The 57671-nt window shown below is 69.5% G+C and carries 49 protein-coding genes and 4 pseudogenes (1 of these 53 running past the window's edge); 21 read left to right on the top strand and 32 right to left on the bottom strand.

Going from position 1 to position 57671, the window contains the following annotated elements:
* Both ACGFS9_RS22590 and ACGFS9_RS22595 read right to left on the bottom strand, forming a co-directional pair.
* A pseudogene (locus ACGFS9_RS22590) lies at nt 1-740 on the bottom strand (hypothetical protein); the annotation flags it as partial.
* A 1454-nt stretch (nt 741-2194) separates the two neighbouring features.
* Nucleotides 2195-2407, bottom strand: coding sequence for a hypothetical protein (locus ACGFS9_RS22595; protein WP_393255584.1), 213 nt, complete (start codon nt 2405-2407; stop codon nt 2195-2197).
* A gap of 1966 nt (nt 2408-4373) precedes the next feature.
* Between ACGFS9_RS22595 and ACGFS9_RS22600 the strand changes: the two genes are divergently transcribed.
* From ACGFS9_RS22600 to ACGFS9_RS22615, 4 genes and pseudogenes are all read left to right on the top strand, one after another.
* Nucleotides 4374-4847 carry a helix-turn-helix domain-containing protein gene (locus tag ACGFS9_RS22600; RefSeq protein WP_393255585.1) on the top strand — a complete coding sequence of 158 codons (474 nt, stop codon included), beginning with the start codon at nt 4374-4376 and terminating at the stop codon, nt 4845-4847.
* A 262-nt stretch (nt 4848-5109) separates the two neighbouring features.
* Complete coding sequence (locus ACGFS9_RS22605) at nt 5110-5973, top strand: LLM class flavin-dependent oxidoreductase (protein WP_393255587.1); 864 nt, start codon at nt 5110-5112, stop codon at nt 5971-5973.
* A gap of 378 nt (nt 5974-6351) precedes the next feature.
* A pseudogene (locus ACGFS9_RS22610) lies at nt 6352-6441 on the top strand (hypothetical protein); the annotation flags it as partial.
* A complete protein-coding gene (locus ACGFS9_RS22615) occupies nt 6442-6708 on the top strand; it encodes a hypothetical protein (RefSeq protein WP_393255589.1) in 267 nt (88 codons plus the stop codon).
* A 177-nt stretch (nt 6709-6885) separates the two neighbouring features.
* Here the strand turns inward: ACGFS9_RS22615 and ACGFS9_RS22620 are convergent, their stop codons facing one another.
* Entirely contained in the window at nt 6886-7458 is a 573-nt protein-coding gene (locus tag ACGFS9_RS22620; RefSeq protein ID WP_393255591.1) for a TetR/AcrR family transcriptional regulator, read from the bottom strand.
* 63 nt (nt 7459-7521) lie between these two features.
* Between ACGFS9_RS22620 and ACGFS9_RS22625 the strand changes: the two genes are divergently transcribed.
* Nucleotides 7522-8493, top strand: coding sequence for an SDR family NAD(P)-dependent oxidoreductase (locus ACGFS9_RS22625; RefSeq protein WP_393255592.1), 972 nt, complete (start codon nt 7522-7524; stop codon nt 8491-8493).
* Between the two features lie 200 nt (nt 8494-8693).
* Here ACGFS9_RS22625 and ACGFS9_RS22630 read toward each other — a convergent pair whose 3' ends face one another.
* The 5 genes from ACGFS9_RS22630 to ACGFS9_RS22650 all read right to left on the bottom strand — a co-directional run bounded on the left by ACGFS9_RS22630 (nt 8694) and on the right by ACGFS9_RS22650 (nt 15173).
* Nucleotides 8694-9293 (bottom strand): TetR/AcrR family transcriptional regulator, encoded by a 600-nt coding sequence (locus ACGFS9_RS22630; RefSeq protein ID WP_393255593.1) that lies wholly within the window; start codon nt 9291-9293, stop codon nt 8694-8696.
* 109 nt (nt 9294-9402) lie between these two features.
* Nucleotides 9403-11784, bottom strand: coding sequence for an FtsX-like permease family protein (locus ACGFS9_RS22635; RefSeq protein ID WP_393255594.1), 2382 nt, complete (start codon nt 11782-11784; stop codon nt 9403-9405).
* An 11-nt stretch (nt 11785-11795) separates the two neighbouring features.
* Nucleotides 11796-12530: an ABC transporter ATP-binding protein gene (locus tag ACGFS9_RS22640; RefSeq protein WP_393255596.1), complete on the bottom strand. Its 735-nt coding sequence runs from the start codon at nt 12528-12530 to the stop codon at nt 11796-11798.
* A 1090-nt stretch (nt 12531-13620) separates the two neighbouring features.
* Nucleotides 13621-14187 (bottom strand): hypothetical protein, encoded by a 567-nt coding sequence (locus ACGFS9_RS22645; RefSeq protein WP_393255597.1) that lies wholly within the window; start codon nt 14185-14187, stop codon nt 13621-13623.
* 746 nt (nt 14188-14933) lie between these two features.
* Complete coding sequence (locus ACGFS9_RS22650) at nt 14934-15173, bottom strand: hypothetical protein (RefSeq protein WP_393255599.1); 240 nt, start codon at nt 15171-15173, stop codon at nt 14934-14936.
* A 620-nt stretch (nt 15174-15793) separates the two neighbouring features.
* Between ACGFS9_RS22650 and ACGFS9_RS22655 the strand changes: the two genes are divergently transcribed.
* The gene (locus ACGFS9_RS22655) at nt 15794-16201 is read left to right on the top strand and encodes a DUF3224 domain-containing protein (RefSeq protein ID WP_393255600.1); all 408 of its coding nucleotides are present in this window, start codon (nt 15794-15796) and stop codon (nt 16199-16201) included.
* Between the two features lie 143 nt (nt 16202-16344).
* A pseudogene (locus ACGFS9_RS22660) lies at nt 16345-17742 on the top strand (transposase).
* Nucleotides 17743-17745: 3 nt separating this feature from the next.
* Here ACGFS9_RS22660 and ACGFS9_RS22665 read toward each other — a convergent pair.
* Complete coding sequence (locus ACGFS9_RS22665) at nt 17746-18954, bottom strand: Ig-like domain-containing protein (protein ID WP_393255602.1); 1209 nt, start codon at nt 18952-18954, stop codon at nt 17746-17748.
* 293 nt (nt 18955-19247) lie between these two features.
* Between ACGFS9_RS22665 and ACGFS9_RS22670 the strand changes: the two are divergent.
* Nucleotides 19248-19409 (top strand): annotated as a pseudogene (locus ACGFS9_RS22670) (transposase); the annotation flags it as partial.
* A gap of 206 nt (nt 19410-19615) precedes the next feature.
* Here ACGFS9_RS22670 and ACGFS9_RS22675 read toward each other — a convergent pair.
* Entirely contained in the window at nt 19616-19810 is a 195-nt protein-coding gene (locus ACGFS9_RS22675) for a hypothetical protein (RefSeq protein WP_393255603.1), read from the bottom strand.
* On the bottom strand, nt 19807-20115 hold the full coding sequence (locus ACGFS9_RS22680) for a transposase (protein ID WP_393255604.1): 309 nt from the start codon (nt 20113-20115) through the stop codon (nt 19807-19809). Before ACGFS9_RS22680 ends, ACGFS9_RS22675 begins: the two co-directional genes overlap by 4 nt.
* 238 nt (nt 20116-20353) lie before the next feature.
* Here ACGFS9_RS22680 and ACGFS9_RS22685 point away from each other — a divergent pair, with 238 nt between their 5' ends.
* A complete protein-coding gene (locus tag ACGFS9_RS22685) occupies nt 20354-20719 on the top strand; it encodes a hypothetical protein (RefSeq protein WP_393255605.1) in 366 nt (121 codons plus the stop codon).
* A 238-nt stretch (nt 20720-20957) separates the two neighbouring features.
* Nucleotides 20958-21650, top strand: coding sequence for an IS5 family transposase (locus ACGFS9_RS22690; protein WP_393255606.1), 693 nt, complete (start codon nt 20958-20960; stop codon nt 21648-21650).
* 294 nt (nt 21651-21944) lie between these two features.
* Here the strand turns inward: ACGFS9_RS22690 and ACGFS9_RS22695 are convergent, their stop codons facing one another.
* Both ACGFS9_RS22695 and ACGFS9_RS22700 read right to left on the bottom strand, forming a co-directional pair.
* Complete coding sequence (locus ACGFS9_RS22695; protein ID WP_393255607.1) at nt 21945-22595, bottom strand: potassium channel family protein; 651 nt, start codon at nt 22593-22595, stop codon at nt 21945-21947.
* Between the two features lie 31 nt (nt 22596-22626).
* Entirely contained in the window at nt 22627-23967 is a 1341-nt protein-coding gene (locus tag ACGFS9_RS22700) for a TrkH family potassium uptake protein (RefSeq protein WP_393255786.1), read from the bottom strand.
* Between the two features lie 591 nt (nt 23968-24558).
* On the opposite strand from ACGFS9_RS22700, the gene ACGFS9_RS22705 reads away from it, so the two are divergent.
* The 6 genes from ACGFS9_RS22705 (at nt 24559) to ACGFS9_RS22730 (ending at nt 31798) form a co-directional block, all read left to right on the top strand.
* Nucleotides 24559-25077, top strand: coding sequence for a GNAT family N-acetyltransferase (locus ACGFS9_RS22705; protein WP_393255609.1), 519 nt, complete (start codon nt 24559-24561; stop codon nt 25075-25077).
* A gap of 1013 nt (nt 25078-26090) precedes the next feature.
* Entirely contained in the window at nt 26091-27653 is a 1563-nt protein-coding gene (locus ACGFS9_RS22710) for a DUF4331 domain-containing protein (protein ID WP_393255610.1), read from the top strand.
* Nucleotides 27654-27733: 80 nt separating this feature from the next.
* A complete protein-coding gene (locus tag ACGFS9_RS22715; protein WP_393255612.1) occupies nt 27734-29077 on the top strand; it encodes a tetratricopeptide repeat protein in 1344 nt (447 codons plus the stop codon).
* Nucleotides 29074-30723 carry a nickel/cobalt transporter gene (locus tag ACGFS9_RS22720; RefSeq protein WP_393255614.1) on the top strand — a complete coding sequence of 550 codons (1650 nt, stop codon included), beginning with the start codon at nt 29074-29076 and terminating at the stop codon, nt 30721-30723. The genes ACGFS9_RS22715 and ACGFS9_RS22720 overlap by 4 nt, the downstream gene beginning before the upstream one ends.
* A 340-nt stretch (nt 30724-31063) precedes the next feature.
* The gene (locus ACGFS9_RS22725; protein ID WP_393255615.1) at nt 31064-31303 is read left to right on the top strand and encodes a hypothetical protein; all 240 of its coding nucleotides are present in this window, start codon (nt 31064-31066) and stop codon (nt 31301-31303) included.
* A gap of 288 nt (nt 31304-31591) precedes the next feature.
* On the top strand, nt 31592-31798 hold the full coding sequence (locus tag ACGFS9_RS22730; protein ID WP_393255616.1) for a hypothetical protein: 207 nt from the start codon (nt 31592-31594) through the stop codon (nt 31796-31798).
* Nucleotides 31799-32172: 374 nt separating this feature from the next.
* Here the strand turns inward: ACGFS9_RS22730 and ACGFS9_RS22735 are convergent, their stop codons facing one another.
* A complete protein-coding gene (locus ACGFS9_RS22735; RefSeq protein WP_393255618.1) occupies nt 32173-32406 on the bottom strand; it encodes a hypothetical protein in 234 nt (77 codons plus the stop codon).
* Nucleotides 32407-32594: 188 nt separating this feature from the next.
* Complete coding sequence (locus tag ACGFS9_RS22740) at nt 32595-34160, bottom strand: MFS transporter (protein ID WP_393255619.1); 1566 nt, start codon at nt 34158-34160, stop codon at nt 32595-32597.
* A gap of 94 nt (nt 34161-34254) precedes the next feature.
* Between ACGFS9_RS22740 and ACGFS9_RS22745 the strand changes: the two genes are divergently transcribed.
* Nucleotides 34255-34866 carry a TetR/AcrR family transcriptional regulator gene (locus ACGFS9_RS22745; protein ID WP_393255620.1) on the top strand — a complete coding sequence of 204 codons (612 nt, stop codon included), beginning with the start codon at nt 34255-34257 and terminating at the stop codon, nt 34864-34866.
* Between the two features lie 130 nt (nt 34867-34996).
* On the opposite strand, the gene ACGFS9_RS22750 is transcribed toward ACGFS9_RS22745, so the two are convergent.
* The 4 genes from ACGFS9_RS22750 to ACGFS9_RS22765 all read right to left on the bottom strand — a co-directional run bounded on the left by ACGFS9_RS22750 (nt 34997) and on the right by ACGFS9_RS22765 (nt 37880).
* Nucleotides 34997-35812: an ExeA family protein gene (locus ACGFS9_RS22750; protein WP_393255622.1), complete on the bottom strand. Its 816-nt coding sequence runs from the start codon at nt 35810-35812 to the stop codon at nt 34997-34999.
* Nucleotides 35809-36132 (bottom strand): Mu transposase C-terminal domain-containing protein, encoded by a 324-nt coding sequence (locus ACGFS9_RS22755; protein WP_393255624.1) that lies wholly within the window; start codon nt 36130-36132, stop codon nt 35809-35811. Before ACGFS9_RS22755 ends, ACGFS9_RS22750 begins: the two co-directional genes overlap by 4 nt.
* Nucleotides 36133-36301: 169 nt before the next feature.
* Nucleotides 36302-37093 carry a DDE-type integrase/transposase/recombinase gene (locus ACGFS9_RS22760; RefSeq protein ID WP_393255626.1) on the bottom strand — a complete coding sequence of 264 codons (792 nt, stop codon included), beginning with the start codon at nt 37091-37093 and terminating at the stop codon, nt 36302-36304.
* 175 nt (nt 37094-37268) lie between these two features.
* Nucleotides 37269-37880 carry a DUF6431 domain-containing protein gene (locus ACGFS9_RS22765; RefSeq protein ID WP_393255627.1) on the bottom strand — a complete coding sequence of 204 codons (612 nt, stop codon included), beginning with the start codon at nt 37878-37880 and terminating at the stop codon, nt 37269-37271.
* A 224-nt stretch (nt 37881-38104) separates the two neighbouring features.
* On the opposite strand from ACGFS9_RS22765, the gene ACGFS9_RS22770 reads away from it, so the two are divergent.
* Nucleotides 38105-38644 carry a hypothetical protein gene (locus tag ACGFS9_RS22770; protein WP_393255629.1) on the top strand — a complete coding sequence of 180 codons (540 nt, stop codon included), beginning with the start codon at nt 38105-38107 and terminating at the stop codon, nt 38642-38644.
* A 266-nt stretch (nt 38645-38910) separates the two neighbouring features.
* On the opposite strand, the gene ACGFS9_RS22775 is transcribed toward ACGFS9_RS22770, so the two are convergent.
* From ACGFS9_RS22775 to ACGFS9_RS22795, 5 genes are all read right to left on the bottom strand, one after another.
* The gene (locus ACGFS9_RS22775) at nt 38911-39483 is read right to left on the bottom strand and encodes a hypothetical protein (protein ID WP_393255631.1); all 573 of its coding nucleotides are present in this window, start codon (nt 39481-39483) and stop codon (nt 38911-38913) included.
* The gene (locus ACGFS9_RS22780; protein ID WP_393255632.1) at nt 39483-42029 is read right to left on the bottom strand and encodes a DnaB-like helicase C-terminal domain-containing protein; all 2547 of its coding nucleotides are present in this window, start codon (nt 42027-42029) and stop codon (nt 39483-39485) included. The genes ACGFS9_RS22775 and ACGFS9_RS22780 overlap by 1 nt, the downstream gene beginning before the upstream one ends.
* 203 nt (nt 42030-42232) lie before the next feature.
* The gene (locus ACGFS9_RS22785; RefSeq protein ID WP_393255634.1) at nt 42233-42622 is read right to left on the bottom strand and encodes a hypothetical protein; all 390 of its coding nucleotides are present in this window, start codon (nt 42620-42622) and stop codon (nt 42233-42235) included.
* Between the two features lie 171 nt (nt 42623-42793).
* On the bottom strand, nt 42794-44005 hold the full coding sequence (locus ACGFS9_RS22790; protein ID WP_393255635.1) for an SMI1/KNR4 family protein: 1212 nt from the start codon (nt 44003-44005) through the stop codon (nt 42794-42796).
* 221 nt (nt 44006-44226) lie between these two features.
* A complete protein-coding gene (locus ACGFS9_RS22795; protein ID WP_393255637.1) occupies nt 44227-44886 on the bottom strand; it encodes a formylglycine-generating enzyme family protein in 660 nt (219 codons plus the stop codon).
* Nucleotides 44887-45643: 757 nt separating this feature from the next.
* Here ACGFS9_RS22795 and ACGFS9_RS22800 point away from each other — a divergent pair.
* From ACGFS9_RS22800 to ACGFS9_RS22810, 3 genes are all read left to right on the top strand, one after another.
* Entirely contained in the window at nt 45644-46726 is a 1083-nt protein-coding gene (locus ACGFS9_RS22800) for an NAD-dependent epimerase/dehydratase family protein (protein WP_393255639.1), read from the top strand.
* A gap of 4 nt (nt 46727-46730) precedes the next feature.
* Entirely contained in the window at nt 46731-47741 is a 1011-nt protein-coding gene (locus ACGFS9_RS22805; RefSeq protein ID WP_393255641.1) for an AraC family transcriptional regulator ligand-binding domain-containing protein, read from the top strand.
* Nucleotides 47742-48010: 269 nt separating this feature from the next.
* On the top strand, nt 48011-48502 hold the full coding sequence (locus ACGFS9_RS22810) for a GNAT family N-acetyltransferase (protein ID WP_393255642.1): 492 nt from the start codon (nt 48011-48013) through the stop codon (nt 48500-48502).
* A 519-nt stretch (nt 48503-49021) separates the two neighbouring features.
* On the opposite strand, the gene ACGFS9_RS22815 is transcribed toward ACGFS9_RS22810, so the two are convergent.
* The 8 genes from ACGFS9_RS22815 to ACGFS9_RS22850 all read right to left on the bottom strand — a co-directional run.
* Nucleotides 49022-49360: an STAS domain-containing protein gene (locus ACGFS9_RS22815; RefSeq protein WP_393255643.1), complete on the bottom strand. Its 339-nt coding sequence runs from the start codon at nt 49358-49360 to the stop codon at nt 49022-49024.
* Between the two features lie 692 nt (nt 49361-50052).
* Nucleotides 50053-52140 (bottom strand): permease, encoded by a 2088-nt coding sequence (locus tag ACGFS9_RS22820; RefSeq protein WP_393255644.1) that lies wholly within the window; start codon nt 52138-52140, stop codon nt 50053-50055.
* Between the two features lie 82 nt (nt 52141-52222).
* A complete protein-coding gene (locus tag ACGFS9_RS22825; RefSeq protein WP_393255645.1) occupies nt 52223-52897 on the bottom strand; it encodes an ABC transporter ATP-binding protein in 675 nt (224 codons plus the stop codon).
* Nucleotides 52898-52988: 91 nt separating this feature from the next.
* Nucleotides 52989-53333, bottom strand: a complete 345-nt coding sequence (locus tag ACGFS9_RS22830; RefSeq protein WP_393255646.1) for a hypothetical protein — start codon at nt 53331-53333, stop codon at nt 52989-52991.
* Nucleotides 53334-53850: 517 nt separating this feature from the next.
* Entirely contained in the window at nt 53851-54963 is a 1113-nt protein-coding gene (locus tag ACGFS9_RS22835; protein WP_393255647.1) for a sulfite oxidase, read from the bottom strand.
* A 709-nt stretch (nt 54964-55672) separates the two neighbouring features.
* A complete protein-coding gene (locus tag ACGFS9_RS22840) occupies nt 55673-56335 on the bottom strand; it encodes a zinc ribbon domain-containing protein (protein WP_393255648.1) in 663 nt (220 codons plus the stop codon).
* A 25-nt stretch (nt 56336-56360) separates the two neighbouring features.
* Nucleotides 56361-56819 carry an XRE family transcriptional regulator gene (locus ACGFS9_RS22845; protein ID WP_393255649.1) on the bottom strand — a complete coding sequence of 153 codons (459 nt, stop codon included), beginning with the start codon at nt 56817-56819 and terminating at the stop codon, nt 56361-56363.
* Between the two features lie 93 nt (nt 56820-56912).
* Nucleotides 56913-57671, bottom strand: the 3' portion of a protein-coding gene (locus ACGFS9_RS22850) for an MAB_1171c family putative transporter (RefSeq protein WP_393255650.1). The gene runs 342 nt beyond the window's last position; the window shows 759 of its 1101 coding nt (coding positions 343-1101); the start codon falls outside the window, past its right edge — the gene reads right to left on this strand; its stop codon occupies nt 56913-56915.

A 57671-nucleotide genomic window follows, 5' to 3' on the forward strand; every position in this document is an offset into this window, starting at 1 on the left:
CCGCCCAGCCCGGTGCGCAGCCGCCCTGCCCGCCCCACCCGGTAGACGTCCGTCACGTCCGTGTACATCGACGGCCAGATCAGGAAGATGCCGTAACCGATCTTGCCGGGTTTCGCGCCGCTGTAGCGGCAGGCCGACGCATGGCCGAACTCGTGGAAGACCAGCGACGTGACGGTCAGCGCGAAAACGATCAGCATCCAGATCGGCTGTTCCAACACCCGCAGCACCGGGGTCATCGCGCCATGGATACCGAACAGCCACACATCCATGACAACGGTCGCGGACAACGCCAACGCCACCAGCGCCGGCCGGTGCAGCCACGCCAGCGCCCCAGCGATCCGCGCCACCTGCTCCTCACGGAAGACAACCCTGTGGCCCTTCAGGGCCAACAGCAGATCCGAACGGGGCGCCGGCGCGTCATCCGCGCCGCCATCGCCCCCGGCACCGGCGTCGGTGCCGGTTTTCGCGGCCGACAGGACACCGAGCGGGAAGAGTTTGCTGTCCAGCAGATAGGCCACGTTGTCCACGGTGACCTCATCGCCGAAACGGGCACTGACGTAGTGCGAGATCCCCTCGGTGTCCCGGATCCCGTCGATCGCGCTGACCACCAGGTACAGCAGCCGGGACAACTGCACCACCTGACCGTCCCCGCGGCGCACGAGGTACTTCGGCTCGGTGAACCCCGACCCCTTGTACTCCCCCAGACGTTCAAGGCCCGCACTCAACCGCGGCACCGGCACAACCGGAGACGCGGGCGTGCGAAGCCGTATCGTGCGGGCATCCGCCTGCAACGGGATCGTGGCATCACCGCACGCGGTCGGGTCCTGGCCGTCCAGGGGCTGGGTGTGCGACACGCCGACAGCGTCGGGGCTGCGCTCTCCGAACACTGCCACCTCTTCTCTCCTCCTGATACGGGAAAACACCAGCAGCGAGCAGCACGGCCCGGACGGTAGAAACCGGCCGGCCCCGCCCCCCGCACGTGAACAGCGGCCCAGCGACACCCCCCCGGCTGTACCCGGCAGTCGAAGACCACCGGCACGGACGGGAGTCCATGACGGCCATCAACCCAAGCCCCGGGGATGCCTGTCAGCCGGATGTACCGGGCCGGGCCTACCCCGCCCAGGCGGCAGACCAGGTGCGCCGAGGCCCGGTACACCAGCCCCCCGATACACCGGGGCACGACCCACCGCAGGCCCAGCCCACCGCAGGCCCGGTATACCGGCGCCCGACCGGGCCCACCCGCCCGGAAGGGGGCCGGCCTGCCGGCGGACCGGCCCCACTGGGAGCCGGCCCACCGAGGGCCCCACCCACCGGGCCTGGCGTACCGAAGCCAGGCGCACCACGGCCTGGCCGGGCCCCACCCGCCCGGAGGCGCGAGCCCACCGGCGAACCGGCCCTCACCGGGAGCCGAACCACACAAGGATCGACCCACCGCAGGCCCGGCATACCGGGGCCCGGCCAGACCCATCCGCCCGGAAAGGGAGCGGGCCCACCGACGGAACCGGCCCACCGGAGGTGAGCCCTGCCAAGACCCGGCGTAGACGGGCCTGGCGTACCAAGGCCAGACGCAACCGGGGCCCAGGCGGGCCCACCGGAGGCCCCCTACCACCGCCCGGCGCAACCGGGGCCCGGTGACCGGGCCTGGGCGGGCCCGCCCGCCCGGAAGGGGGGGGCGGGCCCGCGGGTGGACCGGTCCTGCCGGGGCCCGTCGTACCGGGGCCCGGCCGACCGGGAGCCGGCCCGCAGAGGGCTCGCCCTACCGAGGCCCGGCCCACCAAATCCCGGTGTAGCCGGGGCCCGGGGGCCCACCCGTCCGGAAGGGCAGCCGGAGGGGTGGGGCCCACGGGAGTGGGGCCGGGTCTGCCGGGCCTACCGGAGGGCCGGCTCGTCGAAGGAGTAGGGACTGGAGAAGGTTGGGCCCGCAGGGGGGCCGGGTCTGGCCCCGGGCGGGTGGGCCGGTCCCGCCCCTTTCCGGTGTGCCTCCCGAAAGGGGCGGGTCCGCCGAGGGGGCGGGCCGCAACCTGTGCCGCATCGCCGCCGGCCGGTACGGCCTGCCCCTTTCGGCAGTCCTGTGACGGAAGCCCCCTGCGGCCGGCGGTCCTCCCGCAGCGGCCGGGCCGGCGAACACCGGTCCGGCGCGCTGCGGGCACCGGCCCCCTTTGAGGACCGGTGCCGCCCCGGGGCGCGGCCGGGCTTACTGGTGGACGCTGATCGCCTGCGTGGCCTGCGACTGGGCCACCGCGAACGGCGAGAAGGAGTTCGCCGCCAGCGACTCGTTGTGCGCACCGACGGCCGCGGCCTTGTGCGAGATGTTGGTGGTCTTGGCGAAGCTGAACGACAGCTTGCCCAGCGCCTCACGACCGGGAAGCAGCTCGGCGGACTCGGCCTCAAGCTTTGCGATGTCCATGATGAAAACCTTTCAGATGTCGATACAGAGGGACTCCGGACGCCACAGCCCGCGGGAACGCCCCGTCCATGGACGTGCGGAACCCGAAACGGCACGGACACCCGCCCGCGCTCAGCCCGAAAGGCTGAATCGCGGACGAACACCTGCCGCCAGGCCCGGGACAGGGAGTAGAACCGTTCCCTGACCATTCACGTGGGCCGCGGAGTTTCCCGCTCCTGGCAGAGAGCGGGAGACACCACAACCGTTGTCCGGAGTTACCGGACAACTCGTCCGATGACGTTGGACAGTAGCGGACGGACAGACGACTGCGCAAACTCCTCAACACGGACCTACACCCGTAAAACGCACAAGAGTTCACCCCTCCCCTATTCCCCCCACCGGCGCGAGGGGCCCCACCCACCCCGCAGCCGGGCCGGACGGCCCCGGGCATCACGTCGATCCCAGCACCCGGCCACAGCACCGCATCTGACGGACCACCAGCAAACCTGGGCGTCGCGGGCTCTAGCTTTGACACGGATCTGACGGGCCGCCAGCCGAGCCTGGAGGGTCCGCATCGAGTTCCGGAAACCACCGCGGACCTGACGGGACGTCAGTAAAACTCGCAGGAGCTTCGGCGAACCCGTGCCGGCCGCGCGTACCTGTCGGATCACTCGTTGGGACCCCGGGCGGCTTGTCGACGAACCCAGATTCAAGCGAACGTACCTGACGATTCATCATCGGCAGAGACCTCGCCGAGCGGCGCGACCGCGACGCCATCGCCCTCGGCGCGGTGGCCACCACCGCCGACCGGGTCTTCCTCTACGCGGGCCGGGACCGGCTCGCCGAACTGCGCCGGGTCATCGGGCCGCTCGCGCGTAAACTGGCCATCCGGCTCGCCGCGCGCCGCAGGAGCGGAGCACCGGCGGACCCCATGGACCCGGTGGGCCCGGTGGGTGATCAATGCGCGCCGCCCCGCCGGAAACCGAACTACCCTATCGACCACGAACCCACGGACCGCTCCACCGGGATTCCCTGTCCGGTCAACGCCGTCAGGCCAGCGCGACCCCGCCGGGGAACCGGGAGCAACCATCCGGGTGGGGGCGGCAAGCCGACCGGCCGCGATCCGGTGCACGACCTCGGACGGCAGCCCGCGACAACTTCAGACAGCACACCGGCCGAAGCAGCCGGCTCCGTGGGCCGGCAGGCGACCCGCGGCCCACAGGACCGGCGCCATCCACCCCCGGCCCCGACGGCCTCACGGGCAGGACGACCCCGCGATCCCGAAAGGCCCTGCCCCTATTCCGACCCGCACCAGCCCCGTTCCCTCACCGGCGCTCCGACCGGCCTTCGACGACGCCGAAGAACCGGCCGCGAAGAGCCCGGCGACCCGGTAGCCGACCGTGACAGCGCCGACCCGGACACCCCACCTCCTCACCCGTTTCGCACACTCCTCCACCACTGCGCACGACACGAGTGAGCAACCGGCAGCCGGCCCGGCGACGGGCGGGCCGCCAGGCTGACGCTCTCCGGCCGCAGCGACCGCCGGCCGGGGCCGTGCACGCCGCCCCGGCAGCGAGCACGGAGGACCACCCCCACTTCCCCACCACCGACCAAGGACCCACTCCGAACAACGACCCGCTCAGTGCCATCCCGATACCCACGCCGACCTGCGAGCGGACGCAGGCCTTCGCAGGCATCACCGCGGAACGGAAGAGCGCGGCGGAGAAGGCGCACGAGGCCCTGCCTCCGGCCACCACCCCGCCAAGACAACGACAGCCGTAGCGACAACGGCGACGGCGCACCCTGCCCGACGGTGGCATGCAGGCAGCGGTCCCGCCCGGGAACCACCCCGGCCCCATCCGGCACCACGCGACCGGGCCACCCGCCGACAACACACCGCACCAGGGCGCCTGCCCCGGGCTCCTGCACGGGCAGGTGCAGTGCAGCCAGTGTCCTGCAAGGACACTCGCTCGTTAGGGCGCGTGTGATGTCAGCCGCTGGTACATCAGCATCCCGTCGCGGCCCCAAACTCCCGCCGCTGCTGCTCTCGCCACAAGAGCACACCACGCTCGAACGCTGGGCACACCAGCCCCACACACAGGGGCAGGCACAGGCCCTGCGCGCCCGCATCGTGCTGGCATGCGCAGGCCCCCAGACGCCACCGATCACCCAGGTCGCCGCCCAACTACACGTCGCCGCCGACACCGTCCGCAAATGGCGACGCCGCTTCCTCGCCGAACGCCTGAACGGCCTCACCGACAAACCCCACCACCACGCGACCACCATCACCGCAGCCGCCGTCGGCCGGGCACCGCTGCAAGCACCGGGGCAACGCGCCGAACTCCGCAACGCCCACCGGCGCATCACCCGACTGCAAACAGAACTCGCCATCCACCTCCGCGCCGCGGAACTCCTCGCCAACAACCCCCACACGACAGAGACCCCCCGCACCACCCGGTGACCACCTCACTACCAACCACCGAACACGGCACGACCGGCAGACCACGCGAGCAACCCCGCCGCAACGTCCCGGCGCGGCCCTCACGGTGCCATCCCCCGCGGCGCCATCCGCGCCGCTCACCGGCCGGGCCAACAGCGCTGAACACGGGGGTGGATGATCAGGAAGGCGGCAACACCGCGGAACCTGCCGGTGGGGTGCGTGGTGGAGCCACCTGGATCAGAATCCGATTGCACCTTCGCGGCCAGGTGCGCATCCTGCCGGGATGCGCTTCTCCATCAACATCCCCAACTTCGGTGACTTCGCCGATCCCCGTAACGTCGCGACGGTGGCGGCTGCCGCCGAAGGGGCCGGCTGGGACGGACTCTTCGTCTGGGACCACGTACTGCACCGACAACACCAGGGACGCCCCTTCGCCGACCCCTGGATGCTGCTGACCGCGGCCGCGCTGGCGACCTCGCGGATCCGGCTGGGCACCTTGCTGACGCCGATCCCCCGCTATCGTCCACAGCAACTTGCCCGCCAGGTGGCCACCCTGGACCATCTCAGCAACGGCCGGGTGATCTTCGCTGCCGGCCTGGGCGGCCCGGTCGAGGACGAATACCGCAGCTTCGGCGACACCGCTCAGCCACACGTCCTGGCCGAGCGGCTGGACGAGGGACTGGAGTTGCTGAAACGCTGGTGGTCGGGCGAGCCGGTGAACCACCACGGCCGCCACTACCAGGTCCGGAACGTGACGCTGCTGCCCGCAACCGTGCAGCGCCCCCGCCCGCCGGTATGGATCGGCGGGTTCTGGCCGCGTCGCCCGCCGATGCGGCGAGCAGCAGGGTGGGACGGCGCGGTGCCTCTTTTCGAGACCGCCCGGCATGGATACGTGCCCGAGGCGGCAGAGGTAAGGGACCTTGTCGACTATGTGCGCAGGCACCGCCCGACCGAGGCCGAGCAGCCCTTCGAGTTCGTGCTCGGCGGCGCCACAGCCCCGGACGCCGCGAAAGCCACGGACGTGATCGGTCCGCTGCACGATGCCGGCGCCACCTGGTGGGACGAGCGGCAGGTCCAAACCGGCCCCGATCTGGACTGCCTACCCGCGGTGATGCGCCGGATCGATGCAGGACCACCGGTCATCTGATCAACCTTCCGAGGACGCGCCGGGTTCGCCGGCACGGTTGCCCGGCCGCCTGTCGGGCCGGCAGCCAGGCCGTTCATGACGACCTGGTGGATCAGCCGGTCCAGTAGAGACTCGGCGACGACGAGGATGAGGAAGAGGAGAATCCCGTCGCCGGGCACCCGGCTACCGGTATCGATCAGAGATCAGCCCTGCCGTTCGCACGTGGTCTGGTTCGGGCGGGGGCGGCTGCGTAGGTGAGACGAACGTGTCTCCGAGACCAGCGGGGATGGCGGAGCGGCCCCCTTCCTCGACGGACCTCGCCAGCTCTCGAAGCAACCACCTGCGACCAGTGGTGTCGCCGGAACCCCGGAGAACTACGACGAGTTCGGCTGCTCGGTCTCGGCGGGCGACGTCAACGGCGACGGCTACGCGGACCTCGCCGTCGGTGTCCGGGGCGAGGAGATCGACGGCCGGGAATACGCCGGCGGCGTGCACGTCTTCAAGGGACGGGCGACCGGCCTGTCCGGTACCGGATCGCAGTGGTTCGCCCGCAACACGCCGGGCGTGCCGGGTGCGTTGACGGCGGACGACGAGTTCGGTGGCCTGGTGCGACTGCGCGATACGAACAGGGACGGGAAGGCCGACCTGTTGGCGAGCGGCGCCGGCGATCTACTCCTGCCGGGCTCTGCCGGCGGTATCACTTCGACGGGGGCGAGCGCATACAACGCGGTGCCCATCGACGGCTTCCTGCAGTAGTTCCCGCCAGCGGCCGTTCCCTTCCGGGAAGGGTCGCGGTGGTGTGGGCGACGGTCGCCCGGTGGCTGCCGAAGGGCCCCCTCGCCCTCGTGCGCGCGGTCGCCTCCGTCCACCGGAGGTTGCCCGGATCGCCGTCGTGCGAGGCCGGGGGCTGTGTCGGCCGAGGACGGAGGGGTTTCAGCGCAGCAGGAGGCTGATGGCGATCGCCAGTCGGTCGAGGTAGAACTCCCGTGATGCGGCCTGGTGCTTGAGGCCGATCGAGGAGCTGATCATCGTCTGGGCGAGGGGGCGGGCGGCCTCGCGTCCCGACTCGACGGCGATCGCGTCGGTGATCAGTTCCTCGAAACGGCGTGGCATGGTGTCGACGATCGGTCCGAGGAGGTCGGGATGGGCCTCGACAACGGCCGGGATGTCCCGGGTCAGCGGGCCGATGTAGCGGCCCGCCCACTGGTCGAACGCTTCGAGGAGTCGCTCGGAAAGAGGGCGACTGTCGTCGGTCAGGACTCGTTCGGCAGCGGTGACGTCGCGTTCCAGGGTCTGGGTGACCGCGGCACGGAACAAGGTCTCCTTGGAGGAGAAGAGGAAGTAGAGCCCGGGGCGGGAGATGTGAGCCGCCCGCGCCACTTCCTCCATCGAGGTCTTCCGGTAGCCGTAGCGCGCGAACGTGGCCATCGCGGATTCCAGAACCATGGTGCGACGGTCGGTATCGGCTACCGCGGCCTGCTGAGGGACGGCGTCGGGACGGCTCATGCATCGAGGATACGAGCACGAGACGCACTATACAAATGGAGACTAGTCCATATAGTGGCCGCCATGAACGCAGGCCACCTCATTCGCACGCCCTTCACCTCTTCCACCACCGCGGGCAGCGTGCTGCGGGACATGGACCTCTCCGGCGTCCGCGCGATCGTGACGGGAGCCACCTCCGGAATCGGGATCGAGACGGCGCGCGCACTGACCGCCGCCGGAGCGGACGTGACGCTCGCCGTTCGGAACACCTCCGCCGGCGAGGCCGTCGCCCAGCAGATCGCGGCATCGACCGGAAGGATCCGTCCCCGCGTCACCCGGCTCGACCTCGCCGACCCGGGGACCGTCACACGGTTCGTCGAGACGTGGGACGACCCGCTCCACCTGCTGATCAACAACGCCGGCGTCGTCACCGGCGGCCTCGAACGGACGCGGGAGGGCTGGGAGCTGCAATTCGCCACGAATCATCTCGGCCACTTCGCGCTGGCCACCGGTCTTCACCCCGCCCTGGCACAGGGAGCGGCCGAACGCGACGGAGCACGGATCGTCTCCGTCAGCTCGACCGCGCACATGCGGTCGGGCATCGACTTCGACGACCTCCACTTCGAGCGCCGCGGCTACGACCCGCAGATCGCCTACGCCCAGTCGAAGACGGCGAACTCCCTCTTCGCCGTCGAGGCGACCCGCCTCTGGTCGTCCGACGGCATCGTCGCCAACGCGGTGAACCCCGGCGGTGTCGCCACGGGACTGCAGCGGAACTTCACACCGGAGCAGAAGGCGTCGCTGGACGCTGCCGAGGCCGCCGGGATCTTCACCTACAAGACGGTCGAGCAGGGAGCCGCCACCAGCATCGTCGCAGCCGTCGCCCCCGAGTTCGCCCATACCGGGGGCCACTACCTCGACGATGGACAAGAGGCCTACACCGTGCCGGACGACGCCGACCTGGCCCAGCACCCGCACGGTGTGAAGAAGTGGGCACTCGACCCCGCCATCGCCGAACGCCTCTGGAAGGTCTCGACCGACCTGCTTGCCGTGTGACCCCTCGCGCGACACCGGACTGCGCCGAGCCGGCACGCCCACCGGTACGCCCCCGGCAGCCCCTGCCCGATCGGGACCCGCCCATCACGTCCACGCGCGTCCCCGTCGTGCCCGCGCAGGGCCCTCGACCGGCACCTTTCCCGCCCGCTGCCGTGTCTCAGTCTCACCCCGGGCAGAGCGAAGGCGGAGCCGGCACGGCCCTACGGGGCGGGCGTCTGCGGCAGCCCGGCGAGCCGCCGCAGTGGTCCGGTCACCGGGATGGACGCCAGATCCGGGTCGATGATCCGGTGGAGCACCAGCCCGTCGAGCAGCGCGAGCAACACCACGGCGGTGGCCTCGGCGTCGCCCGGGTCGGCGCCGACGGCCTGCCGCTGGCCGGCCACCCAGCGGGCCAGCGCGTCACGGCATTCGTGGAGGACCTTGCCGAGTTCCTCGCGGAGCCGCTCGTGCCGGGTGGAGGCGAGCAGCGTCTCGCTGAACAACGTCGTGTTCTGGCCGCCCGCCGCGTACCGGGCGATCTCGTCCAGGAAGAACGCCAGGCCGGTCCCGGCGTCGGCGCCCGCACGCAGCCCGGCGAGCATGGCGTCCACCTCCTCGCGCAGCGCGGCGAGAGACGCCTCCACGAGGAGGTTGTCAACGGAGCGGAAGTGGTAGTGCACCAGCGCCGGGCGCACCCCCGCACGCTCGGCGACGCGACGGGTGGACACCGCGCCCCAGCCGTCCTCGACGATCAGTTCGGCGGCGGCACGCAGCAGCCGGGACCGGGTCTCCCGGCCGGCTTCCTGCGAGGTCGGTGTCATGGGGGCGTCTCTTTCTCTGTGCCTCTCGGCGGCTTGGGCGTTCGGCCAAAGCGTAGAGGTGGCCGATCACCCGGGCAAACGCCGCCCTCACGCCCGGGCTGGGGCGGCCTCATTGCGCTCGCTCCCGCACGACGCGCGCGATGTCGAGGCGCCGCACGGCCCGCAGGGCCGGCAGTTGTGAGACGCCGGCCGCTGCCACGACGCTCACGGCGGCAAGCAGCAGCGCAGGCCAGCCGAGGTCGAGCCGTATGGTGAACAGGTCCGTACTGAACGACTTCATGAACGCCCACGCCACCGCCGCGCCCGCCGCGAGCCCGGCCGGTACCGCCAGCAGCGTGGCCGTCAGGTTCTCCACGGCCAGCGCACCGGCGACCCGGCGCAGCGGCACACCGGCGGCTCGCAGCGTGGCCAACTCGCCCGTGCGTTCGGCGACGTTGACCGTCATCGTCACGTAGATCACGGCGAAGGCGAGGATGCCGCCGAGGAGCAGCATGACGGCGATGAAGATCCAGAAGAGCTTCAAGTAGGCGTCGACCTGGTCGCGCAGCGCTTGGGCGTCCGTGTAGGCGACGACGCCGTCGAGCCCGGTGGCCTCGGTTCGCAGCCGGTCGCGGTCGGCACCGTCGCCGAAGCGGAGCAGGTAGCTGTTGGTCGAGGTTCCGGTCGCTGCCCTGACGGTGTCGAGGGAGCCGTAGAGCGACGTGCCCACGGGTTCCCGGACGAATCCGGCGAGCGTGACCTGGCGGGCGGTGCCGTCGGGCCCGGTGACGATGAGCCGGTCACCGGCGCCGACGTGCAGTCGTTCGGCGAGCGCGGATCCGGCGAGCACCCCGTGGGTGGGCAGCGCGCGGGTGTGCCCGTTGCGGTCGAGGAAGACGTGCAGGGAGGTGTCCGGTCGGTAGCCGGTCAGCGAGGTGCTGTAGGAGGAGGAAGAAGGGGAGGAGCCGTCACCGCCGGGAGCGGCGGGGGCGACCGTCACGGCGGTGACGGCCGACAGCTCGACTCGGGTGACGCCGGGCAGGGCGGCGAGCCGGTCGGCGAGTGCGGAGTCGCCGGGATGGGCGGCGGTCACCGTGGCGTCCTGCCGCTGCACGGTGTCGAACTGCACGTGCAGGGCCGTTCGCATGCTGGTGAGCATGCCGATGGAGGTCAGGACGAGGACGAGCGCGAGGACGGCGCCGCTCATCGTGGCGGCGGTACGACGCCGGCTGCGGCCGAGGTCGCGCAGCGCCATCCGCCAGCCGACCGGCAGGCGGTGGGCGTGGGCGAGCGCTGTGGCGATCCGTCCCGGCCTACGCGGCCGAGAGGTGTCGCCGCGCATCGCCTCGGCGGGCGCCGTGCGGGCGGCGGTGACGGCCGGCGCACCGCCGGCGACCAGACCCACGACGATGCCGAACCCCAGGCCGATCAGGATCGTCGGCACGTGCCGCCCCACGACGGTGTCCGGGATGCCGAGCGCCTCGGTGTAGGCACGGGTCACCGCGGCGGTGGCCACCGCCCCGAGGCCCACACCGGCGATCGCGCCGGCCGTTGCCGAGACGACCGCGTGGCTCAGATAGTGCCGCACGACCGCGCCCCGCGGGGCCCCGGCGGCGAGCAGGGTGCCGATGACGCGGCGTTCGGCGAGGACCAGGCGGGTGATCAGGACGTACGCGGCGACGCCCGCGGCGGACAGGAACAGCAGCGGGAAGGCGACCGCGATCTCCTGGAACCCCTTCAGATCCTCGGCGAGTGTGGCGTTGGAGGGCTGGTCCGAGCGCGGCTCGACGTGTACCGCGCCGGCGTCGCGCCATTGCCTGGTGATCCGGTCGGCGGTGGCGGAGCCGCTGTGCGGAATGAACTCGACGAGCGCCTCGTTCGGCGCGCTCGCCCCGGAGAGCGCACGGGCGGTGGACTCCGGCACGTACAGGGCGGCGAAGGAATGCGGGTCGGACAGGGCGGACTGCCGATCGGGGGCGGGCCACAGGTATTCGGGCGATTCGGCGACGCCGCGCACGGTGAGGGTGCGCCAGGTATGGCCGTCGTAGGCGCGGACGCGGTCGCCCGGCTTCATGCCGAAGGTGTCGGCGGCGTGCCGTTCGATGACGGCGCCGTGCGCGTCACCGGCGGCGGGCATGCTGCCGGCGGTGACGTCGAACCGGTCGACGGCAGGTGGCCGGCCGTTGTCGGGCAGGCCGACGACGCGGCCTTGGAGCTTCTGGCCGTCGATGGCGAGCGGCATGTCGGCCCGCGTGCGGGCGGTCACGGCGGCGACGCCGTCGGCGTGGCGGACACGGTCGGTGAGCTTGCGAGCGTCGGGGGCGGTGGCCGTGAGATCGGCGAAGTGGAGGCGGCTGTAGGTGCGTTCGTAGGACGAGTCGAGGTTGAGGTAGGCGTCGTGGCTGGCGACGAAGAGGGTGACCCCCAGCATCACGGTGACCGCCACCGCGGCGAACTGGGCGATCCTGCGCCGCAGGTCGCGGCGGGTCTTGGTGAGCAGGATGTGGCGCACGGCGGGACCCCTCACCAGCTGACGGAGGATACGTCGGCGGGTGTGGCCCGCCGGTCGACGGACTCCACGCGCCCGTCGCGCATGTGCACGACGCGGTGGGCCAGGGCGGCGATCCCGGCGTTGTGGGTGACCATGAGGACGGTGCGTCCCTCGCGGTTGCTGCGTTGCATCAGCTCGAGGATGCGGCGCCCGGTCGCGGTGTCGAGGGCACCGGTCGGCTCGTCGGCGAGCAGCAGGTCCGGGTCGGTGACCAGGGCGCGGGCGATGGCGACGCGCTGCTGCTGCCCGCCCGAGAGCTGCGCGGGGAAGTGGTCCATCCGGTCGCCGAGCCCGACGTCCTGGAGGAGTTCCACGGCGCGCGCCCGGTCTCCCTGCCCGGTCAGTTCGGCGATCACCTCGACGTTCTCCCGGGCGGTCAGTGTCGGCACGAGGTTGAAGAACTGGAACACGAACCCGATGTGCTCGCGCCGGAACGCGCTGAGCGCGGCCGGTTTCCGGTGACTGATGTCCTCCTCGGCGACGGCGATCCGCCCCGCGTCGGCCGCCTCGATCCCCCCGATGAGATTGAGCAGGGTCGTCTTGCCCGAGCCGCTGGGCCCCAGCACGACGACCATCTCACCCGGCTCGACGTCCAGGTGGACGTCCCGCAGTGCGTGCACCGCGGCCTCGGCCGTCCCGTACGTCTTCTCCACTCCTCGTAGCCGCACGCTGCCGCGCCGCCGCACGGGAGCCGTCGCCTCGCCCACTTGCGCACCTCTCGCTCTCCTGTGTGCTCTCCACACACTCCTGTTTGGTCGAACGCCCAAAGCGTACGCCTTGGGCAGTCGCCCAAACAAGAGGTGTGCCACACGAGAACGAGCGCGCCGGCCACTGCCCTGCGTCCAGACGGCCTCCGGGGCTTCCAACGGAAGCCCTTTCACGCCGACCCGGGTCCGCTCGGCGGCCGGGCACGCGGGGAACCACCGGCGCCTCGACAAGGACCGGGGCGGCGTGGCGCCGCCATCCGACCGATCCTCGGCGCCGACCACAGGGAGGCTCCGGCAGCGATCGTCCCGCTCGACTGCGGGGGCTCGGCCAGACCGACGCCGCCACGAGACGGCACCCGGTTCGGCCTCCCCCGGATCCAACAAGGACGCCACGCCAAGGACAGCCCTCGTTCCCCATCGTCGCGATCGGGCTTGCAGGCGTTCAGCGCATACGCCGGCTCGGCCCCCCGCTGAACGGCCGGCCTTCATCGGAGGCGGCGCCGACCCCCTGGCGACCCGATCGGTCGACGACTTCGGCGCGACATCCAGGGCGTGTCATGTTCGGGCCAGCGGCCGGGCCCTTCTGCCGGGACGGTCCGGGAGCGCCCCGGCCGCTCGTGCACCATCGGGAAAGGCGGTCGACGACACTGTGGTGCACGGTCTGCCGACAGACCATCGCGGTCAGGCTCCGACGGCGCCCTGACGGTGGCCCCCAGACGGACAGAGCGGCAAGCCCCCTGTCCGACCGCCTGACGGGCCGACCGGAGCAGCCCTCATCCTCCTTCCGCGCCCGAAGGCGCCACACCTGCCCGGGATCGCGCAACGCCCTCAGGCCAACCGGCAGTCGTTGCCGCCGACTTCACGGGCCCCCGTCTGGGGATACCGTTCGGGCGCGCTCGCCCGCCGCAAGATTCCCGTCCATGCGGCGCAGGCTGCGTGACGGCAGGCCGTGGAGATGACCGACGAGACACGCTCCGCGGTCTCGCCGCGCGCACCGACCTCCGCAAAGGCGAACTTCACTTCGGCTCCCGCGACATGCGCACGCCCCGTTCGCGGCCCGTCGGCCGGGCCCGGCCGACGGGCCGCCGCCTCACCAGGTGTGGGCGACGTCGACCACCAGGCGACCGGAGAGCTGCGTCACCCGAAACGGCAGCCGGGCCCGCACACCGAGTCCCACCTGGGTGACACCCTCGAAGCTCGCGCCGAACTTCGCATCCCGGAAGGTCTTGTAGCCGGTCAGATTGACGCCGGGAAGGGCCCGGCCACCCCGGCCGGGATAGGTCGCGACGTTCGTCTCCGGGTCGTACGACGGGGAGGACACGACGATTTCGATGATCGCACCACCGGAGATCGGGATGCGGATGCCGGACGGATCCTGGTAGAAGGCGTCGACGTAGTGCATGGTGTACCCGATCCCCGTCGCGCCGGCGGCGGGCACGTCGAAGACCATGCGGTCGTAGCAGTCGTGGCGCCCCGTCCTGATGTCCGTCAGAGACCCGCCGGCGGTGTCCGCCGCGGTCTTCGGGAGACTCCCCCAGCCGGTCGGGCAGACGACGGCGCTCGTGGCCGCGCCGGCGGGGGCGGGCGCGGCCACGACCGCACCGACACCGGCCATCGACAGGGCGGCGAGCACCGCCATGGATCGTCTCGTACGCATGATTCCCCCTGGGGTTCGCGGCTCTTCATCCGACTGCCATATACGACATGCCGGTCACCGTTTTGGTTGTACGGACCGCCCGGAATCGTGCTCTGCCGGCGTGCACGTTTCCGCGGCACGCTCTGGTACCGGCGGAAGGGCCGCTCCTCGTGACGCGATCCCCCGTCCCGCACACCCTCCCCCAGCAGCGCAATCCCGCCGAGCCGAGAGGTCGGCGGCTCCGACGGATGCCCGACACGACGCTGCCGTGAGACGAGGTGACGGCGAGCCGGGTGCGGTGGGCGATACCTCAGTCCATGGCGGCACCGTCCCCTCGCCGATGTTGATCAGTCCAGGAGTGAGTCGTGAAGTCCGTCGTGGTACGCGCGGCGACCTGAGGACAAAGGGATCCGCCTCGCCGATGCCCGGCCATGCGTGCCCCCCTGGCCGTCCGCGTCACCGTAGGCCAGGCCAGCGACGCTCCAGCCTTCGAGGCCGTCGTGGCCTGCATCCATGTTCCGCGAAGCGGGCCCGGAAAGCAGAGGACCCGACTGCGTGCCGTGCCGGCGGGCCCGGCCTCCGGACGGTACACATCGAGAGCGCGTGCGTTCGTCGTGGCGGCGGGGGGCGCCCACGGTTTCGTCTCAGATGGCTCGACGATTCATCGGGGCTTCAAGAGGCGACGCTGCACCGCGGTGCCCGGCCTCGGCTTTGTCGACCGGGGCCAGGCATCCGGACTGTCGGGATCCGGCCGAGCGACAGGGGTCCTACTTGGCGGAATGGTCGATGACGTTGCCGTTAGAACAGTTGTTGGCGTGGTCGGTGATGTAATCGCCGAGGACCGGAACGACGGCGACCTCCTGCAGGCAGACTGCGGCCGCGGTGAAGTTCCAATTGCTGGCAGCGTTGATCGCGCCGCCGAAGTTGTCGTCGCTGTCGGCGTGGGCGGGCGCGACCATGGCCAGAGCGACCGTGGCGAGCGCGGCAGTGGTGATGATCTTTCGCATATCCGGCGTAACGATCATGGGGGCCGGGGGGTACGGGTACGTAGTCGACTCGTGCGGCGTGCGTCGGCAAGGCCGCGGACAGCTCCAGTTCTCCTCCGCTGGCGGCAACCGGTCGAGGCGGTCGGCGTGGGCGCATCCCGCGAAGGCCAGCGAGGGCGGGGAAGCCGCGGGGTAGGACGAACGCACCGCGGACCCGGCCCCAGGTGCCGCCCGCACCCCCGACACGACCCGTGGGTAGAGGCATCTCGCAGCGCCGGACTCTGCGGAACCGACCGCTTCGCACAGCCACTGCCCAGTACTGCAGCAACGTGTCGATGATGACCTGCGCAGGAGTCTCAAGGACGGCCACGGGCGAGCACTCCGCTCCATGCAGCTGCGGCTTGATCACCGCCCACCGACCGACAGCGACGTGTCATAGGCGGCTTGCACGCGCAGGCACACATGACGGTGATCTTCGCGGACTCAGAGACACGAAGATCACCGACCGTCTACGAAAGCAGAGGTCGATCAGTTACCCAACACCTTCTGAGCTTGCTCTTTAAGGTTTCTGTCGCCTCCCGGCGCAGAGTCACCTATGGTTCCAACCGCCGTTTGTCAGACCGCCTCGGTACGGTCGGCGCATGAGAGCTACTGCAACTTTCACCGTCAAAGCGTTCGTCCCGACTGAGGTGAAGCCCGAGCCTGCCGTTTCCACCGGGCTGCCGGTGAGTGTCGCGACGATGGAGAAACACTTCGAGGGAGAGGTCGTGGGGCGCGCGGCGACCCTGTTCACTGCCGCGTTCGACCAGTCGACCGGCGTCGGCACCTATGTGGCCATGGAGTCATTCGAAGGCTCGCTGCAGGGACGGGACGGGTCTTTCAACTTCGCGCACTCGGCGACAACATCCGGCAGCGACCGCACAGCGGAGTTCTTCACCGTCGTGCCTTCAAGCGGCACCGGCGAGCTGGCCGGGATCTCCGGAACCGGAGGCATGGCCGTTGACGCTGACGGCACGCATCGAATCTGGTTCGACTACCAACTCGACTAAGGGCTGGCCTTGTCGGTCTTGAACTATGCTCCGAACATCATCGTCCGAATGAGAATTCCGGGCGCGTGAACACGGCGCTCGTCTGGTCCTGTGCTCCTGCCAAAGATGCGCCTGAGCAGCACGACGGCCGTGAGGGACGGTGTCTGCCGCAACCTGACATCCAAGAGGAGCCGTTCGCGGTGGCGTCTCGCTTCCGAGATGACTTCTTCGACTGTCTGACAGCGCGGCGACACATTGTTCGAGCTGAGCGATGCGTTGCTGCGCGCGGACGGCCCGGTGACCACGCCGGTGGATCTCACGCTCACGGCCGAGCGCCGGCGCGGACACGGCACGATGCATGAAGCCTTGAACAGTGGGAACGTCGATGTGCCACGGCTGCGGCAGGTGCCGGCAGGGCTGCCGCAGCCCGAGGCCGCCGACGGGCGCCTGGTCCTGGCGGTGGACGTCACCCACTGGCGCACCGACCAGTGCAGCCCGCTTGTTCTGTCACGTATACGGCCGCAGCATCCGGCCTTCGGACCAGTTCGTGCCCGGCCGGCCCTACTCGTTCATCGCCGCCCTGGAGTCGGGGTCGGACCTCGTGGTGCCAGATCCTGGACGCCGTGCGGCTGGGGCCGGCCGACGATGTCGCCGAGGACCACTGCGGCTCAAGTCCGCCGGGTAGTTGAGGATCTCATCGACGTGGGCCGCCGGGAGGCGGGCGACCGCGACATCCTGATCGTCTCGGACGCCGGCTACGACGCTCCACGTATGGCCCACCTGCTGGAAGGACTGCCAGTGGAGGTCCTCGGGCGGATGCGCAAGCCGGTCCCGGTACCGTGGACCTCACCGCCGCAAGGCGGACGCCCGCCCAAGCACGGCAAGGAATGCCGCTTCGCCAAGCCGGACACCCGGGGCGAACTCAACGTCGCGACCGCGCAGGTCACCGACCGCCACGCCACCGTCCTCGCCATGGCCTTGGGACCGCATCCATCCTGGTCTGACCACCCGCTCCGCGAGGATCGACTACGCCAGTGAACTCCCCGATATTGAAGGCGCGTTGATCCACCCGGAGGTCGACCAACTGCCGGGCGGCCACGATCCACTTCCCGTCTGGCTATGGACGTCGGCCACCAGCCGAACCGGCGAGGACGACCTGCGCTGGTAGGCGTTCTTGCGCAGGGTCGACCTGGAGCACACCTTCCGGATGATCAAGCAGACCCTCGGCTGGACTCGCCCGAAGCTTCGCGACTGACCGGTGGACGTGGCTGGTCGTCGTGACCCACACCCAGCTCCGCCTCACCCGACCGCTGGCCGCAGATCTCCGCCGCCGTTGGGAGAAGCCGGCCGAACCCGGCCGACCCAACCCCCGCCCGGGTCCGCCGAGGTTCAGGAACCTCCGCCCGAAGCTGCCTTATCCGGCTCGTGTGCCGAAACCCAACCGGCCCGGCCCCGGCAGGCCCCTCGGCTCGAAGAACCCGCACCCCGCCACCCTCTATGACGTGGGCAAAACCGTCAGACCACCCGAGACCATCGCCGAACGTGACCAGGCCAGACCGTAACGATCAAGCTGAGACCCACGTGCTCCACGGCATGTTCCAGTCGCTGAGGCCGTTGCCGGGAGCCACGGTGGCCTTGTCCGCGGAGTTCTTGACAATCACGACGTCGCCAGTCATCGAGTTGTCGAAGAACCATGCGGCGGGCTGCCTGCCGTCGTCCGCGTTCCTGACGTCCTGCAGGCCGACACAGCCGTGGCTGGAGTTGACCTTGCCGAAGACCGAGTCGCCACCCCAGTAGTTGCCGTGGATGAACGTGCCCGAGTCGGTCAGGCGCATGGCGTGCGGCACGGCCTCGATGTCGTAGGAGGGCTTGCCGTCCTTCTCGGTGAGGCCGACGGACGCACCGTTCATACGGATGTGCCGGTACTTCTCGGAGATGACCATCCGACCGTTGTACGTCGGATGCTCGGCGCTGCCGGCCGAGATGGGTATGGTCTTGATCGTCTTGCCGTTTCGCACGACGGACATCTGCTTCGTCGCGGCGTCGACAGTGCTGATCTGGCTCCGGCCGATCGTGAACGTGACCGTCTTCTGGATGCCGTCACGGCTCATCGTGACGGTGACGGTGGAGCCGGGCTTCCAGTAGTGCTCGGGGCGGAAGTCCAGCCGAGTGTCGCCGAGCCAGTGACCGACGACCTGCTGGCCGCTGCTGGAGGTGACCTTGATCCTCGACTTCACTGCGGCCTTGTCGCCGATCGCCTTGTCGAAGTTGAAGGTCACGGGCATGCCCACGCCGACAGTCGAGCCGTTCTCGGGGGAAAGGTGCCCGAGGAAGTCGTTGGCCGGGGAGACCGTGGAAATCGCGGCGTTTTCGCTGGCGGGGCGCCCCTTGGCGTCCTCGGCCTCCGCGGCGACCTGATAGCGGGTGGCCTGCTCCAGCGGGCCGCTCGGTGACCAGGACGTACCGTCCGCGGACAGCGTGCCCGCGACCTCGGCGCCGGTCGCGATGGCCGTCATGGTCACCTTGGTGAGCCTTCCGTCACCGACAGTGACATGCACGGGGCCGTCGACTGGGACGCCGTGGGCCCCGCCGGGCGTGATCTCTATTCGGGCGTCGGACGCATCCTGGGCATCCTCCCCCTGGGCCTGCGCCTGCGTTTCCGACTGAGCCCCGGTGTCGCCGGTGGCGGCGTAGCCGGTACCGGCCAGGGCCGAGACCACGAGAGCCGCGGCCGAAGCCGTCAGCACGGCGCCTCGCTTGCGTGCGGTAATCAAAAAAACTCTCCCAGGCACTGATCGTCGAGTCCCCGGCCAAAAGGCAGGGGGGTTCAGTCCACAGTGGGATATTTTTACTCATTAGTCCGTTTCGCTGGGTCAATTGTGACGGATTTCATGTGATACGCGCGTGACATCGAACCCCCGCGCAACCGCCGAGACGACGCAATCGATCCACCCACCCCTCCCAGCGCCGGGCTCACGGCGATACGTCCAGGGATGACCGGATTGATCGATGCTCTCCCCCTGCCCTGCAGGGCTCCAACCCGGGCTCTGCAGGGCAGAGGCGCACCGTCCTGATCGTCGATGGCACCGGCTTGCTGAGGAAGGGGGTGCGTTGGGCCGGGGCCCAGCGGCAGTAGTCCGGCACCGCTGGCCGCACCGAGAACTGCCAGATCGGCATCTTCCTCGCCTATGCCTCCGATCGGGACCGCGCAGAGATAGAGCTTGCCCTCGCCGGTGGCGTGTTCGGTGATGTCGGTGAGCCAGAGCTGGTTCGGGCCGGTCGCGGTGAAGGTCCGGTTAACCAGGTCGTCGTGGACCGGCGGGTCCGCCCCCTTGGCCCGGCCCCGTTTCTCGCCGAACACGCTCTACCACCGGTAGTCCCGGCAGATCCGCCACGCGGTCCGGTCGGACACCTGTCGGCCCCGGCGTCGCGGGCCTAGTCGGCCAGGAAGCGGTAACCGAACTCCGGGTCGTCGCGATGGGCGGCGAACAGCGCGTGCGCGCGATGGGCCTCGGCGAGCTCGGCTGCGGTCACCGGGTCGTCGAGCCAGCGGTAGTAGGGCTGTCTGGCGAACTTCAGCACCCGGCACGTCACCGTGACGGGCACCCCGGCGCCGGCCAGCTCCTTCACGAGCGGGTATATCCCTTTCCCGGCAGGTTCGCCTGCGACAGATAGGCCGCCGCCCGCCGCAGGACCTCGTTCTCCTGCTCCAGCAACTTGATCCGCCGACGCGCTTCCCGCAGTTCCGCGCTCTCCTGGCTCGTCGTCCCCGGCTTCACACCGTCGTCGATGTCCGCGCGGCGCATCCACTTACACAACATCATCGCGTGGACGCCGAAATCGGCGGCCACCTGCTCGACCGTGACGCCCGGACCGCAGTTCCTCGCGACCCGCACGACGTCCTCGCGGAACTCCTGGGGATAGGGCTTGGGCACAGCGACATCCTTCCCACCTGCCATACAGGGCAAGCCAGTTCAGATGTCACCCGATCGTGCGGCAGACCCATCGAACAGTCACAGAAGTTGAACGCGCTCAACTCCTTTGGCAGGATGATCGCCTGCTGGCCTGCGGCGCGGACTGACCGGGGGCGTGTCGTGTAGGTGAGGGGAAGCCATGCGCGGTATGAGGGGGCGGATCTGTGCAGCTGCCCGGGGTGGGATGGTGCCAGCAGGCGTGCTCGCTGCCTTGATGCTGGCCACCGGGTGCATGTGGCAGCAGCAGGAGCTGGCTCGGGCTGAGATCACGGGGACCTGGTCCAGTGGCGATGCCGGGACCCTCCGCTTCGAGGCCGATGGCACCGTTGTTGTGACCGGGCTTGTCGTGTACGGCAGTGACGGCGAGAAGGTGTCGGAGTGTAGCGGCTCCGGCGAGTGGGGGGTGTATCCCGACGACAAGGCAACGCATGAGTCGTTGTACACCACCATCTGCGACGGCAACCCGTGGGAATTCGGCGGCTCGAAGGAGCACCCCAAGATGCGGCGGCTGGTCGGTGATCCTCAGGACGGGAGGTACCAGACCCTCAACCGCGAGGAGCGTTAGAATCCCGGCGCAACTGACTCACGGCACACCTAGCTTATCCCTGACTGGCTTAGAGGTCCTAACAGAAGCTGTTGATCATGTGACTTTCGGCTTTGGCGGTCGTTGGTCTGGTCGTGGGGAAGCGTCAGTCGCCGTGGATCGTTTCGGATGAACTGTGGTCGCTCATCGAGCCGTTGCTGCCTGAGCCGGCGCCGAAGCTGGTCGATGGCAGACCGCGGGTTCCGGACCGGCAGGCCCTGTGCGGGTCCTGTTCGTGCTGCACACCGGGATCCAGTGGGAGTACCTGCCCCAGGAGCTGGGCTTCGGCTCGGGCATGACCTGCTGGCGGCGCCTGACTGCGTGGAACGAGGCCGGCGTGTGGGACGAACTGCACCTGGTGCTACTGCAGAAGCGGCGGTCGAAGGACAAGCCGGACTGGTCGCGGGCGGTGATCGACTCTTCCCACGTGCGGGCCGCTCGGCGGGGCTCAAGAGCGGACCAACCCGGTCGACCGCGCACGGCCGGGCAGCAAGCACCACGTCGTCACCGACGCCCAGGGCATCCCGCTCGCGGTGTCGCTGACCAGCGGAAACGCAACGACGTCACGCAGTTGCTGCCTCTGCTGGACAAGATTCCATCGGTGGCGGGAGTCGTCGGGCGGCCTCGACACACCCCCGATGCCCTGCTCGCCGACCGCGGATACGACCACGACAAATACCGTCGTCTGCTCTGGCAGCGCGGCATCCGCCCCGTCATCGCCGAACGAGGCGTGGAACACGGCTCCGGCCTGGGCATCTTCCGCTGGGTGGTCGAGCGCACGATCGCCTGGCTACACGGCTTCCTACGGTTACGGATCCGCTGGGAACGACGCGACGACATCCACGAAGCCGTCCTCGGCCTCGCCACCTGCCTGATCACCCACCGACCCGTCCGACACCTTAGGACCTCTTAACGCCTTCCAGATCGCCTTCGAAGGACGCCTCACCCCCACCACCAGCCACTGAACCTCAACAACCAAGATCAGCCGTTGACGGGACACACCCTTGACGGCCCGTCCGTGGTCTCGCCTACCGGCCTACGCCGACGCCGTTCACCGCTCTCTGCCCGCCGCGGCCCGGGGCGCCGACCGATGGCATCTCTGGCACAACGTCCACGGAGCCACTCCGGAATGAGCCGGTCCGGGCCTTCGACGGCATGGTGCGCGCCGCCCCCGGAGATCCGGCGCCATTGCTTGCAGGGGCAGGATCTACTGGAGTTCGCTGAACCGCTCGGTGGCGCGCGTACGTCCGGCGACGATGACGGTGTCGTTCGCCTCCACGACGGTCTCGGGGGTGGCGTAGGTGAAGCCTTCACCGGGGCGTTTGATCGCCACGACGGTGACGCCGAAGCGGGAGCGGACGGCGCTCTCGGCCAGGGGAAGGCCGATGATGTCTGCGGGGGGCTGAGTCTTGACCATGGCGAAGTCGTCCTCGAACTCGATGTAGTCGAGCATGCGGCCCCGTACGAGGTGGGCGACGCGCTGCCCCATGTCGTGCTCGGGGTAGACGACGTGATGGACGCCGAGTTGGGTGAGAATGCGGCCGTGGGCCTCGCTGATGGCCTTGGCCCAAACGTTCTCTATACCGAAGGAGATCAGCAGCGAGGCGGTGAGGATACTGGCTTCGAGATCGGTGCCGATGGCCACGACGGCACGGTCGAACTCGTGGACACCCAGCTGGCGCAGAGCGTCCTCCTTCGTCGAGTCGGCCCGCACGGCGTGGGTGAGCGACCCGGCAAGGGCCTGAACCACTTCGGCGTTCTCGTCGATGCCGAGGACCTCGGTGTCCTCGTCGATGAGCTCCAGGGCCAGTGCACGGCCGAAGCGGCCCAGGCCGATGACGACGACGGAGCCTCGCATTCCCCTACGGCGCTTCCCGGGGGCGGGTTTCCTAGCCAATGATGGGTCTCTCCTCGGGGAGGTCGTACAGGCGGTGGCGGCTGCGCAGGGCAAGCGCGGAGGCGACGGTGATGGGGCCGAGCCGGCCGATGAACATCAGCGCGATCAGCAGCAGTTGCAGCCCGGGGGCCAGATCGGCGGTGATGCCCGTGGAGAGGCCGACGGTGGCGAACGCGGAAGTGACCTCGAACAGTGACTCGTCCAGGCTGTGATCGGAGAAGACCATGAAGGTCACGGTGGTGACGGCGACGGCCGCCACGGACAGCAGGACCACGGTGAGGGCCTGACGCTGGATCTCCCCGGGCAGGCGGCGGTGGAAGATGTTGACCGCACCCTCCCCGCGGATCTCGGCGTATATGACGAAGAACAACACGGCGAAGGTGGTCACCTTGATGCCGCCGGCGGTTCCCGCGCTCGCGCCGCCGATGAACATCAGCACGTCGGTGCCCAGCCAGCTCGCCGGGTTCATCTGGGAGGTGTCGATGCTGTTGAAGCCGGCCGTACGTGGCATGACTCCCTGGAAGAAGCCGGCCAGCAGCTTTCCCGGGGCGTCCAGCGGTCCCAGGGTGGCCGGGTTGGTCCACTCGAGCGCGGTGATGAAGGCGCTGCCGCCGACCAGGAAGACGCCGGTGGCCCACAGCACGATCTTGGTGTGCAGCGTCCAGCCGCGCGGCTTGCGGAACCGACGACGCAGCTCGAACAGAACGGGGAAGCCGAGTCCGCCGGCGATGACGGCCAGCGCGACGGGCAGGCAGATCCACGGATCGGTGACGAAGCCCATCAGGTTGTCGGAGTACAGCGCGAAACCGGCGTTGTTGAACGCCGAGACAGCGTGAAAGAGACCCAGCCATGCAGCTCGTGGCCAGGGCTCGTCATAGGCGAGCGCGAACCGCAGGGCCAGCACCACGGCGGTGACGGCCTCCAGCAGGAGGCTGACCTTGACGACACCGGTCACGACCGAGCGGACGTCTCCGAGTCCGAGCGTCTTGGTCTCCGCAGCGGCTGTCATGCGTGCTTTGAGGCCCATGCGGTTGGAGACCAGCAGCACCAGGAGGGAGGCGAAGGTCATGATGCCGAAGCCGCCCACCTGAATGAGCCCCAGGACGACCGCCTGCCCGAATCCGGTCCAGTACTCGGGTGTGTCCACCACGGTCAGGCCGGTCACACATACCGCAGAGGTAGAGGTGAACAACGCCTCCAGCACACCGGCACCACCGGGCCCCACCTTGGCCATCGGCAGCATGAGCAGGCCCGTCCCGGCGGCGATCGCTGTGGCGAAGCCGGCCACGACCGCCTGCGCCGGATGGCGAAGACGCGGCCACCGGGGCGTCACCACTTCATGTCCTCCGCCCTCAGGGCGATCATCACCATTGTTCGCACGCGAAGACGATAGACAACCCTGATGCCGTTCTCGACACGAGGTCCTGCCGTCTGCTCTCTGCCACGTCCCAGGGCTGCCCCGTAGAGCGGCTGCTGGACGGATCACCGGTGACCGGACACGGGGGTGAATGCGGACCGCGGCTCACCGTTGCGGTCGCGAAAGGATGGAGGTGTCGCCCTCGTACTCACTCGACGCGGCCTTGTCGGCTCGATGAGGCGAGTCGGGGCCGCCGGCGACACCGCGGCGATGGAGAGGTTCTTCGCACTCCTGCAGAAGAACATGCTCGAACGCCACGCCTGCGCCACTCGCCAGGAGTGGCGCGCCCCCGATCCTCGCCTGGATCGACCGGTCCCACCCCCGGCGCAGACGGCAACGACGTCTGAGCCGAGTGCCCTCCGTCGAGTGCGAGGCCGTCATTGCCCCGTTCGCAGCCCTGGATGCATAGGCCCCGCCGTCGCCCGATCATGCAGCAGACCGAACAGCGCCGTTCTGCCGCGGTGACGGTCCGGCAGGGGAATATGCGTTGCCCCGGATGCTGCCGTGGTGAAGGCTGGCACGCAGGAGGCGTTGCAAGTGACCGATGTGGTGTTGAGCTTGGCTGTGCGCGATCTGACGCATGCAGATCTGGCGTCGCTTGCCTGGGCAGGTACTCCTCGGCATCTCGCGCGCGTCGCGGAGCAGTTGAAGCGCGTACAGTCTCGCGAAGTGGACTATCTGGCCGTCTGTGCGTTCCGTGATGTTCCGATCGCCAAGGGCGGCGTCGACTACGGAGTCAAGGATGGCGTGGGCACGCTCTGGCAACTGGCGGTCCATCCCGCGCTGCAGTCCTGCGGCATCGGCAGCATCCTCATCGCGGGTGCGGAACAGCGCATCAGGGACCGGAGGCTGCGGTACGCGGAGCTGAGTGTCGAGGACGGCAACTCGCGTGCTCGTGCGCTCTACGAGCGACTCGGATACGTTGCCTACAGCCATCTGCCCGACGCGTGGGACGAGCAGGCACCCGACGGGACAGTGCATCGCTACGAAACGATGTGCACGTTGATGCGCAAGGAATTGGCGTAGCGAGAGGGCTCGCTGCGTGGCAGCCGTTCGCAGGTGACCGGCTTCCGACCCTCCGAGGCATTGGGCGATCCGCCCGTGTTCGAGGGGGTCCTGCCGAGCGTGGTTGCGTCCGCACACCGCTCAGGGTTGGTTGTGGCGGCATTTGGTTGTGGTGGCAGCACAACACCCGGGATCACCAGCAGAGCTGAGGGCAGCCCGTACTCGGCGTGCACAGACCGGTCCCGGGGTATGCCGCCGCGTCAGGGCACGTAAGACCGTGTGCGGACCAAGGGCCGCGTGTCACCCAATCGAGCGAATCGGGATCTTCCGGCCAAGCCGACCCGCCCGCAGCGTCGGAGCTATCGGTGAGGGCCCGCGGAGAGCAGGGGCGTCGGCCGCGACAAGACGTCGCACGCCGCACTCCCGCATCTCCGGAGAGGGCCGAGATCTCCAGTCCACCGCCGCTGACGGGGCGGCGCGGACTGGACGTCCCCGTGACCATCGCGTTCACGGGGACCAGTGCGGGCGGCGGCTTCGGCACCGCCGCCCGCACTGTCGCCACGGGCCCGAACCGCTGAGCTGCACCTCGACGTGCCCCGGGCGAGACGCGCATGCATCCGGGCGGCGAGCGTTCTGCTGAACCGCCCACGTCACAGGCCACTTGCACATGTATTGCGATAGTGGACCGATTCCCCGGACAGCCTAAGGAACGCCACCGTGTCGGCATCGGAATCCGAGGCTCCGATCGAGCTACATCCACGGCTCCCACCTGGCGTTTCCCTGTCAGGTCACCCTCCGCGCCGAGACGTTGGCCACGATCGCGCGGCACGGCCGGGGTACCGATCGTGCTTTCCTGCCGCTGCGCAGTGCTTGCGTGGTGATGTGTCTCCGGCCGGCATTCCCCGTTGCCTTTCATGCCGTCCTGGACAGTGCGAGTCCGCTCGCCGCGGTGCCGACCGTCAAGCCACCTCCCCATCACTCCATCCGATCGCCCCTCAGGTCGGCGGGTGGAGTTCGCTTCCGGAAGGAACCCTGTGAAGGCAACGACCACCAGGCCCCGTTCGCGACGGGCCCTGGACCACTCCCTGCTCGCGCTCGGCACCGGCGCGCTCGCGACCGCGGTGAGCATCGTGAGCCTGGCGCCCGGCGTCAGTCAGGCCTCGAGCCACCGCGAGGCACCGCTCATCGCCGGCGACCCCCGCGCGGACAACACCGACGTCTACGCGTTCACCAGCCGCGACAAGACAGACAGCGTCACCTTCGTCGCGAACTGGATCCCCTTCGAGGAGCCCAATGGCGGTCCGAACTTCTACGCCTTCGCGGACGACGCCCGCTACAACATCAAGATCGACAACGATGGTGACGGGAAGGCGGACGTCACCTACACCTGGCGCTTCCGCAACTTGATCCGGGACGCGGCCAACCAGTTCCTCTACAACACCGGCCAGGTCACCTCGCTCACCGACCCGGATCTCAACTTCCGCCAGGTGTACGACCTGGTCGTCACCAAGCACGGCCGCAGCAGGACCATCAAGTCGAACGTGCCGGTGGCGCCGTCGCGGGTGGGTCCCGCCTCCATGCCGAACTACGGCGCGCTGCGGAACCAGGCCGTGCGCCCGCTCCCCGGTGGCGGCAAGACGTTCGCCGGTCAGGCCGACGACCCCTTCTTCGCGGATCTGCGGGTCTTCGATCTGCTCTACGGCGGCAACCTGTCCGAGCGGGGCCAGGACACCCTGGCCGGATACAACGTGAACTCCGTGGCCCTGCAGATCCCCAAGAAGGAACTCGCCCTCAGAGGCAACGCCTCACGCAACCCGGTCATCGGCGTGTGGTCCACGACCGACCGCAAGGGTGTCCAGATCTCCGACTCCCGCACCCGGCACGACAGGTGGCGCCAGGTGTCCCGTCTGGGCAACCCGCTGGTCAACGAAGTCGTCGTCCCGCTGAAGTACAAGGACGCCTTCAACACGCTCAACCCGGACCAGGACCGCACCGTCAAGCCCGTGGTGGCCAAGGTCTACGACCCGATCCTGCCCAAGCTGATCCAGAAGGTCTACGGGGTCCCCGCGCCCGCCGCTCCGCGCAACGACCTCGCCGAGATCTACCTCACCGGCATCTGCAAGGCGTGCGGCCCCATCAAGGCCGACCTCAACGCCCACCGGCTGAACAAGGACGCCAACGCGCGGCGCATCGTCCCCGCCGAGGAACTGCGCCTCAACATGGCCGTGCCCCCCACCGCCAACCCCCAGCGGTACGGAGTCCTGGCGGGTGACCTGGCCGGCTTCCCCAACGGACGTCGCCTCACCGACGACGTCATCGACATCTCTCTCCAGGCCGTCGAGGGTGCGGTCCAGACCGGCAAGCTCGTGCCCGCGCTGGCCGACGGCGACAAGGTCGACGCCAACGAGGTGCCCTTCGGCACGTCGTTCCCCTACCTCGCCCTGCCGCACTCCAAGTCCGTGAACAGCGGACCCGGTGCCAACGACACTCGCCAGTCGTCGCTGAAGACCCCCAGCGCTGCCGGTGCAGGCGTTCTGGGCTCCCTGATGCTGGGCGTGGGCGGCTGGCGGCTGCGTCGCCGGAACAAGTCCAGCTGACGCCTCCCGGCACGAGGTATCTCGCCGGTGACCGGCCCGCCGCGGCGGGCCGGTCACCGGCTCATCAGCAGGGAGCCACCATGCGCACCACCACGCTCGAACGATCATCCCCACCTGATCGGTCGCCATCACGCCACCCGATGCGCAGCGCCGTCATCGCGCTGGCACTCGGCGCCACCTTGTTCACCGCCGGCGCCATCGGCCTCGCCCCCGACGCCGGCACCACAGGAGCAACCGCCTCCCACCCGGCCCCGGCCAGAGGTTCCATCCCCGCGCTTCAGGCCCGCGTGAAACACGTGCCCCAGGACGCCGCCTCGTGGGCGGCCCTGGGCATGGGCTACGTCCAGCAGGCCCGCACCACCGCCGACCCCGCGACCTACGACCGGGCCGAATCGGCACTACGCCGATCGCTGGCCGTACAACCCGACGACAACCTCAACGCCGAGATCGGCATGGGGGCGCTCGCGGCGGCCCGCCACGACTTCGCCACCGCGCTCGACTGGGCCCGGCAAGCCACCGGGACCGATCCCTACAACCCCGTCGCCTACGGCGTCCTCGCCGACGCCTACACCCAACTCGGCCGGTACCCCGAGTCCTACCGAGCCGTGCAGCGCATGAACGACCTGCGACCCGACGCGTCGGCCCTCGCCCGCGCCTCCTACACCTTCGAACTGCGCGGCGACACCGACCAGGCAGTCGCCCTCATGCGGAGGTCACTCAACGCCGCCTCCACCACCGGGGAACGCTCGTTCGCTCACACCGTGCTGTCCGGCCTCGCCCTGCAGGCCGGTGACGCCCGCCAGGCGCTGAGGGAGGCCGAGACGGGACTGCGCACCGCGCCACGGGACTCAGCCCTGCACGAAGCCCGCGCACGTGCCGAGGCGGCCCTGGGAATGACGCGGCAGGCCATCGACGACTTCGAGGCGGCGATCGCCGTCGCCCCCCTTCCCCACTACCTTCTCGGGCTCGGCGAACTCCAGCAGTCCCTGGGCCACAAGGAACAGGCGTCAGCCCAGTACGCCGTCCTGCGAGGACAGGAAGCGATCCGGCAGGCCGGCACCACGCCCGCGGACACCGACGCGATCCTCTTCGAAGCCGACCACGGCGACCCCGAGCGAGCCGTCGAGATGGCCCAGACAGCTCTCACGTCACGCCCGTTCATCGCCGTCCACGACGCCTGCGCCTGGGCCCTGCACCGTGCTGGACGCGACCGTGCGGCCCTCGACCAGGCAAACCAGGCCCTCGCCCTCGGAACCCGCAGCGCGCTCTACCGCTACCACCGCGCGGTCATCCGGCACTCCCTCGGCGACGACGTCGCAGCGCGTTCCGACCTCGAAGCGGCCCTGCGCACCGAACCGCACTTCCATCCCCTGCACGCGGTCACCGCGCGTGCCCTGCTCCAGCGGATCGACCACACTCCATGACCCACACCATGCACCGCGCAGCACTGACAGCGGCGTCGGTCGCTCTGGCCGCCGCAGGCGGCGTCTCCCCCGCGCTCGCAGCCCCCGCACACCCATTGGGCAACTTCACCGTCAACTACCACACCGGTCTGAGCCTCTTCCCCGAGCGTCTCGACGCCCTGGTCGTCGTGGACCGCGCGGAGATCTCGACGCTCCAGGAACGCTCCGTCGTCGATGCCGACCACGACGGAGCGGTCTCGAACGGCGAGAGACGCACGTACGCCGAAGCCGGCTGCGCGAGGCTGGGCCGCCAACTCCACGCCAGCGTGGAGGGACACCCCATCGACTGGGAAGCAGCGTCGGCGGGCCTGACCTACGAAGCCGGTGAGGCGGGCCTCAAAACCAGCCGCCTCACCTGCAGGTACACAACAGCGGCCAACCTCTCGCGGCCCGCCGACATCGACCTGCGTACCACCTACGACACGCAGCGCATCGGCTGGCGCGAGATGACCGTCCAGGGCCATGGCGTCCGGGCCACCGGTAGCAGTCTGCCCTCGCTCTCCCCCACGGACGAACTGCGTCACTACCCCCGCGACCCAGCGGCCGGCCCGCTCGACCAGCGCAGCACCCACCTGCACACCACTCCCGGTGACGGCACCGTCGCTGCCCCCGACGCTACAGCGCCGGCCGGGACCGGCTGGTTCAACCAGGTCCTCGGAAGGACCGCGTCCCTGTTCGACTCGCTGGTCGGCTCCCGCGAACTCACCGTGCCCATCGGGCTGCTGGCCGTGCTGCTCGCCCTGATCCTCGGGGCCTCACACGCACTCCTCCCGGGACACGGCAAGACCATCATGGCCTCCTACCTCGCGGGACGCCGCGGAACCCGACGCGACGCCGTCACCGTCGGAGCCACCGTCACCCTCACCCACACGGCGGGGGTACTCGTCCTCGGACTCGCGCTCCCCGCCGCCACCCACCTGGCCGGTGAGACAGTCCTGAACTGGCTCGGGGCAGCGAGCGGTGTGATCGTCACAGGTATCGGCCTGTGGCTCCTCACCTCAGCCCTGCGCAACCGGCCCCAGCAGGGCCACCACCATCACGGCGTCGGACACCACCACCATCACGGCAGCCACGGGCAGCACCATCACGGTCACGGTCACGGTCACGGCGATCATGCGCCTCACGACCACGGCCACGCACCCGACCTCCATGACGGTCGGCCGTCGGGGCGGCTCGGCCCACAGTCGGGGGTCGCCGGCGTGGCCATCCTCCAGAAGCCTCCGAGCGACACGGCCACCCCTCCGGATCACCACCACGGCCTCAGCCCCGGCCGTACCGGCCGAGGCGGGCTCATCGGGATGGGTATCGCCGGCGGACTCGTTCCCAGCCCGTCGGCACTCGTCGTCCTCCTCGGCGCGGTGGCACTGGGGCGGACTGCTTTCGGCGTGCTCCTGGTCATCGCCTACGGCCTCGGCATGGCGGCAACGCTCACTCTCGTCGGGCTCCTCCTGGTGCGCCTGCGGGAACGGATCGAAGCTCGCCTCCGATCTCCTTCCGGCATCCGCCATCGGGCCGTTCAAGTACTGACCCGCATCGGTCCCCCGGCGACAGCACTCCTGGTCGTGATCGTCGGCCTTGGCCTTACCTTTCGTGCATTGTCGGCCTGACCTGCTCGGCGCCTGCTCGGGCCGATCCTTGCCCCGCCTGCGGTGACCTCGCCTCTGATCCGATCCGGTGGCCCGGACCATTGACCCCCGGGCGCCCACCCGTCTGCCGACGCCGAAGGCCGGCACGGCAGCCCTGAGGGGACGGCGTTCGAACGCGGCACCTCCCCCATGACCTGCGAGTCGAGGCCCACACACAGCCGCGGGCGTCTTCGGTCCAAGCCGGTCTTCTTCCGTTCCGACGCGGCGCGCATCCGTTCACGGATTCCCACCCGAAGATTTTTTGTCTCTCTTCACACCATTCGATACATAATGTTCCGCGCTCCATCGAAAGGAAGCCGACATGATCGTGAAAAGGCTGCACGACGCGGGGGTCACGAGCGAGCACGCCTACCTGGCGGCCTCCGCGTCCATCGGACTGTCCCTCGTGTCGTGGCTGACCTCCAGCAGGACGGAGAACGTCGAGCGCGCCGACCGCTGGGGCATCTTCGTCGGCGAGTGGGCTCCCACCTTCTTCGCCCTCGGCCTCGCACTCGCCAACTACGAGCAGCGCGACGAGGGCTCGGGACCCACCACAACGTGACGGCCCAGAACACGAGGCGCCGCGGCCCTCGGCGGGCGCGGACGGCGCACTCCGCTGCGCCTGGCCCCGCGGCGCCTCGGTGCGGATGGCCAGGCCACCGGGCCCAACATGCGGGCACCGTCCGGCACAACGCGCGCCGCGCCGGGCTCGTCCGGCCGCAGCCCTCGGACGGCGGCCGGACGAGTTCGACGTGCCCGAGCGCCATCCGAACGGAAAGCCGACGGCTAGGCACGCGTGCTTGCGCATCCATCGCACTGCCGCCTCCCGAAGACGGCTGCGGAGGCACACATGGAACAGTCCGACTTCCTTCGGCGAAACTCCGTCGCGCTGGTGTACGCCCGGTGCGAACGGTGCGGCTACATGGGCCGGGTGATCGTCGCCGACGAGGACATCGGCGCCGTCTTCGACGAGGCCCGCCAGCACGCCCGCGACCGCCACGCCGGGGGTTCCATGGCGGGCGTCGAGGTCGTGTGGGACGTCCTTCCCTCTCTTTGACCTGCCGCCCCCGACGCCGTGGGCGCTTGGAGTCGCAGCCGGTGGTCGTGCACGGTGTTGTCGACGTCGATGCGCCAGCGCAGGAGCGGATCACCGTGCCATCGCGCGACGCTCATCCGCACCGGCAGCTCCCTCGTGCGCTCCGTGCCGCGCTCGCGGTCCAGTATCAGGGACAGGGGCAGGTCGAGCACCGCGTGGATATCCGGCCTCTCGCACACCGGCGCGGTGGACGTCCGGCAGGACAGCACGCGAGGGCGTCGGTCCGAGGCGGATCGGAATGTACGGGCTTCCCGCTCCGGCCGCCCAGCGGTGGGGCCAACCGCTGGGCGGCACCAGGGCGCGCGCCCGTCGCTGTCCGGGCGCGGCTCAGGCAGTCAGGCCGAGGTAGTCAGGCCGCGTTCGTAGGTGGCGAGTGCCTGGCCGAGCCCGAACCAGGTGGCCGGCCATGTGGCGACGAAGATGCCCCACCGGTCAGCCCGCTCGATGCCCGCCGGCTCGACCTCCAGCGAGGTCACCCACGACGCGACGGACAGGCCGATCGTGAGGCAAGCGATGGAGTTGGCGTGCTCGCTGCGCAGGCCTTTGTCGTACAGGAACTTGATGATCATGGCTCTCCCGGGAGCTCGACGACAACCTTCCCCACACCGTGACCCGGGAACGCCTGACCCGCATCTCGACCTCGATCGAGGGGATGTCGCAGCGATCAGCACGGGAGCGGGCGCAGCAGCCGGGAAGGCGCTCGGAGAGCCGTCCCGCCCGCGAGGGAGATTCGCGGGGCTCCGCGCCGCAGTCAGCACTACGGGTGAGCGACTTTCGTGGCGGCCGGCTCGGGGATCGAGGTGGCGGGGCCCGTAGGTTCCGCCGAACGGCGACCGGGCAGGGCGCCGGCACCGGCGACTCCGGCCAGGCAGATGCAGGCCGCGACGAGGCAGGCGACGTGGAAGCCCCGCATGAAACTCTCCTGCACGGCGTCCAGCAGTTGGCCGGACGCCGTCCCGTCCGAGGCAGCGGTCGCCAGAGCGTGCCCCACCGAGTGCCGACCCGCCTCCAGTTCCGATGCGGGGACCCGCCCGAAGGGCGTGTCGGGCAGGTGGCTGCTGTACAGCGTGGTGAAGATGCTGCCCAGCACGGCGACGCCGAGGGTTCCGCCGGTCTCGCGGGTGGCGTCGTTGACAGCGGATCCGATGCCCGCTTTCGCCGGGGGCAGAACACTGAGGATGGATTCCGTGGCGGGAGCCGTCGTGAGCCCGAGGCCCAGACCCATGAGGATCATCTGGCCGACCACGGTGGCATAGGGCATGAAGGTGGGCGAGAGCGCGATCCAACCGAAGGAGGTGGCCAGCAACGCCAGGCCCGTCATGACCGTGACGCGGGTGCCGGCGTGTGCGGCCAGGCGGACGCCACCGATCGATCCGATGGCGATGGTGACGGCTACCGGAAGGATGCGTGTCCCGGTGGAGAGCGTGCCGTACCCCCTGATGAACTGGAAGTACTGCGTCACCAGGAAGATGAAGCCGAAGAGCGAGAAGAAGGCGAGCGTCACGGCGAGGCTGGCCGCGGAGAAGGCGGGCCGGCGGAAGAGTTGCAGGTCGATCATGGGGGTTCGGCGGCCGCGTTCCACCGTGATGAAGAGGGTGACGAGAAGCGCGCTGGCGGCGAACCCGGCGAGGCTGGCGGGGGCGCTCCAACCGCGACCGGGCGCCTCGATGATCGTGTACACCAGCGTGCCCACGGCGGCGGAGGACAGCAGCAGTCCCCACGGGTCGAGGCGCGCGCTCCGCGCGTCGCGGGATTCGGGCACCCAGATCCAGGCGGCGATGAGACCGGCGGTGGCGGCGGGTACGAGGCCGACGAACACCGCCGGCCAGGTGAATCGGGCCAGGAGGACACCGCCGATGACGGGCCCGACGGCGACTCCGAGACCGGTGACGGCTCCCCACAGCCCTACGGCCTTGGCTCTGTCGCGGGCGTCGGGGAAGGTGTTGGTGATGATCGACAAGGTGGTGGGGAAGATGACGGCGGCGCAGGCGCCCATGAGGAAGCGGATGGCGATCAGAGCCGGGGCGGAGTCCACCAGAGCGCCCCAGGCGCTGCTCACTGCGAACCCCGCCAGGCCCACGAGAAGGGCCGGCCTGCGCCCGAAGCGGTCCCCGAGCGACCCGGCGGTCAGGACGAGGGAGGCGAAGGAAAGATTGTAGGCGTCGACGATCCACTGCAGGTCTCGCGTGGAGGCGTCGAGTTGGCGGCTGAGATCCGGGAGCGCCACGTTGACGATCGTGGTGTCCAGGGTGATCGCGAAGGCCGCCAGACACACCGTCGCGAGGACCAGCCACGGTCGGTGAGTACGTGCGAGAGAGGGCATGGTGCCTCCTACACAATGTTGACGCTGGTAACATGTGTGTGACCGAGACTCTCCCACACCCGGGTGACACTGTCAACATGAGAAGGGCGGCGCCGTGCCAGCGCAGCGCTATCACCACGGAAACCTGCGGCAGGCCCTCGTACAGGCCGGCCTGGAACTCGCACGAGCCGGAGGACCGCAGGCCGTGGTCCTGCGCGCCGTCAGCCGCGAGGCCGGCGTCTCGCACAACGCCGCCTACCGGCACTTCTCCAGCCACGATGCCCTGATCGCCGCGGTTGCCGAGCGCTGCATGGAGAACCTCGGCACCTTGATGCTCAGCCAGCTTTCGGCCGTCGACGAGAGCCGTCCCGTGCCGCGTGCCCGCGCCCGGCTCGACGCACTAGGACGGGCCTATGTGGAGTTCGCGCGTGCCGAACCCGGCTGGTTCACGACCGCGTTCACCGCCACGCACGACGCTCCGGTCCCCACCTCGGAGCTGAACGACGGCGGGCCTCACCCGTTCCGGTTGCTGACAGGGTGCCTCGACGAGCTCGCCGAGACGGGCGCCATTCCCCCGCAACGCCGCCCGGGCGCCGAGTACGCCGCATGGTCGGCCGTGCACGGCCTGAGCCATCTCCTCATCGAGGGCCCCCTGCGCACCCTGCCCGAGGAGGACGTCCGGTTGGCGCTGAACGTCACACTGGACGTGGTCAGCCGGGGCCTGTGAAGCGGGGCTGTTGAGCGACGCTGAAGATGAGCATGAGGGCGACGTGCTGGTTGGCGATGGGATGGGATGAAACGACCCCGGCGGCCGTCAGGCCGCCGGGGTCGTCGTGAACACGGTGTCGGCTTCGTGCTCACTCTGTCGCGTGGGTCTCGGTGATGGCGGTCCGGGTGGAGGACTCGTCGACGATTCCCTTCTCCTCGGCGAAGGCGGCGATGAGGGACTGCCAGGCGATGTTGTTGACCGATCGGGGCAGGCCGCGGCTGGTGAGGTGGATGAGCTCGACGGCGTCGTCGGAGAACAGCGTGTCCTCTCGCCCGGCGATCGTGAGGTGGTGCTTGATGTAGCTGGCGGTCTCCTCCTTCGTCATCGTGGGCATCTGGTAGCTGATCGAGATCCGCTGGTCCAGAGCGGCCAGGACGCCGTGCTTCATCCGCTTGCGGAGGGTTGGCTGACCGATCAGCAACACCGCGAACGGCGTCGTGGAGTCCATGTCGTAGTTGGTGAGCATGCGGATCGCGTCCAGCTCCTGGTGGTCGAGCAGGTGCGACTCATCGATCACCACGGCCGGCGTCCTTCCCCGCTCGTCGACCTCGGCGGCCAGAGCGGCTGACGCCTGGGTGGCGAGAGCGGCCAGGTGGAACTTGGGCGTCCCGCCCAGACTGGTGACAATCCGGTCATAGAGGCCGCGCATGCCGACCTCGGGATTGGGCTGGTAGATGACCGTGAACCGGGCCGGGTCGAGCGAGGCGACGGCACCCTTGAGCGCGACCGTCTTGCCGGATCCGACTTCGCCGGTGACCACGCCGATCGCCCGGTTGTTGATGCACCACGCGATGCGGGCGGCGGCTTCCCGATGGGAGTGGTGCTGGTGCAGCATCGACGGGGCCAGGTTCCGGCCGAACGGGACCCGGGTGAACCCGAAGTACCCCTGAACGCGGTCGATCATCGCGGTCCCCGCCCGTCGTCCATCAGGGACGAGTAGTTGATGCCCTTCGCGGTGTTCGCCGTGTGGGTCTCCTCGAGGATCTTCAGGTAGTCGATTCCAGTCGGCGGGACCGACTCCGGCGGTGTCTCCGGCCTCGCCTTCGGATGGGTATGACGCCCCACCCGATGCGGAACGGCTGTGCCCGCGCTCTTGCCCGAAGTCCTCACCTCGATCTCGGTCAGGTCGAACGGGTCGAAGACCAGCTCGACCTTCATCCCGACCAGCATCGGGTCGACCTCGTAGCTGTTGCCGTGCAGACTGACCGTCGCGGTCTTCGTCACGGTCCGGAACTCCGACCACAGAAACGCCTCCCGAAGATCAGCGGGGCTGGGCAACGGCAGCGGCCGGGGAATCGAACCCAGCCACCGTTCGATCGGAGGCTGCCCCGTCTCCGAGTGCACCGTGCGGTGATAGACCGTCTCCACCCACGCGGTGAAAAGCCTGTTCAGCTCAGCAAGGCTCAATCTGACCGACACGTTCCTCATCGAGCTCGACCAGAAACTGGTCACGAACGGTGCGGAAGAACCGTTCGATCTTCCCCCTGCCCTGAGGCCGTCCCGGCTTGGAATGGGTGAGGCGGACGGCCAAGGACGCGCACGCCCGCAACAGCCACGTGTCCACGAACGCCGACCCGTTGTCGACGTAGATCGACTCCGGGACCCCGCGGGCAGACAGCGCCGGCCGCAGGGCCGCGGCCAGGCGGACGGTGTCCTCCGCGAACCCGAACCGATGTCCCACGATCGCCCGGCTATGGTCGTCGATGAACGCGAACAAGTACGTCTTCCGTCCGCCGATCCTCGGCCCGTGGACAGCGTCCCCGGTCCACAACTCGTTGCCCCGGGTGGCCTCGAACCGCCCGAACACGCTCTTCTCGCTGCCGGTGGCGCCGGTCAGGCCGGCATCGGCGAAGTGCCGCTGCAGCGTTCGGTCGGTCGGCGACCAGCCCTGCGTGGTCCGCAGGATCCGCTGGATCTGCGCGGCCGTGCGGGCAGGGTTCTCCTTCTTCAACGCGGCCGCCAGGTCCAGCACCTCCACCGGGGTCCGCGGGGTGACCTGCCGCTGGGCCGGCACCAACGCGGGAAACCCGCCCGCGCGGTAGTGGCGGGCCCAGCGGTCGAGGGTGCCGCGGGCGACCTTGACCTGCCGGCCGAACGGGTCGGTGTGCTCCTTCGCGGCCAGTTCGCCGGCGAGCTGCCCACGCTGACGTGCCGTGAGCTTCGTGTCGATCAGGTCCTGGATCAAGCCGTAACGGAACAGGCCCACCTGCCGGGCCCGCTCCGCCCGGCGACGGTCCTCGTCCTCACTCGGTGACATAGGCAACCCACCTCGCGTCTCGAACAATGCCCGCCGCTTCGCCGGCGGACACGATCAAGACTTCCGGCACCCTCCGATCCCGCCCAGGGGCAGCCCGTGTTGATCAAATAGCAGAAGAAGACGAGGTCAGCAGCCTCCCGCCTATCGCCCTCCCAGCGAACTCCCACCGCGACACCGTGAGCATGTGCGGCCATTCATCGCAGCCGCCCGATGTGCGGCCATTCATCGCAGCCGCCCGATGGGCGGCCGCGACCGCCGAGACGGCATCAGCGAACGCCGACGACGCCGCATCCGGCATCACCGGGTCGTCCGCGAGCGCGACCAGAGCAACGGTGAAGTGCCGGCGCACGTCCTCGGCCCGTCTGGCGAACGTCCGCAACCAGCCACGGACCGTGCCCTCAGCCAAGCCCAAGTGGGCGGCGACCTGGCGGTGGCCCATGCCAAGGGCGGCTATCTCCAGCCCGGCACCGATCACCACGGCCGCATCCGCCCGCCGCGGCCAAAACACCTCCGCCAGGAGCACGTGCGTGACCTTGCAGCCCGAGCAGCGCGTACGGCGTGGCCGCAGAAACAGCCGGGCGCCAAGATCCCCCCGGATCGACCGCGGCTGGCCATGACCCCACGGCGCCAGAACCGCCCCGCATGACGGACAGATCAGCTGGCCTTGTCGCAGCTGCCGTTCCACCAGCAGGACGTCGTTGTCGACGATCAGCACCCGCCAGCCTCCGCAGAGCACGATGTGCTCCCGCTCCGAGCACGACGAAGTACCGCGAGCCTGCCCAATCACCAAAGGACCATGTCACTCAAGGCGAACTCGCCTTCACCCAACCTGTATCTGGTCGAAGGGATACAGATCGTCTCCCGTCGACGGTAGGGGGCGTCCATTGTTGCCGGGGTCCGGCAACGACTTGGAACTGTTCCTGTGCCAAGCTGCGGACTATGGGGTGGACATTCAAATTGCACGGCGGAATCGCGATCGCGCTGGGGACCGCGCTGTTGGTGCTGACCGCGCTCACCTGGCTTCCTGGATCCTTGCCGCTGAGCGGGTCGAGGTGGCTGGTGCCAGTGATTTTCCTGCTGCTCTTCCCGATCTTCATGTCTGCTTTGGTGCGTATGTTCTTGACTGGCGCGGACCGGCACTCGATGTGGCTGGCAGTCCGGTGCCTCTCCGGCAGGGTTCAGCTGGGGCTTGCGGCATTGACCATGGCGGGCGTCGCGATGATCATCGTCAGTTTGGCCGCGGAGAGGCACTTGCAGTCGGCCGAGGTGAAGGACGGCCGCTATTTCGCCCTCGACACAACGCCGTATGCGCGCGGCACGGTAGAGATCACCCAGAGCCAGTACGAGGCAGTCCTGGAGAGTGACCAGCGCGCCATGTTCGCGATCCCAGGCTTGCTCCTCGTCGGCGCCGGAACTTTCGTCCTGGCATCCGGAGAAATCCGGCGAGCAGATCGTGGCTTTGTGCCGTCGCGGCCGTGAAGAGGCCATGATCCGCAGCGGTTGACGAGGCATGCGTCGGCGTACGGGCTCCGACTCGAGCCCGTACGCCGCTTTGTAGATGACCTGGCGACAACGCGTTCGTGTTCACAGTGTCGTCGCACACGAAGAGACACCCAAGCCCCAGACACGAACCCAGCCGGTGTGCAACGGGAGTGTCGCTGACACGCCTCTTCATCACCACCCAGAGCGTCGCCTAACACGGATGTCGCGGGCGGGTCCCGCGTGTGCGACAACGGCCGCCGACGTCAACGGAGTTCGACGCTGTAACTGCTCCCGCCGAACTCCCATCCGTCGGTGCCGGCCCCGATGTCGGAGACGATGATCTCGTCGACGAACAGGTCCTCCAGGTCGTCGCCGCGCAGATCGCCGGCGAGCCAGCGGGTCTCGATGTCCGTCCAGTCGCCCCGGCTGGCGTCGATACGCAGGGGCGCGGCGCGGCGGTTGCCGCGTTCGCGTTCGTCGTTGCCGGTTCTTACCAGGCCGCTGATCTCGTACTGGCCGTTCTTGACGGCGTCGGTGAGGGGCTCGGCAGGGACGACCGCAACATTCTCGTAGGCGGTGTGGATGAGCGCACGGTAACTGCCGCGGACGTTGTATTCGGCGTCCGACAGCCACTTGACCAGGGTGCCTGGCCGGACGTCGAGGCCGGCGGTCTCCAGGGCTTCGTAGCCGCGGCGGGTGCCGGTGAGCTGACTGAGCTGGGCGTGCCAGTGTTTGGCGTTGTAGGTGGCCAGCCGGTGGCGTGGGGTGACCTGGGTGCGCAGGAGGTCGTTGAGGGCGGCTCCGAGGGATCCTCCGCGGCCGGTGGGTCCGGCCATCAGTCGTCACCTTCCGGGATGAACGTGCCGGGTTGGATGAACGTGGCCTTCACTTCACCGAACCCGGTCCCGACGCGGTAGGTGTCGGGTGCGGTCTCGTCGGGGACCCAGAAGAGAGCGGCGTCGACGTTGCGCAGGGCGATGAGGGTGTGCCCTTGCTGGACGGCTTTGAAGGCGACGGTCCAGTGGCGGACGGAGGCTTCGGCGACCATGCTCATGCGCCAGTCCGGCCGCCAGAAGGGCGATCGCGACTCCGGGCGCTTGGGCCACAACAGACGCAGGGCGATCGACAGCCGCGTTTTGTAGTTCTTGTACGGCTCGCCTCCGGCCCGGATCAGTTCGGCGCGGGCGTCCTTGGTGGCCTGGTAGAAGGGCTTGAAGAGGGACTCGTTGGCCTTGCCCGTCCAGGAATCGTGGATCGTCACCGGGTCGGTGAGGTGACCGTCGCGGTGGAGGCGTTCGAGCATCTTGACGTGCGGGGTGGTCGCCCAGACCCGCCCCTGCCCGTCAGGCCGGTCGGCGAGGCGTCCGAGCGGATGCGGCATGTCCGGGTGGTTCCAGACGGGGACGCTGATCTGGTAGATGCCGGCCTGGCTCCGGTCGAAGGTGTCGAGGGGCCCGGTGTGCAGGAGCTTGTTCGGGGCGAGCGGGACCGCGGAGCAGGCGGAGGGGAAGGAGCCGTTGCGGTCGATCAGGCACATCAGGCCGTCGCCGAAGGAGGCCGGCACGTCGAGCCGGTCGCGCCGGACCCGCCTGCCGTCGCGCTCGTGCGCGACGCGGGTGCTGGTGACCTCGGGGTGGACCCAGCCGGGCTCGCCGTCCATGTCCTCACTGATCAACGGCCACGGCCCGGTCTGACGGTCCTCGGTGCGGACGACCGGGATCGGGTGCATCTTCGACCGCGCCACCGACTCCTTGAGGATCCGCAGGGCCGGGAAGATCGCGCCCTCCGGCTCGTCCTGCTCATCCCCCGGGACCAGCCCGTCATCGTCGTCACGGCGGACCTCGATGTCGTCCTCCACGACCGCTACGTCCTCTGCGGCCGGAGCGGGAACAGCAGCCTGAGCCGGTTCGGAGGCAGGGACGTTGTAGGTGTGCAGGGCTGTGGCGAGACGGCGGCCTTCGGGACCGTCGGGCATCCGCAGCCCGGCCGCGGCCAGCTCCGCGAGCGGGGCGTGGAGGTCGTCGAGGTCCTTCACGTGCGCGCCGTCCACTGCGGTGCGCAGCGCGGCGAGAAGCCGGGTCGCCTCCGCAGAAAGCCCCTTGACAGCACCCGAGGTGAACGGCAGTGCGGCCTCGGCGAGTTCACGGTCTGCTGCGCTTCCCACGGCGTCCGGAAGCGTCTCGGCCGCCGCGCTCGCGCCGCTGTGCTTCGTGGGCGCTGTCGGGGCGGGGGCGGAGTCGAGGAAGCGGGCGTGGGCGAGGTCGGGGCGCAAGCCGGTGGTGGCGATGACGCCCAGGTCGCGTTCGGCGACGGTCACGGTCGTCACCTGCCGGCCCGGCTCGTTGGTGAGAGTGAGGATGACGTCGGCGTCCAGCAGGTTCACGATGGCCGGATCGTCGGTGTCCACGACCGCGAGCACCGGAACGTTCTGTGAGCGGGCCAGCTCCCGCAGGAGCTGGCTCGCCTCCGGCAGGTGCTCGCCGGAGAGCGGGAGGCGCGGGTTGTGGGCCCGCTGCAGCCGGTCGACGACCACGAGCGCCAGGTCGTCGGCGAGAGGTGCGGTGTCGGCGATCGCCTCGGCCGTCAGATCACTGCCGTCGTCGATGAGCAGCGGCGCGTGACGCAGCCGCTCGACGACCTTCTGCTCGTCTTCGGTGAGGGTGCCGGTCTTGAGGCGGGCGTAGTCGCCGCCGGCCTCCGCGGCGATGATGCGGCGCGTGATGTCCGTGCCGGACGGGCCCGACGCCGCGTACAGAACGCGTCGGTTCTCCGCGAGAGCGGTGCGGGCGGCGGCGAGGCCGATCAGGCTGCCACCCACCTGTGGTTCGGCCGCGACCAGAACCAGGCGGCCCGGGTGCAGACCACCGGTCGCCTCGTCCAGGCGTGCAAGACCGAACGACAGGCCGGGAGTGGAACCGGTCGCGAGGACGGCGCCGATGGCATCGCCGAGCGTCGCGAGGCGCCGGCCCCGCTCACGGGCGGGAGTGGGCTGAGGGGGCACCGCATCTCCAGTGGCCGCCGCACCCGAAGGCGCGGCCGTGTCGGACGAAAGGGCAAGCTCGTTGGAATCAGCGGGGAGGAGGACGGCGATCGGCGTACTGTTCCGGCGCAACACCTGCGGCTCACCGCCGGCCGCGCGGGTGATGAGGGTGCCGAACTCCTTCTGCGCCGCACTGAGCGTCCACAGGGGGAAGGCGCCAGACCTCCGAGCTGCCGGGAACCGGTCCAGCGGAGCCAGCAGAACCCGCTCGACCCGCCTGTTGAGCGACTTGTGGATCAGCGTGGTGACCCCGTCGTCCACGGCACTCTTGACCAGACCGTACACGTCCCTACGGGCATCGCTGGCCGATATCGGCTCCTGCGCCTGCGGTGGCTGACTCACTCACCCTCCCTGGTACCCAACTCGCACACAAAGTAGCAGGTCCAACACCGCCCAACGGCCAACCTCACACACTGCTGAATCCATACTCACTAACCTGTGTGCGGGGTGCGTGGAACGCCGAGCCGGACCTCCAGTCAGTCGGAGCCTTTGTCGTCAGAGACCCGACACCACTCACACCGTCCCCAGAGAGGGGAGATCGCCCATCATGCGTCGGGATCGACTTCGGGGTCCGTGAACCGCACCGGCCTGCCCAGCGAGCGGGCGTAGGCGATTTCGGCTCGCGTGCTGTCGCCGATGTAGTCGCCGACGACGAGCACCTCATCAGCGAGCACGATCTTCGACCGATGCAGTTCGTCGAGCCGAGCCTTCAGGGCATGAGCCTCGGCAGGATCGGACGGAAGCGCGTGCGGCGCCTTCAGGTCGCAACCCGGCTTGACGACGATTCTTCCGGCTTTGGTCTCCCGCGCATCAGCCTCGGCCATCTCGGCCATGAAGCGAGTGGAGCCGCAGATCGCAACGATTGGCGGAAGACCCACCTGCTTCTTGACCTCGGCCAGCTTCTCTGCCGGGGTGACCACTTGCGACGATGACATTGCTTCCTCCTGGAGGTGCCGTGCGAGAAGCGTCCGCGAGAGCGAACACGAAGGCATCCAAGATCATCTCTTGGTGCGCGAGGTGGCCCCATGATGCGCCCGCACTCATTCGAGGCGCCCACACCGTCCCAGCAGGGGTGCTGAGCATCGCGGCCCGACGTCTTGGGGCCGTCACATCGGCGGTGGCCTGAACGGTTCGAAGAACATGACGTCGAGCGGATGCAGGTCCCGGCCGGTCAGACCGGGGAAGCCGGATTCGGCGGGGCCGCCACGCAACCATGTGAGCAGGGTCGTCGTGAAGTCGCCGGGCAGGGGCGGTTCCTGGTCGGAGTGGCGTGGGTTGACGGCCACCCGCCACGTCTCGGGCGGGCCGTCCGCGCACCAGCCGATCTGGTCCCCGTCGATCGTCGACGCGAACGGCAGGAAGCCGCCGGGCTCGGGCCACGCGGGCAGCGGATAGTACTGGGGATGGGCGGCACGCAGCTGGCGGTATCCGTCGAGCATGCTCTCGACGGTGGCCGTGAGCCCCTGCTCCCGTGGCCGGTCCAGGGACAGTGGCGCACTCATGTCCAGCCACCAACTCCAGTTGCCGGCTCCGTACCGCTCCGCGAGCGCCACGAAGTCCGGCGGCAGCCGGGTGCCGAGCCGCTCGAAAACCTGCTCCCATGTGCCCTCGCCCAGATACGGTTCCAGGGGCGGTGGAACCAGTGCCGTGACGGCATCGAGGCCCGAACCCTCGGTGAGCGCCGCGTGCTGCCGCGCGTCCACAGCGGTGCCCGCAGGCGGTGACGTCCATGCCAGGGCGCCGGCCAGCGGCGGCCAGACGCGTATCTGCGGGGGCAGGGGGCCCAGCAGCCCGCCGGGCTCGCCCGGATGCGGCACGCCGGTGCTCAGCAACGTCAACAGCAGCTCCAAGAGCGGGACTTCGAAGTCCACCCACGGCTCGTTCACGCCGACTGCCACATTCGTGGTCATCAGCGTGACCGGCCATTCGTCGGGGTCGTCCGACGCACCCGTGTCCCAGAAGAGGTGATCGCCGCTCCTCGTCGTGGCGAACGCGAGCAGGCCACCCTCCTCGGGCAGGAAGCGTCGCCGACGCGCGGTGAACATGCCGGGTCGGATCGCCGAGTGCCGGTGGGTCTCGACGATCCACGCCGCGTACTCGAAACGGCCGTCGACAGCGACGCACGGAGGGTGCAGCCGGATCGCGGCACCGGAGGCGCCTATCTCGGCCGCACCGTACGCCGAAACGAGCACCTTGTAGTCACCTGGCAGCGAGGTGCCGAGCCAGCCCTCGACCGCCGCCCAGTCGACGGTGGGCACCGGGCCGGGCGGCGGTCCGACGAGGTCTGCGAATGCGGTGATCCGCGCGGAGTGATCCATGGGACCCGAGAATGCCATCCCCCACTGACACGGAGGTCGGGAGCCGGCACCGATCGGGTGCCCGAGGCGCTGTGTGACGGACGCTTCGGCTGTCCTCGGGTCGAATCCCTCCGTCCCGAGCGGTGCCATTGCGCGCGTGGCCGGCCGGACCACCGCGATCTCGTCCCTCGCGCAACGTCTTCGCCCCGCACATCACGCTGTTCGCGCAACGGCGTTGAGCTCTACGCCTGCGACAGCGACGTTCCGCGCACGACGCGAAATCCCACGTCGTCGATCCGGAAAGTCGGGTGACTGCGACGGCGTACCGACGCCCGGCAGCTCCAGTGCTCGTCCGCCCAACCACCGCCACGGAGAACCCGGTAGGTCCCGTACACCTCAGCGTCGTAGACGTCCCAGCACCAGTCCCACACGTTGCCCAGCATGTCGTACAGGCCCCATGCGTTCGGCTGCTTCCCACCGACGGAGTGGATCCGCCCAGCGGAATTACCCTGGTACCAGGCGACCTTGTCGAGCTCTCCGTACCGCGGTCCTGTAGTGCCCGCACGGCAGGCGTGTTCCCACTCGGCCTCGGTGGGCAGCCGGTACCCGGCTGCGGATGGGTCCCAGTCGGCCGTCTCCGCATCGACGCACAGCCGATACGCGGGTGTACGCCCCTCCTGCCGGGACAAGGCGTTGCAGAACCGGACCGCGTCCCACCACGACACACCTTCCACCGGCAGCCGGTCCCCCTGGACGCTGCTGGGCCGCCGGCCCGTGACACGTGCGTACCCGGCCTGCGTGACCGGGAACGCCGACATCCGGAACGGCGCGATGTCGACCAGCCAACTGCTGCGCGTCCGTCGGTCCGACAGCGTCACCCGGCCCGAAGGAATCGCAACCATCTCGATTGCTGTTCCCGTGTTCACATCAGGCCGTCCTCTCGGCGTACACCTACGGCTCCACCAATCCTTGATCGCATGTGGAGCCCTATCAACTTCGCCTGCTGTGGCCCTGGTTCGCTCCGTGTGGTGGTGCCCGAAGGAGACCCTACAGACAGCCTGGCGTGCCACGACGACGTATCGGCGCCTGCACGAAGGTCGATCTGGACCGCGGCAGACCGCCGACTGGAGCAGTCGCGACGCCCACGCAGGCACCGCGCAGGCGACAGGTCCCGAAGCCGGCACCACCCCTGGACGACGCTTTACGACCCTGGGTCGACAGCAGACGCAGGAACCCCGCCCTGAAGGCCCCTTGCCGCACAGGTGCACATTCCGGCATCCGAGGCTCCCACCGCATAGCGAGGAGCAAGCCCGCTTCGGACCCTAGGTCCGAAGCTGTCTCGGGACCCTCACCGACGACGCCGGCCGCCCGACGGCGGTCGACCTCCGGCCCGCCCTCGACCGGCCCCACGAGCCGGCTGGGTCGCAATGCACCGGATCGGTCACCTCGCCCGATGTGTGTTCAGGTCGAACCACACGCCGGCGGACGTGACCGTGGAACCGCGCGGCAGGTACCCGGGCACGCCACGTCCCCTCCGCCCCGCCCCGCCCCGCCCCGCCCCGCCCCGCCCCAGGGGACCGAACCCACCCGTGAATGCCGGGGCACGGACCTGGCGTGATCCGACAAGAAGTGCACGGTACGACGCCGTACGGTCGAAGCATGCAAGAAGAACCAGACCTGACCGGCATCCCCCTGGACACGTCCGCCCCCGTCCTGGTCACCGGCGCGACGGGATACGTCGCCGGGTGGCTCGTGAAGGGGCTCCTCGACGCAGGTGTCACGGTGCACGCCGCCGTACGCGACCCCCGCAACACCGCGAAGATCCAGCACCTCCTCGACTTCGCCGAGAAGGCTCCCGGAGACATCCGCTTCTTCGCCACGGACCTGCTGGCGGACGGCTCCTACGCCGAGGCGATGGCGGGCTGCCGTGTCGTGTTCCACACGGCGTCTCCGTTCACGACACAGGTGAAAGACCCCCAGCGCGAATTGGTCGACCCGGCCGCCCTGGGCACGCGCACCGTGCTGGAGAGCGCCAACGCGACCCCTTCCGTACAGCGCGTCGTGCTCACGTCGTCCTGCGCAGCGATCTACACCGACGCCAGCGACTGCGCGAAGGCCCCCGGCGGCCGCCTGACCGAGGAGGTCTGGAACACGACCGCATCGTTGGACTACCAGCCCTACAGTTACTCCAAGCTGCTCGCCGAGCGCGCCGCGTGGGACATCGCCGCCGCGCAGGATCGGTGGCGTCTGGTCGTCATCAACCCGGCCCTGGTCATCGGCCCCTCGGTGAACGCGCAACCCACGTCCGAGAGCTTCTCGATCGTCCGGCAGCTCGGCGACGGCACCATGCGCCGGGGCGCCCCCCGTGCGGGGATCGGCGTGGTCGACGTCCGCGACCTGGCCCGGGCACACATCGCCGCCGGGTACCTCCCCGACGCCCACGGCCGCCACATCCTCGCAGGCCACGACACCGACGTCCTCGGACTGGCCCAGGTCCTGCTCCCCCGCTTCGGAGGCCGCTTCCCCATCCCCAGGCGCGCGCTGCCCAAGCCGCTGGTCTGGCTGGCGGCGCCGAGTGCCGAGCTGACCCGTACGTTCGTCAGCCGCAACGTCGGCGTCGAGTGGCACGCGGACAACAGCAAGAGCCGCCGCGAACTCGGCATGGTCTACCGGCCGCTCCAGGACTCGATGGAGGACATGTTCGAGCAACTCGTCGAGAACGGCACGGTCGCCGCCGCGTAGCCCCATGGCGACCTATTCACTCTCCACCGGCTGGCACCGGGTCCTGCCCGCCCTCGGACTGGACCCGGTGGCCGTGCTGCGCCGCGCCCAACTGCCGGCGGACCTCCCCGAGCGCGCTCAGGCGCGGATCGGAGCCGAGGAGTTCTTCGCGCTGTGGGAGGCGGCAGAGGCCCTCTACACCGGCTCCGACCTGGCCGTCGCGGTCGCCTCGGCGGTGTCGGCCGACCACTTCGACGCCCCGCTCTTCGCCGGGTTGGCCAGCCACGACCTGGTTCAGGCAGCCGAGCGGGTCGGTGTCTACAAGCGGCTCATCTATCCCGTGACGCTGGACGTGCGCATCGACGGGGGACTCAGGATCGCGCTGCGCCCCCGCGACCCCTTCACGCCGCCCGCCGTGCTGGAGCGGTTCGAGCTGCTGTTTTGGGTCGCCTTCGCGCGACTCGCCACCGGGGCCCGGGTGCGGCCGGTGCGGATCACGGTGCCCTCCCCACCGTCACACCAGTCCGCCGTTGGGGAGTTCCTCGACGGTGTCCACTTCGCCACGGGCCGCCGCGCCGAGGTGGTCTTCTCGCCCTACGACATGCACCGGCCGTTCGTGGCCGATGTACACGCCGGCATGTGGGACCAGATGGAGCCGGACCTGCGCCGCCGCCTGCACGATCAGGAGGAGTCCGCGTCCTGGGCCGACCGCACGCACGGCGCGCTGCTGACCTGCCTGCCGGCGGGGCGGGGGACGCTGGCCGACGTGGCGGCCGGGCTGGCGACAAGCCCGCGCACGCTGCAGCGCCGCCTCGGTGCCGAGGGCACGTCGTTCCAGACGGTGCTGGCACAGACCCGGGAACGGCTGGCACGCGCCTATCTGCACCGCTCCAGCTTGTCCTACACCGAGATCGCGTTCCTCCTCGGGTACGAGGAGCTGACCTCGTTCCACCGCGCCCTGCGCCAGTGGACGGGTGAGACGCCTCGTGGACTGCGCTCAAGGGTGAGCGTTCCGGCACTCGGTGGCGGGCGCTGATCTGCGAGGGAGTCGACCCGGTCAGTCGGGGCGGTCGTGCGCTGTACCGACATGACAGAGACCGCGGCACCATGCCCCATCCGGCCGTTTCATCGAGGATGTCCAGGGCCAGGCGCCACTTCTCCCGATGCCCGACCTCGATGGATTTCAGCAGCAGTTGGCGATTGACGCGTTCGCAGACGTTCATGAGAAATGCTTCTGGCTCAGCTTTCGTGATGCCGTAACTTTCCGTCATGCGTGCGCTTTCACGTCGCATGGGAGAGTGACTCATGGCCGATGGCGCAGTTCTCGACGGAGTGCTGACCCGTCTCATCCCGACCACCGAGGATGATGTGGACCTGCTGGGCCGATGGTTCGCTTCCCCGGACTTCGTCGAGCACTGGGGTGGCGTACCGATATCGCGTGACGAGGTGGCCGAGAAGTATCTTGGGCGGCGCCGGCCGCGTGTGGGGTCTTTCCTTGTCCTGGCACACGGCACACCGGTGGGCTACGCCCAGTACTGGCAGGCCGGCGTGGCTGAAGGTGGTATCGACATGGTGTTGGCACCCCAGGCGCGGGGCCGGGGCTTGGGGCCGGATGCCGCTCGCGCGCTTCTTGCGCACTTGGGCGGGACTCTTGGATGGCGGCGCGTGACCGTCGATCCCCTGAGAGGGAACGTGCGGGCAGTGCACGCCTGGGAGAAGGCCGGCTTCCGGCAGGTGTCGAGCGAAGCTGAGAGCCTCCTCATGGAGTTCAGCCTTTCCGAGGGCCGCCAGGGCTGACCCTGGTGCATCATGGCCGACCGTCACTGCCGACTGCGACAGCAGGACTCGTTTCCTCGTTTCCGAGGAGTTACGCGCCGGCCCCGGCCGAACGTGTGGCGCTTGCGCATCTTGATCCGGCTGACGTGCCCCTCGACCACACCTGAGTTCCAGGGCAGCGTCAGACCGGCGATTACAGCGTCGCGGCGACGGTCGATGCCCGTTGCGAAGGGTGCGATCGCGGTCGCAACGGGGCCGGCAACCCTGGCGGTCCGCGGCGAACCGCCCCGCCGTCCGCCGGAGAGACGACCTCGATCCAAGACCCCGCCGACCGCACGGGGTGATCGGAAGGCCGGCGTGGTCCAGCCTTCGTGACGGGTCGGGACCGGCAGCGGTTCTTCTGTCCCGTGAGTGCACACCGCAGCAGGGACGAGGGTGAGGGATGCGCAGCACCCTCCGGTGCCGCCCACCTGGCGCCGTGCGGGCGGCGCGTGCCGGTGTCTCACGGAAGCGTGCCGGTCGGTGACCGGCACCCCTGTTCTAGGCCGTCGGTTCCAGGGAGTCGTCGCAGACCACGTCCCGGATGTTCAGGGTGGGGAAGATCTGCTCGGCGGTGAGCAGCAGGCGCAGGGGCTGGGGCGTCAACCCGGTGACACACCGTGTCCGGGGCTGGGACTCGCCGGTGGTGGGCGGGTCGAAGAGCAGGTGCAAGCCGGCGGAGTCCATGAACGGGGTGTCCCGCAGATCCCACACCACGGTGGTCACCTGTTCGGGCAGGGCATGGAGAGCGGCACGCAGGTCCGGGAGGACGTCAAGGTCGATGGCTGCGTGGGGAGTGATCCGGGCGCGGTGACCTTCGGTCATCGTGGTGATGCGCATGACGGACGGGCCCCCTTCCGGGGGTAGTGAGCCCAACGGCGGACCTTTCCCGCGATGGGAGCGGACCGTCGATGGCGAGAATCTGGAAACCCGTGAAGGGGGTAACGTCCAGAAAATCAAAGACCGGCGCCAGCCTGTCCGTAGTGCCGATCGGTCTCGTGTCCGTTCACCGTGGCATACGACCACCACCCCGCGTCCAGTCCAGCCCGACGACTTCCCCGACATACAGCGCGCGAACGGTGCACTGTGACGGGAATAGCCTCTGTGAGCAGGCACGATGCCGCCGGGAACGAATCGTGGGCATGATCACACCCGAGGGACCGCAACGGAGCGGCGGAGGTCGCCGGTGTGCGGGGGTGGTGACTGCGCCGGGCCTTTACGCGCGCCAGCCCATCTCCGCTGTGGCGACACCTGCACCCGACTCGCCGCCGGGTCGGGTAGAGGAGTAGTGACCGCAGACCGCCACGTACGTCACGCCGCGGACGCACGTGGCCGTCCCCGCGCCCACCCGGGCCGAGGCGATGCGCCTGGCACGGACCCAGGCGTTAGCGGACCTGGACGGCACCCTCGACGCGTCCGTCTCCCCAACGGTCGTACTCGTTGAGGATGCCGTCCAGCTGTGATCCGGGTCGTATTCATGCCTGCTGCCGGCACCGGGGCCATCACCCGGTCGGTGGCCATGCCGAAAGGGCTCAGTCTCCCGTGGGCCGCCACAGTGCGGCGGCCTTGACCGAGGATCGTCCGGCGATCGCGCCGATGATGAGGCTGACCGCGGCGCACACCGTGACGCCTGCGCCGATGCTCGCCCAGGTGACGGTTCCTTCTTTCACAGTGGCGACGAAGAACACCGAATGTACCGACGTGACCAGTCCGGCGATCGCGGTGCACACCAGCAGGGGGACCGTCAGGTGCCAGAAGGTGACCTTCCCGAACACTTCTCGGTTGCCGGTGATCACCGCGAGCGGTGCCAGGCTGGTACGTGTACGGGCGAACTCGCCGCCCGCGCTGACCGCCCCGGCGGTCAGCAGAAAGAGGAGTCCGGCCAAGCCGAACAGGTTGATCCAGTCGTTGTTGCGTTCACGGTTGTAAGCACCGATCAGCAGGCTTCCGCCGAGCTCCTCCACCGTGGCGGTCGGGACTACCCGGAAAACGGCTTGTTTCACCTGTGTGAGGTGGCCTAGCTCACGGGTGACGGCGAGGAGCGAACTGCGGTCCAGTCCCGCGTGCAGATGAGAAAGGTCGGCCTCCTGTGCCGTCACGTTCGGGCTGTACCACGCAGCGATCTCGTCCACCATCCGGAGATCCCCTGCGCTCGTGACCGCCTGCCGAACGGGGGTGGGGGTACTGGTGCAGCGCAGGTTGAGCGCGGTCAGCGCCGGGCACGAGCCTTGCAGCAGCATCGTGTGGTCTTCCGGCTGGTCCGTCGCCAGGATCACGTGGGTGCCTGGGGGGAAGGCGGCATCCAGGCGGCCGAGAAGCCCGGTGGTGAGATGGGAGCCGTTGACGGCGATGACGGTGTCGCCGATGCGGCCCTGCGTCGCCTCCGCCCTGCGCACTGATTCACCGTGGCGGGAGTTCCACACCTGCATCTGCGCCATCAACCCCAACGCGATGATCATGGCGGTGGTGAGACGGACGATGACGCCGGGCCGGGTCTGGGTCCATCTGCCCCCGATCAACTGACCGGCGTTCCCCGAAGTACGCCCACGGCGGGCGAATCGCCGCCCCAGTGCGGCGGCCGCCTGCGCGGCCACGGACGGCAGGAACACCCACAGACAGATGGTGCCGGTCACGAACGCGGCCACGGCGACGATTCCGGTGAGATACTGGGCGAAGGCGATGATCAGGACGCCGCCCACGAATCCGGCCTGCCGCCAGACCGGGATCCTCGTGTCGAAGACCACTGGCCGGGTCCCCGTTTTCGACTTGCTCTGCTTGCGCGCCACCCGGTGCAGGAGGACAGCCAGAAGAAGAAGTGACGCCAGTGATGCCGCCAACGCCCCGGCGGCGGTCGGAAGGTGCGTGCGCAGGTCGTGGGCGGCGACAACGTACCGAGTGAACGGCAGACGGACGTCGTGCGTCATGCCCACGGCCCAGATCAGGCCGGCGAGCAGGGTCCCGGATGCTGTCGGCACCACGGCCTCCGCCATGTTGAGCACAGCTCGGTGCCGCCAGGTGCCGCCCAAGGCGTGGATGAGGTGAGAACGGCGATCCCGGCCGTGCGAGCCGACCCGAACCGCGATCACGGCCAGAGCAAGGGCAGGAACGAGGGTGAGGGCGGCGAACGCCAGGACCATCTGGGTCTCGGAGCCGTCGGCGCCGGCGAGGATGAACGGAGTGCCCGCCGTACCGAAAGAGGAAATGTAGAACCAGGGGTACTCGGCCTTGTCGGGCACCGATTTCGGTTGTGCGTAGGCCAGACGCTCGGAAGGTGAGGCCAGGCCCTGCGGGCTGATGCCCCCTGCCAGGCGCCCGTACCGTGCGGTCACCGTGCCGCCGGCGTGGGCGAGCTCCGGTGACATCATCACCTCGCCCGGCTTCGGCCACCGCGACAGTCCCGGCGGCGGCGGAGCGTCAGGGCGGAGCGGGCGTACGAGATACACGTTGTGCGGCACCGTGCCGGTGGAGTCGATGTCCTCGGCCCACATGGCGACCGCCTTCGACCTGTCCTGCGTGAACACCGGGGAGCGGGCCTGTGCGCGTTCCGTTCTGCCGTCGTAGGCGGCATGAATGGCTGCCAGACCGAGGAAGGCGGCGGCCAGTACGGAGGCTGCGGCCAACAGGGCCCACCACCGGAATCCCCCTGCCTCTGTTCTCCTGCCTGCGGTCCTCCCGATGCTGGCGAGTTGCCGCCATGCCCCTCTACGCACGAGTGGTCGCCTCCCTCAACACGCCGTCCTCCAGGTGCAGGACCTGATCCGCGTGGCCCGCGACGCTGAAGTCATGGGTGACGACGAGGAGGGCGCACCCGTGTTCCCGTGCTGACGCGTACAGCAAGCTCGCCACCGTCTCCCGTGCCTGTGAGTCCAGCGCGCCGGTCGGCTCGTCGGCGAGCAGGACACGGGGTCGGGTGATCAGAGCACGGGCGACCGCGGTTCGCTGTCGTTCACCGCCGGAGAGCATCGCCGTGGGTGTTTCACCGGCGGGGACACCGAGTTCACCGAGAAGCTCCTCGGCCCTGCGGTATGCCTCGCGGTGGCGGCCTCCGTCGAGCAGGACGGGCAGGGCAACGTTCTCGATCGGAGTCAACTCGGGGAGGAGTTCACCGAACTGGAATACCACACCGACCAATTCGCGTCGCGCTGTGGCCAACTTGGCTCCGGACAGACCGGTCAGGGGGCGCCCTGCGACGGTCACGCTGCCCGAGTCAGGCGCGATCAGTCCGGTGAGGCAGTTGAGAAGGGTCGACTTTCCGGATCCGCTGGGGCCGGTGACCGCAGCCGACTCACCGGCCGCGATGGTGAAGCTCACGCCGTTGAGGAGCTGCCGGCTACCGATCCGGTAGTGCAGGTCCTGCACCAGCAAGCCGTCGTTCAAGGAAATGTCCTTTCGCACGAGGACAGCCGGGCCTCCGTCCCGTTCGGAACGGAGGCCCGGCCGGTACCCGCTTGTTCAGCGATCCGTCTGATCAGGCGGTCTTCCAGCCCGAACAGTCGTCGGGCGCCCAGTCGTTGTCGTCGCAGGCCTGGAACCGTATGACCTTCGACCCGTCACCGGAGTAGACGGTGGTGCCGTATCCGCTGTGGTTCCACAGCGTCCGCTTCGTGGTCGGGCTGTTGTAGCGGTAGTACTCGGCCTTCGCGTCGTCGCCGTCGTCGCTGTTGTCCTTGATGGCGATACGACCGGAATCCCCGGCAGCCGGGGTCCATGCGTGGGCGCCGCCGCCGTAGGCGTCGACCGCGAACGCGGTCCCGGTCGGAACAGCAAGTGTGGCGGCGAGCAGCACGCCGGCCGCGAACTTGACCTTGGTCATCAGAGTTTCACTCCCCCGTTGGTTGACAATTGATCCGTCTGTGACGGACGAGTAACCCTAGGCTTACGACAGGCAGGTCAGGCAAAGCATAATCAGCTCGCTCGATCGATTGCACCAGCGAATCCACACGGGCGACATGCCGGTTCCCGCTTTTTATCCTGGGGCGCAAGAGTGCGATATTTCTGCGCATGAAAGTAAATAGCAAACCTGCCTACAGGAAGAGGTTGACTCGAACTCTGCGCTCGGTTGCTTGTTTTGATCGCGAATGAGCCGGCGCGCAGCAGCACCTGCCCCCGGGCCCCGGGGGGTGCATGACCGGCACTGGTGATCGGCCGTGAGTTCACCCCAGGCAGGAGTGAAGGGAGCGGCCGCAGGTGAGGCACGAAGCCGGCTCTGCCCGTATGCCTACCCGGTTGCGGGTGCTGGCAAGTGCCTTCGTTCCCCAGGCCGCAGCCCACCGCGTCCCACACCAGAACTCGCACCCGCAGCCCGACGGGGGGCGGTACCCCCGCACAGGTCACGGCACACAGTGCACGGGGACCCGCTGGACCAGGTTGTTCACGAAGCCGCCGCGGTTCCACGGCTGATCGAGCGGCTGGGTGTGGCCTTCGGCGTCGGTGGCCCGGGCGCTCAGGACATGAGGGCCGGGGGTGGCCGTCCAGGTGAATCGCCATCCGCGCCAGGCCCACCGGTGATCGTCCGGCGGGTCGAGCCGGGCCGCGTGCCAGGAATGCTCCTCGTCCGTGCTGACCTCGACACCGGTCACGGGGGCGCGGCCCGACCAGGCTCGTCCGGTCAGGGTGACGGCGCTCGGCCGGACCACTCGCGCCCGCGACATGAAGTCGGGGAAGCCCGGCGGACTCAGCAGAGCGCGCGGGGCGATGCGGGTGACCGGCTCCCCCTCGTCGGCGGCCTCCTGCCTCAGGCGGTACGCCACCGACTGCTGGAATCCCCGGAACGGCACGCCGGCCACCGTGATGTCCCGGAGCCACTTCACATGCGCCATGCCGTACCAGCCCGGAACCACGAGCCGCACGGGATGTCCGTGCTGCGGTGGCAGCGGGGCCCCGTTCATCGCGTAGGCCACCAGGACCTCGGGCTCCGCGCCCGACGCCACGTCCAGCGGAAGAGCGCGCTGGTAGTCCTGCTCGACCCCGCGTTCCACGCCGTGATCGGCTCCGGTGAACACCACGTCCACCGCGTCGGGCTCGACGCCGGCCTCGGCAAGCAGGAGACGCAGTGGCACCCCCGTCCACTCGGCCGTCCCGACCGCCTCCACCAGCCACGGCTGGCTCACCGGCCGGGGCGTCAGCAGGGCCCGTCCGTTGCCCGCGCACTCCATGGTCACCCGCTGCTCGACCGCGGGATACGTCTTCAGCTCGTCGACTCCCAAACGCAGGGGACGCCGGACCCGCCCGCCGAGGACAAGCCGCCAGGACTCCTCATCCGCGTACGGGATGTCGTAGTGGGTCAGCACGTAGTGCAGGCCCGGAGGCGTGACCTCGTACCGCAGGGCCTCCAGTGGCAGGCCGTGGTTCCGCGCGGCGAGTGCCAGTTCCTGGGCACTGATGCCTTCGTCCGGACCGGCCAGCCGGGCGGGTGCGCTTATGTCGTCGAGGCGTTGCCCCATGGTGCCCATTGTCCGCCCGTTCGGGGCCTGAGCGCCAGACGTGAATCGTCGTCCCCGCCGGGGACGGCAGCATCGTCGAGTGGGACACGTCCTTCGAGGCGCCGCCCTCGGCCGGGATCCCTCCGCTGGAGTGTCTCGCCCGGTGGCCGTGGCCGAAGGCGGTCACAGCTCCGAAGAACGATGGCGTCGGGATCGTCGCCCTGCCGCCGCGGCTGACCCGGACGGTGGCGTCTGCCGGCTTCACCGAACTGGAGGAGCTCGCAGGGTGTCGGATCACGCGGCTCAGGGCCGCCGACGGCGACGACATGACCGACGACGACCTCTTGACTGTCCTGCAGGACGTCGCACGGCTCGCGACCTCGGCGGTGAGGACGGGCGGCGGTCTCTACAGCTGGAGTTGCTGACACCCCCGGCGGCCCTGACCTCTGAGCGTGGCTTCACGACGATGCCGAAGCGCCTGCCTCGGCGCTGCGATCGACGAGCAGCTGCCGGCCGGCGAAGGCGGTCGCGTCGCCGGCAGCAGCGATCTCCGACGCCGGCCACCATGACGACGACACACTCTGAGGGTCCGTAGGTGTGGACTTCGACAGTCGGACGGCGACTGCCCGCCGGTGACGGCCGGCCGGTGACTGCGCAAGGAGATGCAGAGCCCTCCTTGCGCCGCGTCAGAAGCTCGTGCGGGAGCCGTCGGTGGCAGACACCGCGGGGCCTACCTGCGCGTCCCGCAGGAGGGACAGAATGCGGCACTCTGCGGCACGGGATTGCGGCACGAACCGCACGGATCTGCCTGCGCCAGGTGATGCCCGCAGCCCGGACAGTAGGCGGCCCCCCGGGTCTCGGTGGAGCACTGTGGGCACACCAACTGGCGGGCGGTGTTCACGTCGAAGCTCTGGCCGCTCTGCTGCCCGACCGCGTAGGAACGTTCGGACACCGCGTCGTTGAGGCCCTGCTGCCGGGCGGTGAGTGCCTCTGCCGCCGTGTCCGGCAGGCACTGCAGGCACATTCCCTGCCCTGTGTTCCAGCAACGGTCGCAGACGTAGTCCGTGCACCGGGGGCAGCGGTTGAAGTGCGACTGGGCGCCCTCGATCGCGCGGCGGAACGCCTCGTCCTTGGACGGGCCCCAGCCGGCCTCGGCGAATCCGTCCGCCGCTCGGGAGGCGTTGTAGGCGTTGCCGCCGAGGAACCCGGAGGTCAACCCGGACACCTTCTGGGCCCAGCCCGCCATGCGGCCGCGGTTGTACGGTTCGAAGGGCGAGCGCCAGGTGTCACGGCAGCGGGAGCAGTAGAAGTCGAACTGGAAGCCGGCGCCCGACCCGTACTGCTCACACTGATCCTGGTAGTTGCTGCTGAAGTAGATCTCTCCGCCGCTCATGCCGTCCCCCATATGTCAGCTGTGTTCACTGTGTTGCGTCCCGTTCCTCATGGCGCTCGTCCCGGCCTCGCACCGCCTCGTGGCGGGCGATGACGTCGATCAGCTCGCCGACGGTGTCGAGTCCCTCCGGCGACAGACCGACCGCGCGCAGGGCCACTCGCTGCACTCCCACATCCCGCAAGGCTCCGAGGACTTCGAGCTCCCGGCCGATGGCCGCGGCTTCCTCTCCGTCGAAGAAGTACGCGGGCGGCACCTGGAAGAAGCCGGCGAGGGCTTCGAGATGACGCTTGGTCGGGTTGTCGCGGCGCCCCGTGCGCAGCTGCCACAGATAGGTGGCGGAGAAGCTCTCCCCGGTCGACTCGCGGCACGCGCGGGCCACTTCCTCGTTGCTGTGGGGCGTGCGGTCGGGACGGCGGACGACGTGGAAGAGCCGTTCGATCTTGTCGGCGAGCGACTGCGTTCCGTCGTTGTCCGTCTCAGGCATGTCCCGACCTTGGCTTGAGCCAGCATGAATGTGCGATGCAGCGAGATTCACCCTAGTTCATATGCCGCTGATTCGGCCAGGACTGAGAACCCGTCAGCTCACCGGACGCCCACCGTCTTCCTGCGGGTCGCCACCTCGGCGCCGTTCGCCGGGGACTCCACCACTCCCCGTCCGCTCGGCCCGCGCCCGTGCCCTGCACTCCCCCACGACCGGCGACGACGCGAAGGCCCGGCTCACTCTCGACAGCCAAGCGGCCTCGTCGTCCAGGGATCCGCCCACCCCCGGGGAGACCTCGGCCTGTGTCGCCCTTCCGTCGCGGGAAGGCGAGCCGTGGCCGCCCTTCGCCGACTCCGCGGCCCTGTCCAGGGCCACCGCCAGCACGGCCGCATCGCGCACCGCTGCGTCTTCCGTCTGCTCCGCGACCCAGGCCGGGACGCCGGGATGGACGTGGGGCCGCATCGCCAGGCACCCGTCGCGGATCTCGATCACCCTGCGGTACAGAGCGAACTGCGCCCGGCTCGCCGGCCCCATGCCGGTCCGGGGACTACCGAGCAGCACGCCGGGACGGGTCAGGCAGATCTCCGGCGCCGCCTCGCACAGCGCGGACCAGAGAGGCCGCAGCGCACGGTGAGTGCGCCGGGTCCGCAGCCACTGCGCCGGTCCGGCGGCCGGAGCCCACCAGGCGGTGGTGGTCGCACCGAGCGCACCCAGGACCAGGCAGGCACTGCTGAGCATGATCGAGACCGAATCCTCATCGATGTCCTGGCGCCCCGTCAGCAGCACCCCGGCGACATCCTCGACGCTCCACAGGGCCCACAGCACCCCCACAGCGGCACTCATGACGATCAGCCG

It is taken from the genome of Streptomyces sp. NPDC048566 (genome assembly GCF_043199735.1).
Lineage (GTDB): Bacteria > Actinomycetota > Actinomycetes > Streptomycetales > Streptomycetaceae > Streptomyces.

Coding starts and splice junctions, on each gene's coding strand:
- ACGFS9_RS22725 (WP_393255615.1), top strand. CDS start 31,064: ATGATCGTGAAAAGGCTGCACGACGCGGGGGTCACGAGCGAGCACGCC.
- ACGFS9_RS22770 (WP_393255629.1), top strand. CDS start 38,105: ATGGGGTGGACATTCAAATTGCACGGCGGAATCGCGATCGCGCTGGGG.
- ACGFS9_RS22805 (WP_393255641.1), top strand. CDS start 46,731: ATGGCGACCTATTCACTCTCCACCGGCTGGCACCGGGTCCTGCCCGCC.
- ACGFS9_RS22750 (WP_393255622.1), bottom strand. CDS start 35,812: ATGATCGACCGCGTTCAGGGGTACTTCGGGTTCACCCGGGTCCCGTTC.
- ACGFS9_RS22800 (WP_393255639.1), top strand. CDS start 45,644: ATGCAAGAAGAACCAGACCTGACCGGCATCCCCCTGGACACGTCCGCC.
- ACGFS9_RS22830 (WP_393255646.1), bottom strand. CDS start 53,333: ATGACCAAGGTCAAGTTCGCGGCCGGCGTGCTGCTCGCCGCCACACTT.
- ACGFS9_RS22775 (WP_393255631.1), bottom strand. CDS start 39,483: ATGGCCGGACCCACCGGCCGCGGAGGATCCCTCGGAGCCGCCCTCAAC.
- ACGFS9_RS22790 (WP_393255635.1), bottom strand. CDS start 44,005: ATGGATCACTCCGCGCGGATCACCGCATTCGCAGACCTCGTCGGACCG.
- ACGFS9_RS22840 (WP_393255648.1), bottom strand. CDS start 56,335: ATGAGCGGCGGAGAGATCTACTTCAGCAGCAACTACCAGGATCAGTGT.
- ACGFS9_RS22625 (WP_393255592.1), top strand. CDS start 7,522: ATGAACGCAGGCCACCTCATTCGCACGCCCTTCACCTCTTCCACCACC.
- ACGFS9_RS22630 (WP_393255593.1), bottom strand. CDS start 9,293: ATGACACCGACCTCGCAGGAAGCCGGCCGGGAGACCCGGTCCCGGCTG.
- ACGFS9_RS22720 (WP_393255614.1), top strand. CDS start 29,074: ATGACCCACACCATGCACCGCGCAGCACTGACAGCGGCGTCGGTCGCT.
- ACGFS9_RS22645 (WP_393255597.1), bottom strand. CDS start 14,187: ATGCGTACGAGACGATCCATGGCGGTGCTCGCCGCCCTGTCGATGGCC.
- ACGFS9_RS22655 (WP_393255600.1), top strand. CDS start 15,794: ATGAGAGCTACTGCAACTTTCACCGTCAAAGCGTTCGTCCCGACTGAG.
- ACGFS9_RS22735 (WP_393255618.1), bottom strand. CDS start 32,406: ATGATCATCAAGTTCCTGTACGACAAAGGCCTGCGCAGCGAGCACGCC.
- ACGFS9_RS22715 (WP_393255612.1), top strand. CDS start 27,734: ATGCGCACCACCACGCTCGAACGATCATCCCCACCTGATCGGTCGCCA.
- ACGFS9_RS22620 (WP_393255591.1), bottom strand. CDS start 7,458: ATGAGCCGTCCCGACGCCGTCCCTCAGCAGGCCGCGGTAGCCGATACC.
- ACGFS9_RS22810 (WP_393255642.1), top strand. CDS start 48,011: ATGGCCGATGGCGCAGTTCTCGACGGAGTGCTGACCCGTCTCATCCCG.
- ACGFS9_RS22740 (WP_393255619.1), bottom strand. CDS start 34,160: ATGCCCTCTCTCGCACGTACTCACCGACCGTGGCTGGTCCTCGCGACG.
- ACGFS9_RS22650 (WP_393255599.1), bottom strand. CDS start 15,173: ATGCGAAAGATCATCACCACTGCCGCGCTCGCCACGGTCGCTCTGGCC.
- ACGFS9_RS22845 (WP_393255649.1), bottom strand. CDS start 56,819: ATGCCTGAGACGGACAACGACGGAACGCAGTCGCTCGCCGACAAGATC.
- ACGFS9_RS22785 (WP_393255634.1), bottom strand. CDS start 42,622: ATGTCATCGTCGCAAGTGGTCACCCCGGCAGAGAAGCTGGCCGAGGTC.
- ACGFS9_RS22605 (WP_393255587.1), top strand. CDS start 5,110: ATGCGCTTCTCCATCAACATCCCCAACTTCGGTGACTTCGCCGATCCC.
- ACGFS9_RS22730 (WP_393255616.1), top strand. CDS start 31,592: ATGGAACAGTCCGACTTCCTTCGGCGAAACTCCGTCGCGCTGGTGTAC.
- ACGFS9_RS22795 (WP_393255637.1), bottom strand. CDS start 44,886: ATGGTTGCGATTCCTTCGGGCCGGGTGACGCTGTCGGACCGACGGACG.
- ACGFS9_RS22835 (WP_393255647.1), bottom strand. CDS start 54,963: ATGGGGCAACGCCTCGACGACATAAGCGCACCCGCCCGGCTGGCCGGT.
- ACGFS9_RS22815 (WP_393255643.1), bottom strand. CDS start 49,360: ATGCGCATCACCACGATGACCGAAGGTCACCGCGCCCGGATCACTCCC.
- ACGFS9_RS22600 (WP_393255585.1), top strand. CDS start 4,374: ATGTCAGCCGCTGGTACATCAGCATCCCGTCGCGGCCCCAAACTCCCG.
- ACGFS9_RS22595 (WP_393255584.1), bottom strand. CDS start 2,407: ATGGACATCGCAAAGCTTGAGGCCGAGTCCGCCGAGCTGCTTCCCGGT.
- ACGFS9_RS22695 (WP_393255607.1), bottom strand. CDS start 22,595: ATGCGAGGCTCCGTCGTCGTCATCGGCCTGGGCCGCTTCGGCCGTGCA.